Here is a 55477-nt window from a genome sequence, read left to right as displayed (position 1 = left end):
TCCTTCGGCGTCAGATGGGCGGTCGCATCGAGGCTTGCCCGCAGCATCGGCGCGATCTCGTCGTGACGCTCGGAAAACTCCCAGGCCAGCGCGCGATGCGCCTCGAAGTCCTGGACGATGGGGTGGACGCGCCAGGCCTCATGCACTGCCTCGGGCAGATCGACGTCCTGCACGCTGGCACCGGCGCGCTGCGCCGCCTTGATCGCGGCCAGCAACCCTTCTTCTGCCGCCGGCTCGACGGCGCCGGCAAATTCCTGCCTGACCACGCCGATGCGCGGCGAGGTGGCCGGAACGATGCCGGAAAACTCGGTGCGGCCGGTCATCGCCAAAAGTCCGCGCGCGAGGTCCTCTGCGCGTGCACCGAACAGGCCGACCGTGTCGAGCGCCCACGAATAGCATTTGACGCCGACCGTCGGCAGCATGCGGAACGAAGGCTTGATCGCCGCGGTCCCGCAATAGGCGGCGGGCCGGATCACCGAGCCGCCGGTCTGGGTGCCCAGCGCCAGCGGGATCATGCCGGCGCCGACGGCAGCGGCCGAGCCGGAGGACGAGCCACCCGGCGAATGGCCGAGATTGTGCGGATTGAGCGTCGGGGTCGGATCGCGCGAGGCAAATGCCGTGGTCGTGGTCTTTCCGATGATGGTGGCGCCCGCCCGCTTCAGCATCATGACGACGGGCGCATCCGCGCGCGGCTGCCAGCCGCGATAGATCTCCGAGCCCATCTCGGTTGGCATGTTCGCGGTGTCGATGATGTCCTTGATGCCGACGGCGATGCCACGCAGCGGGCCCGAGCCTTGCGCCTTCGCGGCCTTGTCGTGACGGACGAAGGCACGGACGTCCTTCTCTTTGGCCTCGATCGCCGCATGCGACTGGGCGATGGCGGCATCGGGCGAAAGCTCCCCCGCTTCGATGCGGCGCTGGAGGTCGGCGAGTGAAATCATGTCGAAATCCTTCTTATTGGGATCGCTTTTAGCATTGCGACGAGGCCGTGCAAGCACACGTCCCTGTTGCGCAACGCCCTCAGGTTGTTCCATGCTCCGCCCACAAGGAGACGCCGTGGACGCCATCAATCCAAGCGTGGAGCTGACCGAGGCCGAGCGGATCGACCGCCTGCGGCTGATCCGCTCCGACAATGTGGGCCCGCGCACCTTCCGTTCGCTGGTCGATCATTTCGGCACCGCGCGCGCCGCGCTGGAGCGGCTGCCCGATCTCGCCCGTCGCGGTGGCGCGGCGCGGTCGGGGCGCATCTGCAGCGCGGATGAGGCGAAGGCCGAGCTCGCCGCGAGCCGCAAATTCGGCATCGCCTGGCGCGCGCCCGGCGAGGACGGCTATCCGGCCCGGCTGGCGATGATCGACGATGCGCCGCCGCTGCTCGCGGTGCGCGGCGGCACGAAGACCCTGATGCGGCCGATGATCGCGATCGTCGGCTCGCGCAACGCCTCCGGCGCCGGGCTGAAATTCGCCGGTCAGCTTGCGCGCGAGCTCGGCGAAGCCGGCTTCGTGGTCATCTCGGGCCTTGCGCGGGGCGTGGACCAGGCCGCGCATCGCACCAGCGTGGAGAGCGGCACGATCGCGGTGCTGGCCGGCGGCCATGACTGCATCTATCCGCCCGAGCATGGCGATCTGCTCGCGGCGATCCTCGACCACGAGGGCGCCGCGATTTCCGAGATGCCGCTCGGCCATGAGCCCCGCGCGCGCGATTTCCCTCGCCGCAATCGGCTGATCTCCGGCGCTTCGCTCGGCGTCATCGTGGTGGAAGCGGCGCACCGCTCGGGCTCGCTGATCACCGCGCGCATGGCGGCCGAACAGGGCCGCGAGGTGTTTGCGGTGCCGGGCTCCCCGCTCGATCCGCGCGCCGCCGGCACCAACGATCTGATCAAGCAGGGCGCGACCCTGGTCACGGAAGCTGCCGACATCGTCAACGCCGTGCAGCCGATCATGGAGCGGCCGCCGATGCTTCCGGCGAGCGAGCCCGACAGCGAGCCGTTCGAGAGCGATCCGCAATCGCACGACCGTGACCAGATCACCGGCCTGCTCGGTCCTGCGCCGATCTCGATTGATGACCTCGTGCGGATGTCCGGCGCCTCGCCTGCGATCGTGCGCACCGTGCTGCTGGAGCTCGAGCTGGCCGGAAAGCTCGAGCGTCACGGCGGCGGATTGGTGTCGCTGCTTTAGCGTTCCCGGTTGTCATTCCGGGGCGCGACGAAGTCGCGAGCCCGGAATCCGTTCATCCGCTTGATCTGGGGCCAAATGGATTCCGGGCTCCCTCGCTTCGCTCGGGCCCCGGAATGACGGATGGAGTAGCAACGCTAGCCTAGCCCTCGTTGCGCTGATCGAACTGGCTGCGTGCCGCCTCGATCTGGATCAGATGGTCGATCGCCCACTGCCCGAGCGCCTTCACCGGCTGTTGCAGCCCGCGGCCGAGATCGGTCAGCTCATAGTCCACGCGCGGCGGAATGGTCGGGAAGATCGTGCGCGTGACGAGGCCGTCGCGCTCGAGGCCACGCAGCGTCAGGGTCAGCATCCGCTGCGAGATGCCGTTGATCATGCGCTTCAGCTCGTTGAAGCGTTTCGGCCCGTCGCTCAGCATCATGATGACGAACACGCTCCATTTGTCGCCGACGCGCGACAGCACGGAGGCAACCCCGCGGCAGTCGGCGTGGTTGGGGTCCGGCATAGGATCGGGACGCTGAGTTGGCGCTGGATTTGACCGCGGCGGAGCAGTCAAATCGGCGTGCGTCGGTTTCAATAATGTGCCCATGGCTCAAAAAAGTGCGTTCTTGCGGGGTTTTCGGTAGTCACTCATGTAGCGCGGGTTACAAATCTATACCATGGGTGACCCCACATGAAACTCCTCCATATCGACTCAAGCGTCCTCGGCCCCCACTCCATTTCCAGGCAGGTCTCCGCCGCCATCGTCGACAGCCTCAAGCAGGCGACGCCCTCGCTCGACGTGGTCTATCGCGACCTGACCCAGACGCCGCTTGCCCACCTCTCCGGCCCGCATCTCGCTGCCGCGCAAGGCGCGCCCGCGCCGGCGGAACTCGGCCCGGACCTTGTCGCGAGTGCGGCCGCGCTCGACGAGTTCCTGGCCGCCGACGTCGTCGTGATCGGCGCACCCATGTACAATTTCACCATTCCGAGCCAGCTCAAGGCGTGGATTGACCGTATCCTGGTGGCGGGGAAGACATTTAAATATGGCGCCACCGGTCCCGAGGGTCTCGCTGGAGCCAAGCGCGTGATCGTCGCGATCTCGCGCGGTGGCCATTACGGCGTCGGCACGCCATACGCGGCCGGCGAGCATCTCGAAACCTATCTGCGCTGGGTGTTCGGATTCATAGGGATCACCAACGTCGAGTTCATCCCTGCCGACGGCATCCAGCTCGGACCGGATCACCGCGAAAAGGCGCTGGCGGGTGCGCTTCAGGCAGCCACCAGCCTGCGCGCGGCATAAAGGGCGCGCCGTTGGCATCGGCCGCTGCCGGATTCCGGCGGCGGCTGACCAACGCAGCAGCGCTAAAGCCAGATGCCCTGCATGCCCAGGATGACGGCCACGAGCGAAACAAACAGGCCTAGGCCGGCAAACAATGCGACGGCGACCAGCTCGGACTTGTCCGAGCGTTTGGCCGGGATGGCCGAATCTTCAGTGGAAATGCGCGGTACTGAAATCGACGAAAAAATACGAGCTGCTTTCGGCATGACGGACTCCCTCAAAAAACGAGTCTTCTGCCCCTGCCCGTAGAACTGTCTTCCCAGACTGCGCGAAGGTTCAACACCTCACGCAATCGTTCGGAAATCATGTCTCGAAAGACGCAACATCCCGCCGGCGCAACCGCTTGCGATCGGGCCGACGGACTCAATTTTCACTTGACTTGATCAACCGCGATAGATCGGCGCACCGCTCGGCGAGGCCACCGCCCCTCCGTCGACGAAGATTTCCTGGCCCTGCACATGCGCGGAGTCGTCGGAGGCGAGGAACAGCACCGTCTTCGCAACGTGATCTGGTTCACCAAGGCGGCCGAGCGGCGTCATCAGCCCGATGCGCTTCTCGAACGCTTTCTCCGCTTCCGGCGTTGCGATCGCCGCGCCCCAGATCGGCGTGCGGATCGCGCCCGGCGCGACGACGTTGACGCGGATTCCGCGCGGCGACAGCTCCGACGCCATGATCCGCGCCATCGCGCGCACGCCGGCCTTCGCCGCACCGTAAGCAGAGTAGCCGGGAATGCCGAGCACCGAAATCACCGAGCCGTTGAGGATGATCGAGGAATTGTCGTTGAGATACGGCAGCGCCGACTGCACCGTGAAGAACACGCCGGTGAGGTTGGTCCTGATGACCTTCTCGAACACCTCCAGCTTTGCAGATCCCAGCGGCGTGCCGCCGGCGCCGGGAATGCCGGCATTGGCAAACACGATATCGAACTTGCCGAATTTTTCGGCGCCCTGCCTGATCGCGGCTTCCGTCGCTGCGATGTCCGTAACATCGGCGACGAGCGCGAGCGCGTTCGGCCCGAGCTCTTGCGCGGCCGCCGCCAGCGTCTCCTTGTTGCGCCCGGTGATCACCACCCTGGCTCCTTCCGCCACGAACAGCTTTGCGGTCGCAAGGCCAATGCCGCTGTTGCCGCCTGTGATCAGGGCCGTCTTGTTCGTCAGTCTCACGTTCGCCTCCAGTAGTTGCATGATAAAACCAGATTGCCATCTAGGGCCCATAGTTTTATGATGCAACCACACAAGCGCGTGATCGACACGGCAATCGTGCGAACGCGATAGGACGGACGACGATGGTGAAACGAACCAGCTTCGAGGGCGACGCCTGCCCGATCGCGCGGTCACTGGACGCGCTCGGCGATTGGTGGTCGCTGCTGATCATTCGCGAGGCGCTGTTCGGCCTGCGCCGCTTCGGCGAGTTTCAGAACAAGCTTGGCATGGCCAAGAACATCCTGTCGGCGCGACTGCGCGCACTGGTCGATCACGGCATCCTGGCGACCGCCCCCGCCTCCGACGGCAGTGCCTACCAGGAATATGTACTGACGCCGAAGGGCCGCGGCACCTTCCCGATCCTGGTCGCGCTACGGCAATGGAGCGAGGAGTTCGACGATCACCCCGAGGAGATTGCGACCATCCTGGTCGATCGCGAGAACGGCCGCCCGGTGAAGAAGCTGGAAATGCGCGCGGAGGATGGACGGCTGCTCTCGCCGGCCGAGACCACGCTGAAGCCACGCCCAGTGCGGCGAAGACAGTCGGCGAGATAGGCCCAAGCGGCATCACACCGTCATTGCGAGCGCAGCGACTTGTCCGCCGAAGCCTTGGCGAAGGCGGAAGCAATCCAGACTGCCTCTGCGGAAAGACTCTGGATTGCTTCGCGGAGCCTGTCATCGGGCCGCGCTTCGCGCGGACCCGTTGGCTCGCAATGACGGGTTAGAGCAGCGAACCCAGCAGCCCCCGCCTCACGACAGCTTGCGCTTGGTCCGCAGCCGCAAGTGCTCGTCGGCCTCGAGCTTGGTCATGCCCAGCAGATAATGCAGCACGTCGAGCTTGTGGCGCTCGGCAAGCTTGCGCAAGGCCCCGACCTGCTCGGCGATGAAGGCGACAGCCTCGTCCGCGCCGCCCTCCCCCGGTTCCTCGTGACGCGAGCCTCCCGGCACGCCTGATGCGGCGCGCGCCCGTTTCTTTCCCGGCTTAGTCACCCGACCCCACCCGAATCCATGCCCCGCGGAAACATTACGCCGACATCGACCGCAACTCCAAGGTGGTATTTTGCAACTTTCTCGATATGAAACTTTTCCCATTTGGAGCGCTTTCAACACCCCCCGATTTGACAGCGGGGGCCTCACCACCCATGTTCGGGACGAAACGGCCGACCCGAGTCCTTTCGTTTTCGGCCCGAGATTTTCCCGTAAGTTACTGGAACTACATGAATATCGTCATTGTGGAGTCGCCGGCGAAAGCCAAGACGATCAACAAATATTTGGGCTCGTCCTATGAGGTTCTGGCCTCGTTTGGCCATGTCCGCGACCTGCCCGCAAAGAACGGCTCCGTCGATCCCGATGCCAATTTCAAGATGATCTGGGAGGTCGACCCCAAGGCGGCCGGCCGGCTCAACGACATCGCCAAGTCCCTGAAGGGCGCTGACCGCCTGATTCTCGCCACCGACCCTGATCGTGAGGGCGAGGCCATCTCCTGGCACGTGCTGGAGGTGATGAAGGAGAAGCGCGCGCTGAAGGATCAGAAGATCGAGCGCGTGGTGTTCAACGCCATCACCAAGCAGGCCGTCTCGGATGCCATGAAGCATCCGCGCCAGATCGACGGCGCCCTGGTCGACGCCTATATGGCGCGCCGCGCGCTGGACTACCTCGTCGGTTTCACGCTCTCCCCCGTGCTGTGGCGCAAGCTGCCGGGCGCCCGCTCGGCCGGCCGCGTGCAGTCGGTGGCGCTGCGCCTCGTCTGCGACCGTGAGCTCGAGATCGAGAAGTTCGTACCGCGCGAATATTGGTCGCTGATCGCGACCCTGCTCACCCCGCGCGGCGAGGCGTTCGAAGCCCGCCTCGTCGGCGCCGACGGCAAGAAGATCCAGCGCCTCGATATCGGCACCGGCGCCGAAGCCGAGGACTTCAAGAAGGCGCTCGAAGCTGCCAGCTACACCGTGACCGCGGTCGATGCCAAGCCGGCCCGGCGCAATCCGCAGGCGCCCTTCACCACCTCGACGCTGCAGCAAGAAGCCAGCCGTAAATACGGCTTTGCGCCGGCGCACACGATGCGCATCGCCCAGCGTCTCTATGAAGGCATCGACATCGGCGGCGAGACCACCGGACTCATTACTTATATGCGTACCGACGGCGTGCAGATTGCGCCCGAGGCCATCACCCAGGCGCGCAAGGTGATCGGCGAGGATTACGGCAACGCCTATGTGCCGGACGCCCCCCGCCAGTACCAGGCCAAGGCCAAGAACGCCCAGGAAGCGCACGAAGCGATCCGCCCGACCGACCTCTCCCGCCGCCCCGACAGCATGAGCCGCAAGCTCGATGCCGATCAGGCGAAGCTTTACGAGCTGATCTGGAAGCGCACCATCGCCAGCCAGATGGAATCGGCCGAGCTCGAGCGTACCACCGTCGACATCGCGGCGAAGGCGGGCTCCCGCACCCTGGAGCTGCGCGCCACCGGCCAGGTCGTCAAGTTCGACGGCTTCCTCGCGCTCTATCAGGAAGGCCGCGACGACGAGGAGGACGAGGATTCGCGCCGCCTGCCCGCGATGAGCCAGGGCGAGGCCGTGAAGCGTCAGAGCCTGTCCGTCACCCAGCACTTCACCGAGCCGCCGCCGCGCTTCTCCGAGGCTTCGCTGGTCAAGCGCATGGAAGAGCTCGGCATCGGCCGGCCCTCGACCTATGCCTCGATCCTGCAGGTGCTGAAGGACCGCGGCTACGTCAAGCTGGAGAAGAAGCGCCTGCATGGCGAGGACAAGGGCCGCGTCGTGATCGCGTTCCTGGAGAGCTTCTTCAGCCGCTACGTCGAATACGACTTCACCGCCGCGCTGGAGGAGCAGCTCGACCGTATCTCCAATAACGAGATCTCCTGGCAGCAGGTGCTGAAGGATTTCTGGCGCGACTTCATCGGCGCCGTCGACGACATCAAGGATCTGCGCGTCGCGCAGGTGCTCGACGTGCTCGACGAGATGCTGGGACCGCACATCTATCCGCCCCGCGCCGACGGCGGCGATGTCAGGCAGTGCCCGAGCTGCGGCACCGGTCGCCTCAACCTGAAGGCCGGCAAGTTCGGCGCCTTCGTCGGCTGCTCGAACTATCCGGAATGCCGCTACACGCGTCAGCTCGCCGCGGATGGCGAGGCGACTGCCGACCGCTCGCTCGGGCAGGATCCCGAGACCGGGCGCGACGTCTGGGTCAAGGCCGGCCGGTTCGGACCTTATATCCAGCTCGGCGAGCCCAAGGATTACGAGGACGGCGAGAAGCCGAAGCGCGCCGGTATCCCGAAGGGCACCTCGCCCAGCGATGTCGATCTCGAGCTCGCGCTCAAGCTGCTGTCGCTGCCGCGCGAGATCGGCAAGCACCCGGAGACCGGTCAGCCGATCACCGCGGGCCTCGGCCGCTTCGGGCCGTTCGTCAAGCATGAGAAGACCTATGCCAGCCTCGAGGCCGGCGACGAGGTGTTCGACATCGGCCTCAACCGTGCGGTGACGCTGATCGCGGAGAAGGTCGCCAAGGGCCCGAGCCGCCGCTTCGGCGCCGATCCCGGCAAGGCGCTCGGCGAGCATCCGACGCTGGGCACCGTCACCGTGAAGAGCGGCCGCTACGGCGCCTACGTCACCGCGGGCGGCGTCAACGCGACGATCCCGGCCGAGTTCGAGAAGGACACCGTCACGCTCGCTCAGGCGATCGCGCTGATCGACGAGCGCGCGGCCAAGGGCGGCGGCAAGGCGAAAGCCAAGAAGGCGGCGAAGCCCGCCAAGGCCAAGAAGACTGCAGAGAAGACCGCGGACGGCGAGGACGCCGCGCCGAAGCCGAAGAAACCGGCCGCGAAGAAGGCGGCCAAATCGAAAACCGAATCCACCAGCAAGGCGCGCGCCGCCGTGTCGTCGACCGCCAAGACTTCTGCCACAAAGCCGTCGCCAACCAAGGCTGCCGCCACCAAGGCTCCGGCCAAGAAGAGTGCCGGCAAGACTTGAGATCAAGAATTAGAGGTTAAGTGAAACCAAAGAAAGACCGTGGCTTTCCCGACCGGCAAGCCATCGTCGCCTTCATCAAGGCAAACCACGGAAAGGTCGGAACTCGCGAAATTGCGCGCGAGTTCGGCCTGAAGAACGCCGATCGCGTCGAGCTCAAGCGCATGCTGCGCGAGCTCGCCGACGACGGGATCATCAAGAAGAAGCGCCACAAGGTCTCCGAGCCGGACGCGCTGCCGCCAACCCTGCTCGCCGACATCACGGGACGCGATGCCGACGGCGAATTGATCGCCTCCCCCGCCGAATGGGACGAGGTCGAGAGCGGCGAGCCGCCAAAAATCCTCATCGAGATGCCGCGCCGGCCCAGGCCCGGCACCGCCGCCGGCGTCGGCGACCGCGCGCTGCTGCGGGTCGAGCACTCGGACGACGATGAAGGCCCCGCCTATCGCGGCCGCATCATCAAGGTCATCGACAAGGCCAAGAGCCGCATCCTCGGCGTGTTTCGCAGCCTTCCCGAAGGCGGCGGACGGCTCGTCCCGGTCGACAAGAAGTTCGCCGACCGCGAATTGAACATCGCCAGGACCGACACCGGCGGCGCTGAGGACGGCGACCTCGTCAGCGTCGACATCGTGCGCTCGCGCGGCTTTGGCCTTGCCTCCGGACGCGTGAAGGAGAAGCTCGGCTCGGTCAAGTCCGAGAAGGCGATCAGCCTGATCGCGATCTACGCCCACGACATTCCCCTGCAATTCTCTTCCGCCGCGGAACGCGAGGCGGAAGCCGCAGAGCCCGCCAACCTGAAGGGCCGCGAGGACTGGCGCGACGTGCCGCTCGTCACCATCGATCCGCCCGACGCCAAGGATCACGACGACGCTGTGCATGCGCAAGCCGACGACGATCCCAACAACAAGGGCGGCTTCATCGTCAACGTCGCCATTGCCGATGTCAGCTTCTACGTCCGGCCGGGCACGGCGCTCGACCGCGACGCGCTCGATCGCGGCAACTCGGTCTATTTCCCCGACCGCGTCGTGCCGATGCTGCCCGAGCGGATTTCGAACAACCTCTGCTCGCTGGTGCCGGGCGAGCCGCGCGGCGCGCTCGCGGTGCGCATGGTGCTCGGCCCCGACGGCCGCAAGCGCTCGCACAGTTTTCATCGCATCCTGATGCGCTCGGCGGCCAAGCTCGCTTACGCGCAGGCGCAGGCCGCCATCGACGGACGGCCCGACGACACCACCGGCCCGCTGCTCGATCCGATCCTGAGGCCGCTCTACGCTGCCTATGCCTGCGCCAAGCGCGCGCGTGACGAGCGCGATCCGCTCAATCTCGATCTGCCCGAGCGCAAGATCCTCTTGAAGAGCGACGGCACGGTCGATCGCGTCGTGGTCCCCGAGCGTCTCGATGCGCACAAGCTGATCGAGGAGTTCATGATCCTCGCCAACGTCGCCGCGGCCGAGATGCTGGAGAAGAAGTCGCTCCCGCTGATCTACCGCGTGCACGACGAGCCGACGCTGGAGAAGGTCCACGCGCTCAGCGAATTCCTGGAGACGCTCGACGTCCCCTTCGCGAAATCCGGCGCGCTGCGCCCGACCCTGTTCAACCGCGTGCTGGCCCAGCTCGAAGGCCACGACTATTACCCGCTGGTCAGCGAGGTGGTGCTGCGCGCCCAGGCCCAGGCCGAATATTCGTCCGAGAACTACGGCCATTTCGGCCTGAACCTGCGCCGCTACGCGCATTTCACCTCGCCGATCCGCCGCTATGCCGATCTCGTCGTGCACCGCGCCCTGGTCCGCGCGCTCGGCCTCGGCGAAGGCGCCCTGCCCGACAGCGAGACGCCGGAGAGCCTTGGCGAGGTCGCCGCGCATATTTCGCTGACCGAACGGCGCGCGATGAAGGCCGAGCGCGAGACCGTGGATCGCCTGATCGCCCATCACCTCGCCGACCGCATCGGCGCGAGCTTTCAGGGTCGCGTCTCCGGCGTCACCCGCGCCGGCCTGTTCGTCAAGCTGAGCGAGACCGGCGCCGACGGATTGATCCCCATCCGATCCCTCGGCACGGAATATTTCAACTATGACGAGGGCCGCCATGCGCTGATCGGTACGCGCAGCGGCACCATGTATCAGCTCGGCGACGTCGTCGACGTCCGCCTGGTCGAAGCCGCGCCGATCGCGGGCGCGCTGCGCTTCGAGCTGCTGTCATCCTCCAGCGAGACCGCGCCGCGCGATCGCAGGCGGCCCGGCCCACAACGCCGCCCCTCGTTCAAGGCCCATCCGGGACGCAGCCCGGATAAAAAACGCAAGCCGGCGAAGCCGAAGTCCGGCAAGGGGAAGAAGCCCAAAGCAAACAACAAGGGAAAGACCAAGGGCAAGGGCCAGAAGGGCAAAGCTTGGTGACGATGAGCACGACCTCCAAGATCTGGACGCGCGAGACGGGCCTCGTCGAGAAGCGCGATGTGTGGACCGCGATGAGGCGAGGCTTTCGCGGCCGCTGCCCGCGCTGCGGCGAGGGAAAGCTGTTCCGCGCCTTCCTGAAGACGGCAGATCATTGCGCCACATGCGGCCTCGACTTCACTCCGCACCGCGCCGACGATCTGCCGGCCTATCTCGTCATCGTCATCGTCGGCCACATCGTGGTGCCGGCCGTTTTGTGGATCGAGACCAATTACACCACGCCGGTCTGGATCAGCTTCGCGGCCTATCTGCCCTTCACCTTCGTCGCCTCGCTCGCGCTGCTGCAGCCGGTGAAGGGAGCTGTGGTCGGCTTGCAATGGGCTCTGCGCATGCACGGGTTTGACGACACCCCTCCGGATGGTATTCCGCCGGTCTAGGCAAAAGAAGCAAGAACAGCTCTGGGTGAGGACATGACGGATATTGCTGAGGTCGCGGAAAAGGCAAAGGTCCACGAGGAGAAGGAAGCCGATCATCATCCTTACTTCCGCCCGAAGGATGCGGCGACACTGATCCTCGTCGATCGCAGCGGCGCCGTTCCGAAAGTGCTGGTCGGCAAGCGCCACGACAAGGTGGTGTTCATGCCCGGGAAATTCGTCTTCCCCGGCGGGCGCGTGGACAAGGCCGATTATCGCGTGCCCTGCGCTGCGCCCATCACGGCCGAGCTGGAAGCCAATCTCGCCAAGGGCAGCCCGAAGACCCCGGCCTCGCGCGCGAAGTCGCTGGCCATTGCCGCGATCCGCGAGGCCTGCGAAGAGACCGGCCTTTGTCTCGGCCGCAAGACCGAGGGCAAGGTGACAAAGCTCGACGGGCCCTGGAAGCCGTTCGCCGATGCCGGCCTGCTGCCCGACCCGTCCAGCCTGTTCCTGATCGCCCGCGCGATCACCCCGCCCGGCCGCGTCAAGCGCTTCGACACGCGCTTCTTCACCGCCGATGCCTCCGCGATCACCCACCGCGTCGAGGGCGTGATCCATGCCGATGCCGAACTGGTCGAACTGGTCTGGGTCGAGCTCGGCTCGAAGCCGCTCGCCGATCTGCATCCGATGACGCGCAACGTGCTCAACGAGCTCGACACCCGCCTTGCCACCGGCCCGCTCCGCCACGACGCGCCGGTGCCGTTCTTTCATTTCTACGGCGGCAAGATGCAGAAGGACATTTTGAGCTAGGCTCTCTCGGCGTCATCATCCGGCCTACCTCTCTCCTCCGTCATTCCGGGGCGCGCGTAGCGCGAACCCGGAATCTCGAGATTCCGGGTTCATCGCTGCGCGATGCCCCGGAATGACGAACATGCTGAGGCACGCCCCAAAATCAAAAAATTCTTCCGCGCTATCCCCGTGGCGCCGGCGCGGCCCGCACCTATGTCTTTCCGAACGACAATGAAGAAGGACACCGGGCGATGGCACAACGGCAACTGAAGCTTGGCGCGTTCATGCGCCCGATCAGCATCCACACCGGCGCCTGGCGCTATCCCGGAGCCTGGCCCGACGCCAATTTCAACTTCGGCCACATCAAGACGCTGATCAAAAAGCTCGAAGCCGGCAAGTTCGACGCCTTCTTCATGGCCGATCACCTGGCCGTGTTGAACATGCCGATCAACGCGCTCAAGCGCAGCCACACCGTGACCTCGTTCGAGCCGTTCACCCTGCTGTCGGCACTCTCGGCGGTCACCGAGCGCATCGGCCTGATCGCGACGGGCTCGACCACGTTCGACGAGCCGTATCACGTCGCGCGACGCTTCGCCTCGCTCGACCATCTCAGCGGCGGCCGCGCCGGCTGGAACATCGTCACGACCTCGAACCCGGACGCGGCACTGAATTTCGGCCTCGACGATCACATGGAGCACGCCGAGCGCTACAAGCGCGCCCGCGAGTTCTACGACGTCGTCACGGGCCTGTGGGATTCCTTTGCCGACGACGCGTTCGTGCGCGATGTCGAGAGCGGACTGTTCTTCGATCCCGCCAAGATGCACACGCTCGACCACCACGGCAAATATCTGAAGGTGCGCGGTCCCCTCAACATCGCCCGTCCCGTGCAGGGCTGGCCTGTGATCGTGCAGGCCGGAGCCTCCGAGGACGGCAAGCAGCTCGCGGCCGAGACCGCGGAAGCCGTGTTCACCGGCGGCGGCAGCCTCGCCGACGGCCAGAAGCTCTATGCCGACATCAAGGGGCGCATGGAGAAGATCGGCCGCGATCCCGAACACCTCAAGATTCTGCCCGGCGCCTTCGTCGTGGTCGGCGACAGCGTGGAGGAGGCCAAGGAGAAGCGCGCCCTACTCGACAGCCGCGTGCACTACGACAGCGCCATCGCCTCGCTCTCCGTCATCCTCGGCACCGACGCCTCCGGCTTCGATCCCGACGGCCCCCTGCCCGAGATTCCCGAGACCAATGCCAGCAAGAGCGGCCGCCAGCGCATGGTCGATCTCGCCAAGCGCGACAAGCTCACGGTGCGCCAGCTCGCCCAGCGCGTCGGCGGCTATGGCGGACTGTCCTTCGTCGGCACCGCCAAGACCATCGCCGACCAGATGGAGGAATGGCTGGTCGGGCGCGGCTCCGACGGCTTCAACATCATGTTCCCGTTCCTGCCCGCCGGGCTCGACGACTTCGTCGACAAGGTCGTCCCGGAGCTGCAGAAGCGCCGAATTTTCCGCAGAGAGTATGAAGGGGCCACTTTGAGGGAGAATCTGGGCCTGCCGCGGCCGAAAAACCGCTTCTTCGAGACATAATGGGTCCGATTTGAGCAGTTTTCGGGGACCGACAGCCCCTTCGGGGCTGTAGGTTGTTGTTTTTGACGCGTTTTCTTGACGCCAACCGGTGCCCCACTTCGCTTGAAAAACGCTTCGAACCTTGACTTCCAGCCGTTTCTGACTAGGTTGCCGGCCAACGCGGGCCGTTTGGCCGGCTCCAGATTCCCCAATCTTCTGAGGTTCAGAACATGGCCAAAGCGGTCACCATCAAGGTCAAGCTCGTGTCCTCGGCCGACACCGGCTTCTACTACGTCGCCAAGAAGAATTCGCGCACCATGACCGACAAGCTGGTCAAGAAGAAGTACGATCCGGTTGCGCGCAAGCACGTCGAATTCCGCGAAGCCAAGATCAAGTAAGATCCGCTCGAGCGTCGAAGCGTTTTTACGGGGTCCTCCAGGGCCCCGTTTTATTTTGGCCGTCTCGCCTCCCGGCGCGACGGCGCGCCATCGCCGGACGATGCTTCCCATCGCGGGGTGACGCTGCGCTGCGTCCTGGGAGCACGAGACCCAAGCTGACATGCTCCTCGCCGTCCAGCCTGTTATTGCGGGCGCAGCGAAGCATCCAGGATCATTCCGCGCAGGTGCTTTGGACGGCTCCGCGGACGTGACGGTCTATCAGCAGACATCCCTCAACCTTCAGTTGCCCAGCCGGAAATGTATGTTAGCGTGCATTCACCGGCGCGGAATGCCCGTCCCGGAATTGGAAGGACATGGTCATGAGATTGTCATCGAGCCTTGTCGTGCCTTCAACCATCGCTGCTTTGTCGACGGTCTTGCTGTGCGCCCCGGCAGCATCGCAAATCCCAACGGGCCCCGCCGCCACGCTTCCGCCTGTCACGGTCGATGCGCCGCAACAGGTGGCAAGACCGCACGTTTCCGAGCGGGGAGCAAGCACAACGGCATCCCGCCGGACAGCTCCAACCGTTCGAACGCCAACCGCGCGTGCGCCTTCGTATGCGCCGGGTTCTGTGATGGGGAGGATTGCCAGCCTGGAGAAAGTCGCCAGCAGCTGCAACGGCGGCTGTGCATCAAGCTTCCGGCACGGCAACGAGCCCTGGATTGGATGCAGTGAGTCGGGTGGCGGCCTGAACTATGGACCCCTGTCGCCGACGTGCCGAGACACCATCACCCATTCATCCTACGAGAATTGCGTTGAGACGAAGGTGTTCCTGGGCGAGTTTCGAAACAGAGCCCACTGGTTTTGCAGCAGCCTGCAGGCCGGCAACAGGTTCAAGGTCGCCGATCTCAAGCGCTCAGGACGCTCGCGTTAATTCTTCCTCGCCGCAGGCCTTCTGCTGCGGTTGAGCAGCAGCCCTCTGCTCTCGCGCGTCTTCGACACGCTATCCCCGAGCGACGACAAGCCGTCGTCGCTCGGATACGCGACGTGCGATGCACGGCATCGCATCGGAAGGCTCGAGAGATGAACGGCCGAGATGCGCGCCGTCGGCCGCCTCTCTATCTGACCGCGAACGGCGCCTGATAAGGCCGGCCGAAGGGCACCCCGTTGATCACGGTCTGGATCGGCTTGAGATAGGCCTTCCCTTCCCGCTTGTTGTTGCGGGTGTCGACGAAGCTGACCGGCCCCTCCACCAGCTCCATGATGGCGACATCGCCGGGCGCACCGACCTGGAGGGTACCGATCTTCGGCGCGCGATTGATGATTTTCGCCGGCGCCGTGGTGGCCATCGCGACCACCTGCTCCAGCGTAAAGCCGAGCGTCATGAACTTGCTCATCACATTGGGCAGGAACGGAATGCCCGGCGAATTGCCGGAGAAGACGTGGATGTCGGAGGAGATCGTGTCCGGCGTGCATCCGCCGGGGATCGCCACTTCCGCCACGGTGAAGTCGAAGCTGCCGCCGCCATGACCGACGTCGAACATGACGCCACGCTGCTTGGCCGCGAGCGCCGCAGGCAGCAGCTTGCCGTCCTGGACGATATTGGTGAAGACGTTGGACATGTTCGGAGCGCCGGAATAGGCATGCGTCAGCACGTCACCCGGGCGCAGCAGATCGAGAATCTGCGACATCAGCTCCTTGGTTTCGACGCCGCCGATATGCACCATCATCTTGGCCGGCCAGCCGCACATCTCGCACGCCTGGATGCCGCGCTTCAGCGGCTCGAGCCCGTGCTTGTAGATCACGTTCTCCGACATCCGCACCTTGACCCCGAGCAGGAAATCAGCGTTCTCGGCGAGCGCCATTGCGCAGGCTTCGGTCTGTGCGACGTCGATATTGTACAGCTCGGCAGCCGGGAACGCCGAGAGCCCGTTATTGGCGATATGGACGAAGGCGTACATCCGCGCCCGGGTCTGGGCCACGATGAACCGGCGCAGCGCCGCCAGATTATTGACCCCGGCATCGCCTGCCGAAACGACGGTCGTCGTGGCCTGAAACTGCACGAGCTCGTCGGCGGGAATGCCGATCGCCGAGCCGTAAGGATAGACGTGACAATGCAGATCGACCAGGCCGGGCATCACGAGCTTGCCTGACGCGTCGATGCTCTTCAGCGCACGCTCGGCGGGGATCGTTTCCTGCACGGTCTCGATTACCCCCCAGCGGATGCCGATATCGCGTCTGGCGCGCAGTGACTGGCTTGGGTCGAGCACCTCGCCGCCGCGGATCACCAGATCGTACTTGTCGTTCGGGCCCATCGCGGCCCGCACCGGCGCGGTGAGGCCGACAGTAGCAACGGATGTCGACAGTGCCAGGAAATCGCGGCGTGATAACGCGGACATGATCGTCCCCCCCCTGTGCTTTTTTGTTTGCGGCAATGACCGGATTCGACCAGCAGCTCCGCCCCTGACGCCAACGCAGGCGTTCAGCGATGGAGCCAAAGCCATTGTGCCCGGAGAACCGATCCTATGACTGGATACAAGCCCTGAGGAGCGGCGAAATTTTCAAGAGCCGCATGAACCTTCTCGACGCGGCATCGACTAAGCGACCGCATCCGCTGGGTCGCTTGGTGACCGGCACCTCGGAGCAGACATGAGAGCTAGCGTCGCGGCGTTCTGCCGCGGATGCGGTCGAAGCCCTGCTTGATCGCTGCGAAGCGCTCGTCGATGTAGGGCTCGTGCTCGGTATCGGTGAAAATGTAAGGCCAATCATTTTCGATGGCCTCGCAGACCAGCTCGCCCACATAGAGCGGATCAATGCCGCAGCTGATCCGTTCCTGGAATGCCTTGATGAACTCGGCGCGAGGTCCTTCCGTCGGCGGAGGATTGCCGACGGCCCCGGCAAATCGCTGCGGCACGTTGCGCCGGGAGTTCATGATCTGCGTGCGGACTATGCCCGGACACAGAACGGAGACTCCGATCTTCCTCGGCGCGAGGACCTTACGCATCCCTTCGGACAGTGCCACCACTCCGTATTTGCTCACGTCGTAGGCCGGACTTGGTCCCGGAATCAGCCCGGCGACGGACGCTGTGGAAACGACCTGCCCTCCTTCGCCATGCGCTTCGATCAGCGGACCGAAAATCTCGAAGCCCCAGATCACCGACCTCAGGTTGACGCCGAGGACCCAGTCCCAACCAGCATCGGTCCACTCACCATACGGGCCGCCGCCGCCCACGCCCGCATTGTTGACCAAGATGTGGATCTTGCCATACCGCGTGACCGTCGCGTCCGCTGCCGCCTGAAGCTCGCCTTTGAGCGAGACGTCGGCTTTCACGCCATCGACATCGACGTTGGTCCGTGTCTTCAGGTCCGCGACCGCTTTTTTCAGCGCCTCTTCCTCGATGTCGCAGAGCATGACCTTCACCCCCGCCTGTGACAGCGCGGTCGCGATCCCAAGGCCAATGCCCGAGGCAGCGCCCGTCACGAAGGCGGTCCGTCCAGCTAGGTCCTTCATGGGCCTTCTCCCCTGTTTCACCCAACAGTTCGCCCGCCAGACTGCGCCACAGTCTCGTGTCCCGCGCCCGTGCGCCAAGCCTGGAAGTAGCCGATCGCCTTCAAACTAGCACATTGGAGACCGGCTGGATAACGAGGATGGGATCGGTTTTCGGAAGCGTTGGCTCCACGCCGACCATGATCATTCAAGTCGGCTTGGCCGGGTGCCGCCGACTTCCGCTCTATCCCTACAAACAGTCATCGTTACCGGACGTCGACATTTCTCAAATGGGCCGACTACAGACCTTGGCCCCGAACAGATTCGCGGATATCCTTCAGGTTGCATTCCCACTGGTGGTCCGACTTCCTTGAACAATAGGAATTGTCATGACGAATAGTGGAATTACCCGTCGCCACATGCTTGGTAGTACTGCAGTCGGCGGTCTCGCGGCAGTAGCGGCACGCGGCGTAATAGGTGCAGCCCGCGCCCAATCAGCGCGAAAGACCTTCGTCTTAGTCAGCGGCGCCTTTTGCGGCGGCTGGATATGGCGCCGGGTTGCTGACCGGCTCGAACAAGGCGGTCACAAGGTATTTGCTCCGTCACTCACCGGTTTAGCTGATCGCTCGCATTTGCTGAGCAAGGACGTCAATCTGGACACCCATATCTCCGACGTCGTCAACCTGATCAAATGGGAAAGTCTCGATAACGTCTGCCTCGTGCCGTGGTCCTTTGCAGGCTATGTCGGTTCCGGCGCGCTCGAAAGCATCGGCGATCGCGTCTCATCGGTTGTGTGGCTTGATGCCTTCATTCCTGCCGACGGACAAAGGGGCGCGGACACCGCAGCCGAGCCGGTTCGCAAAGGCATACAAGCGGCCATCGACAAGGGCGAGGCAGGTGTTCGTGGATCGGCGAAGTATCCGCCCGCTGTCGTTGCGGAACGCGATCGGGCCTTCGCCGAGTCCAAAGTCACTCCGCACCCCATCGGCACCTATCTTCAACCGATCAAGTTACGGGGGCCCTCCAAAAGGTGGCGAAGAAGACATACATCCGCCTCCCCAAGTTTCCGATGCCGGCCTTTGATAAGGCACTGGCAGACTGCAAGAGCGACAAGTCTTGGGCCACGTTCGAACTGCCTGACGTTGGACACATGGTCATGCTCGATGCACCAGATCGCCTGACCGAGTTGATCCTGCAAGCCGCGTGAGATCGACCTCGCCACAACGCAAGATGTAGACAGCACACCGGAGCGCGATGCGTCCGCCTCGAGTCATACAAGCCGTCGATTGCGACGAAGCAACGCGGCGTCCGCTCCAAACTCGGAAGCGGACGTTCTTTGAGTCCTCTCCTCGCGCCTACGCCGTCCGCAACACCGGCGCCGGCGGCTGCGAGGGCCTGACCAGCGCGAACGCCACCTGCACGATGCCGCCGGCGAGGCCGAGCGCGACGCCGATGCGCCAGGCCATGGTGTAGGAGCCGAGCGCGTCGTAGAGCAGTCCGCCTCCGTAGGCGCCGAGGAAGCTGCCGATCTGGTGGCTCATGAAGGCGAGGCCCTGGATCATCGCCTGCCAGCGCAGGCCGAACATCTCGGCGACCGCGCCTGCGACCAGCGGGCCGACCCCCATCCAGAGGAAGCCCATGATGGCGCCGAACAGCAGCGTCGAGAACGGGGTGGCCGGCAGCATGAAGTACCAGGCGAGCGCCAGCGAGCGCAGGATGTAGATGCCCCCGAGCAGCGCCAGCTTGTTCCAGCGCTGGCCGGCCCAGCCGAAGAACAGCGAGCCCAGCACGTTGAAGCCGCCGATCATGCCGAGCGTCTGCGCGCTGAGCATCGGATCGAGGCCGCAGATCGCGAGATACGACGGCAGATGCGTGGTGAGAAACACCAGCTGCATGCCGCAGACCAGATAGGCGCAGGTCATCACGACGAAGGAGGCATTGCCGAACGCCGCCTTCGTCACGGACGCCGCGCTGGCATCGCCGATGTCGTCGGCAGCAGGCTTGGGCAGCGGGACCTGATCGACGCGGCCGGCATACCACGCCGCAGGGATCATCAGCACCGACATGACGACGAAGCCGGCAAGACCGACGCGCCAACCAAAACCCTCGTTGAGCATCTGCCCGATCGGGGCCGACAGCAGCGCACCGAGCGAGCCCGCGCCGGAGACGATGCCGAGCACGGTCGAGCGCACCGTTGCCGGCACCGCGCGTGCCGCCACCGACATCGCGATCGCGGCCGCGGTGCAGGCCAGCGACGTCCCGATCAGCACGCCGGCGCCGATCATGATGCTGGGAAGCCCGTTCGCGGTCGCCATCAGCGCGAGCCCAGCGATGTACATCAAAGCGCCCGCAATCATGATGGGACGGAAGCCGTAGCGCACGGTCATCGCGCCGGCGAGCGGCTGCAGAAAGCCCCAGGCGAGGTTCTGCACGGCCAGCGCCAGGGTGAAATCCGAGATAGAGATGTGGATGTCATGCGTCAGCGGCTGCATGAAAATGCCGAGCGACTGCCGCAGCCCCATGCTGAGCGTCAGCATGATCGAGGCGCCGATCAGGATCGGCAATGTCGGACGCAGGACCTGCAGCAGGGGCATTTTCTTCTCCCTTTTGGGCACGGCGCAAAGACCGTCGTCTGCTTTTGCCGCCGATTTTGATTACACAGACCTGTGTACTTAGGCTATAGGTAGCAGGTACTGTCAAGCGAACAGGACGCATTCCGCTGCATGGCTCCCCCGCCCGCCCCACAGACGATGAAAGAGCGGATCCTTCAGACCGCCGACAAGCTGTTCTATCTGCAAGGCATTCGCGCGATCGGCGTCGACACCATCGCGGCCGAGATCGGCATCTCCAAGCGCACGCTCTACAACCACTTCCCCTCCAAGGACGCGCTGATCGCGGCCTATCTGGAGCGCCGTTTCGTGCACGCATCCCCCTCCGACAAACCGCCGGCCGAGCAGATTCTCGCCACCTTCGATTCGCTGGAGCGGCGCTTTGCGGCGAAGGACTTTCGCGGCTGCCCGTTCGTGAACGCGGTCGCCGAGCTCGGGCCCTCCGACCGCGCCGTGAAGAAGATCGCGATCGCCTTCAAGGAAAGCCGCCGCCTCTGGTTTCGCGACCGGCTGACCGAGCTCGGCGTTGCGAAGGCGGACGCGCTTGCGACGCAGCTCGTGCTGCTGGTCGATGGCTCCATCGCTCAGGATCTCGTACGCGACGATCCGGCGATGGCGCGCGCGGCGAAGGAAGCGGCGACGGTCCTGTTGCGCAATGCCGGCGTGGATGTGGGGGGCGATGCGAAGCCGGCGAAGCGAAGCAAGCCAACGCCACAATGATCGCCGTCACCGTATCGTTCGGTGTCATCACCCGCGAAAGCGGGTGATCCGGTATTCCGGAGGCGGTTGTGATTGAACCGAGAGGCTGCAGCGTACTGGATTCCCCGCTCGCGCGGGGAATGACAGCGGAGTTTGTAGGACTACCGCGATCCTACCAACATGCTCCTGCTTTGCCCGACGAGTCAAATCGCGCTGCCGACAGCGCAAGCCTTCTTGCTACCCGCCTAACCCATTGATCCGGCTAGTGCCGGCTACTGTGCATGGGGTTGTTTTCGCGTTTTTATGCGGACGGCCCTTACGCCGCGTGCGACACCACGCGGTTGCGGCCGTCGTGCTTGGCGCGGTAGAGCGCGGTGTCGGCGCGCTTGAGGACGTCGGCGACCGCCTCGCCCTTCTGCTCCAGCGTGGTGAGGCCGATCGAGATCGTGACCTCGATGCGCTTTGCGCCTTTGTGGATCGCGAACGGCTCGCCCGCGATCGAACGGCGCAGGCGCTCGGCGACCATGCCGGCGACGTGGAGATCGGTCTCGGGCATCACGATGACGAATTCCTCGCCGCCATAGCGGCAGGCCAGATCGATGCCGCGGATCGACTTGCGCACCCGCACCGCGAATTCGCGCAGCACGTCATCGCCGGCGTCGTGGCCGTAATTGTCGTTGATCGACTTGAAATAGTCGATGTCCAGGATCATCAGCGCCAGCGGCTTGCCGCGGGTCGCGGCTTGCTCGGCGAGCGTCGCCAGGTGGCTCTCCATGTAGCGGCGATTGTGCAGGCCGGTGAGCGCGTCGGTGATCGCCATCTCGATCGAGTTCTGCACGTTGTCGCGCAGATGATCGGTGTAGCGTCGGCGGCGGATCTGGGTGCGGGCGCGCGCCAGGAGCTCGGTCCTGTCGATCGGCCGCAGCAGGTAGTCGTTGACGCCGATCTCGAGGCCGCGGAGCAGCCGCGTCGAATTCTCGGGATCCGCGATCGCCAGGATCGGCACGTGGCGCGTCCGCTCCAGCGAGCGCGCCTGGCTGCAGAGGCGAAGGCCGTCGAAATCGTTGAGGTCGAGGGAGACGATCAGGAGGTCGTAATTGCCGTCGGCGGCGTGGAACAGCGCCTCCGTCGGGTTCGGCTCGACGTCGACGGTGTGCTCGGCGGCGAGGATCGTCGCCAGCCGTTCGTAGGAGGACGGGCGATCGTCGACCAGGAGGATGCGGCCGCCCTTGCCGGTATCCGCGACGGCGCTGCGCTCGGGCGCCTGCATGCCGATCTCGAGCGAGGTGATGGCGCGCATGCGCAGCTCGTCCGTCATCATCTTCAGCCGCGTCAGCGAGCGCACCCGCGCGATCAGCACGACGTCGGAGACCGGTTTTGTCAGGAAGTCATCGGCGCCGGCCTCGAGCCCGCGATTGCGATCCGAGGGGCTGTCGAGCGCCGTCACCATGACGATGGGGATGTGATGTGTGGCCGGATCGGACTTGAGGCGGCGGCAGACCTCGAACCCATCCATATCGGGCATCATCACGTCGAGCAGGATGATATCGCATTCGGCCCGGTGACAGATCGCCAGCGCCTCGGTGCCGTTCGAGGCAGTCATCACGTCGAAATATTCGGCGGAAAGGCGAGCCTCTAGCAGCTTGACGTTGGCAGGGACGTCATCGACGACGAGGATACGCGCGGACACTGTGAACTCACTTCCTATCCGATAAAACGCCGGACCGTCTCAATGAATTTGCCGACCGAGATCGGCTTGGACAAATAGGCTTCGCAGCCGCCCTCGCGGATGCGCTCTTCGTCGCCCTTCATCGCGAATGCCGTGACCGCGACGACGGGAATGGTGCGCAGCTCCGGATCGTCCTTGATCCAGCGCGTCACCTCGAGGCCGGAGACCTGCGGCAATTGGATATCCATCAGCACGAGGTCGGGCCGCATCTTGCGAACGAGGTCGAGCGCCTCGTAGCCATTGCTGGTGCCGGTGGTCTGGTAGCCGTGCGCCTCCAACAGGTCGCGGAAGAGCTTCATGTTGAGCTCGTTGTCTTCCACGATCAGGACGGTCTTAGCCATCCCGCCCTCCTGATTGGTCCGAAGGACCGGTCCATGTGACGCCTCAGACGCCGCTCGCCGGCGTTTCGAAAACTGGATTCAAACTAGCCTCAGATTCGCTTGAGTTTCGTTAAACCCGAGGGTCGACTTTCTGCGATGTGGTTTCCAGTTGCTTGTCTGGGGTCGGAAGACTTGAGGCCGAGACTCGGGCATGATGATTCCAAATTAGAGACCGAAAGTTAACGGAAAGGCAAACCGTCCCCTTGAAAAAGCCTGTTCACAACCCCCGCGAAGTCGCTGAAATCGTTGCGATTCAGGCGCTGTCCTTCGTCGCCAGCGAGCCCGAGCGGCTGGGCCTGTTCCTGGCCGAGACAGGCGTCGGTCCGGAGACCCTGCGCAACGCCGCCTCGGACCCGAACTTCCTCCTCAGCGTGCTCGATTTCGTGATGCGGGACGATGCCACCGTGAAGGCCTTTGCCAGCTCGGCGGAACTGCATCCCACCAACGTTGCCGCGGCGCGGCAGGTCCTGGGCGACGCCCTCGGCGATCCCAATTGGGAGCGCGACGTGCCGTGACCGCGCTCGACCCGGCCGGGCCTCGCTGCTTCTGCCGGGATTGTTCGGCCGATCTCGATATGGGGGTACGCCGCTGCTCCGCCTGCGGTTCCCCTCGCCTCGTCCGCCACCGCGCGCTGGCGAGCCTGACCATTGCCCATATCGACTGCGACGCCTTCTACGCAACGGTCGAGAAGCGGGACAACCCTGACATCGCCGACAAGCCCGTCATCATCGGCGGGGGAAAGCGCGGCGTGGTCTCGGCCGCCTGCTACATCGCGCGCACCTATGGCGTGCGCTCGGCCATGCCGATGTTCAAGGCGCTCGAGGCCTGTCCGCACGCCACCGTGATCCGCCCGGACATGGCCAAATACGTCCGCGTCGGCCGCGAGGTGCGCCAGGCCATGCAGGCGCTGACGCCCTTGGTCGAACCGCTCTCGATCGACGAGGCCTTCCTCGATCTTTCCGGCACCGAGCGCGTGCACGGCATGATCCCCGCAAAGGTGCTGGCGCGCTTTGCCCGCGACGTCGAGCGCGACATCGGCATCACCGTCTCGGTCGGCCTGTCCTGCAACAAGTTCCTGGCCAAGATCGCGTCCGACCTCGACAAGCCGCGCGGCTTTGCCGCGCTCGACCAGGAGGAAGCGCGTGCGATGCTGGCTTCGAGGCCGGTCGGCTTCATCTTCGGCGTCGGCCCCGCCACGCAGGAGCGCCTCGTGCAGCGCGGCTTCCGCATCATCGCCGACCTGCAGAAGGCCGACGAGATCGAGATGATGCGGCAGTTCCCGAGCGATGGCCGCAGGCTGTGGCGCCTTGCGCGCGGCATCGACGACCGCCGCGTCGAGCCCGACCGCGGCGCCAAGACCATCTCCAGCGAGACCACCTTCGACACCGACATCCGCGATTTCGCGACGCTGGAGAAGATCCTGTGGCGGCTGTGCGAGAAGACGTCGACACGGCTGAAGAGCAGCGCGCTCGCCGGCTCGACCGTCACGCTGAAGCTGAAGACCGCCGATTTCCGTCAGCGCACGCGCTCGCAATCGATCGCAGCGCCGACGCAGCTTGCCGCGAAGATCTTCTCGATCTGCCGCGAGATGCTGGCGAAGGAGATCGACGGCACCGCCTTCCGCCTGATGGGCGCCGGCGTCAGCGCACTGCGCGAGAGCTCCCCTGCCGACGATACCGACATGCTCGACCGCCGCGCCGCCCATGCGGAACGCGCCGTGGACAGCCTGCGCAAGAAGTTCGGTAGCGCGGTGGTGATCCGCGGCATTGCCTATGAGGGGCCGGAGAAGGCGCAGGAGTGATGACCGGTGAACGCGATCTCGACGCGCTGCTGCGGCATATGAAACCGCAGCTGCAGCCGGGTATTTTTGTGTTTTGCACGATCGCGGCAGACGAGACTATTCCCACAGCACTCGATCCGCTCATGACATTTCGCGAGCAGGAAGGAACGACGCTAGTGCTCCCTCGCCAGGACGCCGAACGCGCGGGACTGCACTACGCATTCGCCTCACGCCTGATCACCCTCACTGTTCACTCCGCACTCGATGCCGTCGGCTTGCTGGCGGCGATCACGGTGCGCCTCGCAAACACCGGCATCAGCGTGAATGCCGTGTCGGCGTTCCACCACGACCATCTCTTCGTACCCGTTGACCGGGCCGACGAAGCGATGGCGACTCTACAAGAGCTGTCAGAGACGAAGCACTCGTAGCGCGACCTGGATTGCTACGGCTGCTGCGACATCAATCCGCGACCGCGATCGCCTCGATCTCGATCAGCCATTCCAGCGCGGCGAGCGCGGAGACGCCGACCAGCGTCGAGGCCGGCGGCTCCATGCCCTCGAAGAAGGCGGAGCGGGCCTTGCCGATGATGGGACGCAGCTCCGGCTTGTAGTTCACCACGAAGGTCGTGATCTTGACGATGTTGGAATAGCTCGCCCCGGCCGCTTTCAGCGCGAGCCCGAGATTCTGCATCACCTGCGTCGTCTGCGCGGCGATATCGCCCTCGCCGACGATCCGCCCCTCCTCGTCCACCGAGACCTGCCCGGAGATGTAGATGGTGCGCGCGCCCGAGGCGGTGACGACGTGGGAATAGGCGGGATTGTGATGCAGGCCGCTGGGGCGCAGATGATCGAGCTTGGGCATGGGCTGGCTCCCTGAGGTTCTTGTTGCGATGGAGCGTAGCTGGAGAGTGTGACGAGAGCTAGTCCGTCATTGCGAAGGAACGAAGTGAAGAAGAGATATCTCTTACTGCCCTCTCAATTGCAGGGCTTGCTGTCCTTGACGTCGAACTTGCCCATCGCGCCGGCGATGACGAAATCGTTGTAGTCGAGCACGAGCTGACGGGAGACACCGTTCTCGTAGAGCTCGAACGCCATCGCATAGACCGGCGTCTGCTCGCCCTCTTTCTGCTGCGCGTCGCGGTCGAAATAGCTGACGGTGACCGGCCAGCGCTTGAGCGACTTCATGTGCTCGTCAGACGTGGACGGATCGGACGAGGTGGTGCGGTCGGCCGGGATCGGCTGGCCGATCACGGTCAGCGTGTTGTAGACCTTCTGGCCGTCGTCGGAGCCGTCATAGACCGACAGCTCGAGCAGCGACTTGCCGTCCTTGGCGGCGGCGATGATGCGCTGGATCTGCTCGGTCGGGAACACGATCTTGCCGTCGAGGGTGAAACTCTTCGGCTCCGGCAGCTTCAGCTTGACGTTGATGTGGTCGCCGTCACGCTCGGCCGAGCCGTCGACCCGGCCGGCATCCGCCTCGTTCATGCGCGTCTCGATCTTGAAGCGATAGCTCTTGCCGGCAGCATCCTCCCAGGAATTGGAGCGCAGGTCGCTGAGCGTGACCTTGCCCTCGCCGCTGTCGAGCTCGGACACCTGGCGGAATTCGGAGGTGTAGCCTTCGCACGAGCTACCAGTAAAGTTGTAGAGAATGCGGCCGCGCGCGCTGTTGACCGAGTTGGAGCGCGATTTCACCAGGCTGAGATCATAGAGCGCCTGGTGCGGCAGGAACGGACCGTTCGCGGCCTGGGCGCCCTCGCCAAGGCCGAAACCGGCCGCCGCGAGCGCCATCACACCGAGCGAAGTCCGGAAAAGGTGCACCATGTCTATTCCTTGAGGACGCATCCTTGGGGAAGCGCAGATTCAACATTTTAATGACCGTTCCATTGCGTCGCAACTGAGGCCGTTTCACGTAAAGTTGCGGCCTGCCGTTGAACCTGCTGCCCCGCCTCGGAAAAAGGCATCTGCTTGCGGGTTGCTTGCATGTGACGGCCTGATAGGCGAAACAGGGCCGGCCCGGCCAGCGGTCGCGCCGGGGCGAAGGATTTTTGGACAACGAGGTCGGACATGGCGGGCACGGTCGAGCAGAAGTTGGCGGAACAGGGCATCAAACTGCACGAGGCTCCCACCCCTGTCGCCAATTACGTCCCGTTCGTGCGCACCGGCAATTTGCTGTTCGTCTCCGGTCAGGTCTGCTTCGATCCCGCCGGCAAGCTGATCGCCAAGGGCAAGCTGGGAGCCGGCGTCTCCATCGAAGACGGCGCCGCGGCGGCACGCGGCTGCGCGGTGAATCTGCTGGCCCAGGTCAAGGCGGCGCTCGGCGATCTCGACAAGGTGGTGCGCGTGGTGCGCCTCGGCGGCTTCATCAACTCGGCGCCGGACTTTCTGGACGGGCCGAAGGTGCTGAACGGCGCCTCCGACCTGATGGTCGCCGCCTTCGGTGACAAGGGCCGCCATGCCCGCACCACCGTCGGTGTCGCCTCGCTGCCCGCCGATGCGGCGGTCGAGGTCGAAGGCGTGTTCGAGGTCGCCTGACGCCAAATGCGCGCTCCCGATTGGCTGACAGCCCGGCCGGTCGCCCATCGCGGCCTGCACGACATCTCCCGTGGCGTCGTCGAAAACATGCCGGGCGCGGTGCAAGCCGCGATCGCCGGCAATTTCGCGATCGAGGTCGACATCCAGCTCTCCGCCGATGGCGAGGCCATGGTGCATCACGACCATGCCCTCGGCCGCCTCACGGAGGCCACCGGTGACGTGATCTCGAAGACCGCGGCCGAGCTGAAGGCCGTCAGGTTCAAGGACACGCCTGAGCGGATGATGTCGCTGTCAGACCTCTGCGCCCTCGTCGCCGGCCGTGTGCCGCTGGTGATCGAGGTGAAGAGCCATTTTGGCGGCGACCGCAAGCTGGTGAAGCGGATGGCCGAGGTGCTGGCGTCCTATGACGGCCCGGCCGTCGGCATGTCCTTCGACCCCGACCAGGTGCTGGCCCTGCGCCAGCTGTTGCCCTCCCGCCCGCGCGGCATCGTCGCGCAACGCACCTATGAGGACGACTATTGGGCCAAGCTCACGCAGGAGCAGCTCGACAGCATGCTCTACCTGCGCCACGGCTTCCAGACCCAGCCGCACTTCGTCGCCTTCAAGGTCGACCATCTCCCGGCCCCCGCCCCCTGGATCGCCCGCAACGTCTTCGGCTGCGCGCTGCTCGGCTGGACGGTCCGCACTCCGGAGCAACGGACGCGGGTGGGCCAATATGCGGACCAGATGATTTTTGAGGGGTTCGTGCCGTAGGGGCATCGCTCCCTCCGCGGCAATGAGGGCGGTGGCCAACCGCTACGTATGTTCCGGCCCCCTTGAAGTCGCTGCTGCAATGCACGATCTTGGGGCCAATGGCATCATCCGAAATTACGCTCGAGGCCGTCCCATCCATTGGCGAAGTCTCGCCCGAGGATTGGGACGCTTGCGCCAATCCCGGCGGCCGGTGCCTTGGGGGTGGCAACGGAACCTCAACCGGACTTCCAGGCGATTCCCTCGGCCTCTCAAAACCTGCCTATAACCCGTTCGTCTCGCACGCATTTCTGTCGGCGGTCGAGAAATCGGGTTCGGCGACCATTCGCACCGGCTGGGGCCCACGGCATCTCGTGGCCAAGGTCGATGGCCGCGTCGTCGGCCTCGTCCCCTGCTATCTGAAATCGCATTCCCAAGGCGAGTACGTGTTCGACCGCGGTTGGGCGGACGCCTATGAGCGCGCGGGCGGGCGCTATTATCCGAAGCTCCAGGTCTCGGTTCCCTTCACTCCGGCTACCGGGCCGCGGCTGCTGGTGCGCGATGGCGTCGATCGCGAGCGCATCACCGAGGCGCTGGCGAGTGGCCTCATCGCGCTGTGCGGCGTCAGCAAGGCCTCCTCCGTCCACGTCACCTTCGCGCTGGAGAGCGAATGGAAGCTGCTCGCCCAGCACGGCTTCCTCCAACGTACCGACCAGCAGTTCCACTGGCATAATGAGGGCTTTGCGAGCTTCGACGACTTCCTGGCGACGCTGAACTCGCGCCATCGCAAGTCGATCAAGCGCGAGCGGCGCGATGCGCTGGCCGCCGGCATCACCATCCACTGGCTCACCGGCAAGGACATCACCGAGCACGCCTGGGACGCCTTCTTCGAATTCTACATGGAGACCGGCTCGCGCAAATGGGGCCGCCCCTACCTGACACGCGAGTTCTTCTCGCTGATCGGCGAGACCATGAGCGAGGACGTGCTGCTGGTGATGGCCCGCCGCAACAATCGCTGGATTGCAGGCGCGATCAATTTCATCGGCTCGGACACGCTGTTCGGCCGCAACTGGGGCGCGGTCGAGCATCATCCCTTCCTGCATTTCGAGGTCTGCTATTATCAGGCGATCGACTTCGCCATCAAACGCGGCCTCAGACATGTCGAAGCTGGCGCCCAAGGCGAGCACAAGATCGCGCGGGGCTACCTGCCGCGTACGACCCATTCCGCGCACTTCATCGCCGATCCCGGCCTGCGCCGCGCCATCGACGATTACCTCAAGCGCGAGCGCGCTTATATCGCCGAGGCCGGACGGGAGCTTGCCGAGCTCGGCCCGTTCCGAAAAGGCGCCGACGAGGCGCCTTGACGCTTTGCTGTTGCTGGTGACAGTAAGCGCAAAATTCTGAGCGCAAAGTGCTTGAACGTTTCTTGGGAGCCGCCGCCATGACCGCCTACGACACTAACAACATCTTCGCAAAGATCCTGCGCGGCGAGCTGCCCTGCTACAAGGTGTACGAGGACGAGCATGTCTTCGCCTTCCTCGACATCATGCCGCGGGTGCCCGGTCACACGCTGGTGATTCCGAAGGCGCCTGCCCGCAACATCCTCGACATCAAGCCTGACGATTACGCCCATGTCGCTCGCGGCGCGCACAAGATCGCGGCCGCCGCCATGAAGGCCTTCAAGGCCGACGGGATCACCGTGCAACAGTTCAACGAGCCCGCCGGCGGACAGGTCGTGTTTCACCTGCACATGCATGTTATGCCGCGCCACGACGGCGTCGCCATGCTGCCGCCCGCGAGCCGCAAGGAAGACGACAAGGTGCTGCAAGAGCACGCGGCGAAGCTGATGGCGGCGTTGCAGGCGGGCTGACGCCACACACCCCGTCATTGCGAGCCAACGGGTCCGCGCGAAGCGCGGCCCGATGACAGGCTCCGCGAAGCAATCCAGGAATGCATCCGCGGAGACAATCTGGATTGCTTCATCGCAAGAGCTCCTCGCAATGACGGGCTTAGAGGGGTGCGCCCCTCACTCCGTCTCGAAATCGCCCTTCTGCGGCGCGGCCAGGGGCGTGAATTCGCAACGATCGGGCTTGATGTCGATCAGCGGCGTGTTGTCGATGCAATCGAGGCCCCGCACCAGGATCGCATTGCCCTCGATGCCGACCAGCTTCACGATCGACGTGCCGATCGGATTGGGCCGCACCGGCGAGCGCAGTGAGAACGTGCCGCGGGTCTTCTCGTTGTTCTTCGGGCTTTGCAGGATGATGTCGCGGCGCGACTGGTCGAGCCAGTAGAGCACTTCGAGATTGCTGTAGAAATCGACGCCCTTGATGGCCGGCACGAACGGCTCGAAGATCTCGAGCCGGCAGATCGGACCGTCCTGACGTCCCTGCCGCGGCGTCTCCAGCCGCGACGTCCAGGGGGTGCGGATACGGCCGATGAAGACGAGACCGGCGTCTTGCGTCGGCGGCAGCTCGATGGCGATCTCGCCCTCGCGGAGCTCCTGTTCGCGAACCATATTTTCTGTTCCTTGGCTGTTCGCCGGCGGTTTTAGCCCAACCACCACTTGCCGGCCAGCATGAAGACCTCGCCGGTCACGACACCCGCAAAGATCGAGCGGCGGGTCAAGAGGAACACGACGAGGCCGGCAGCCACCGCGCCGTAGCGCAGCACATCAGGCACGCTGGCGAGCGCGCCCGGCGGCTCGACCACGATCTGGGCGATGACGCCGGCAAGAATCGCGGTCGCGACCGCCCGCACCCAGACCAGCAGCTCGGAGCCTTCGTCGATGCCGCCGCCGAACCACAGGCCCAGCATGCGCCAGATCTGGTTGGGAACGACGCCGGCGACGAACAGCACCGCGAGCGCCTGCCAGTCGCCGACCGCTTGCGCAAAGCTCATGCGCGCACCTCCCGCCACCAATGCACGCCATAGGCGATCGTGCCGGCCACAAGCCCGCTGACCAGAATATCGAGGCCGGAGCTCATCTTCGCGGCGAGTGGATACAGCAATATGCCCAGCACGAGCGCGACGACATCGGCAACCTCGCGGCTGTTGCGCGCGGTCGAGAACAGGAAGGACAGCGGCGTCAAGAGCAGGATCGCCGCTCCAAGCGTCTGCGTCAGATTGGCGGCGAGGAGATAGCCGACCGTGTTGGCGACGAGGCACACCGAGACGAGGCCGCAGCCGAGCCCATGAACGAAAGCGATCCGCCGCTCGCGCGGCACTTGCGGGAGGAAGCGGTGACATTCGACCCACAGCGTCACTGCGGTGAGATGCGCGGCAAAGACCAGCTCACGCCGCTTGGTCGTCGGCGTGCGCATCAGCGGCAGCACCGAGACCACCATCGGAAACAGCCTGATCGCACTGACGGTGACTGCAATCGCCGACTGGATGATGGTGGCACCGGAGCCGAGCGTGGTGATCAGGATGATCTGCGCCGGTCCTGCCCAGACGAACAGCGTCGAGCAAAGCGCCCAGACCAGGCTGAAATGGGTATCATGGGCGAGCGCACCGATGCCGAGATAAGTCACGAACAGCACGATGGTGAGGATCGTCTGCGTGATCGAGCGTAGCCCCCAGCCGAAGGCAAGCCAGCGGCTATTCCATTGCGGTGAATCGAGCGGAGGGAGCGCCACGGGAAGTCTTGGCCGGATGAGGAATCGTGCTCGCATAACGGGCGATGCGGCGGCGCGCGTCAAGAAAGGGCGCGGCGGGGCTGGCATGCGCGCGCGCGCACAGCGCGTACCCCACTGCCGTCATTCCGGGTTCGCGCCAAGAGGGCGCGCCCCGGAATGACCCGCGGAGAGAGACGCGCCCCTACCCGCTCACACCCCTATTCCTCAGCACGAAGCACGCCCCGCCGGCTTTGCGGATACGGCCGCACAGTTCATCAGCCTCGGCTCGCGTGTCGGCGCCGATGCGCACCTGGTAGAAGGCGCGCGTGCCGCGGCTGCGCATCACCGACGACAGCAGGCTGGGATCGCGGTCGCCGATCACCGTATTAAGCCGCGTCACCGCGCGGGAGTACATCGCAAGAGCCCTGTTGCGGTCGAAGCCGGCGGCGAGCTGGACGCCCCAGGCCTTGGCGGCCGCAAGCTCAACATGCTGCTCGAGCTCAGCGACGAAGGCATTCGGCGCGCGCTTGAGCAGCGCCATCAGATCGCGACAGCTCGTCGGCGGCGAGCTCGGCGGCCCCTTGCCGGTGCTCCCCGCCTTGGCCCAGGCATCGACGCTGGTGCCGGTGATGGCGTAGACGTAGTTGCGGGTCTGCTCCGGCATAGGCCCGGTCCCGGCGAGCCATTCCTGCACGCGCCGCGGACCGGCATTATAGGCCGCCGCGGCAAGGCCGAGATTGCCGAACTGGTTGCGCAGCTCACTCAAGAACTCCGCCGACTTCGGCAGCGCCTGCACCGGATTGAACGGATTGAGCAGCCCGCGCTCGCTCGCCGTGCCCGGCATGAACTGTGCGATCCCCTGTGCGTGCTCGCCGCTGCGCGTCATGGGACCGACGGCATCGGCCTGGAAGCGGCTCTCTTGCCAGATCACCCGGGCGAAGAACTCCAGCGGCAGATTGGCATCGCGCGCGGCGGCCTCCACGATCAGGCAGATCGACTCCCGCGTGTCGCTCTCACGGCCATCGGACTTCTCCGGCGGCTTCGCAGGCGTCTCGGCGCTGGGACTGGCATCGATCTGTGTCGGCGAACTCTCCGACGCCGGGACCTGTGACACCGAGACGAGCAGCGCAGTGACGATGCCAGATGCAATCTGCACCCATTGCATGCAGGCATGGCGGTGGCGTCCGCCGGCGCGGCGTGCGACAAGATGATCCGCCACGCTGTGGCACCGTGCCATGGTTCGATGAGTTGCCAATCTATGCTGCCTGACCTGCCTGTCTCAATGCATTCCCCCGCCAAACGGATCCGCACCATTGTCGCCTTCGCCGCCTGGATCGCGCTGATCCTGAACGTCGCGCCGGCCCTCGCCCAGGTCACCACTCCAGTCACTTGGCAAATGACCACGGAATACCCTGAGAATAACATCTCCGGGATCGGGCTTGCGACTTTTGCTGGCCGCGTTTCCGAACGTACCCACGGCTTCGTGACCGTGACCAACGCCTTCGACAACAAGCTCAAGATCAATTCGAGCGAGATGCCGCGCGCCGCGCTCGATGGCCGGATCGCCGGCGGCGATGCCTTCGCAGGCGCGCTCTCCGGCGTCGACCCGGTGCTCGGATTGTCCACCCTGCCCTTCCTCGTGCAATCGGTCGAGCTCGCCCGCGCCACCAATCTGCGGGCGCGCCCGCTCTACGAGAAGGCGCTGGCGGCCCGCGGCCTCAAGCTGCTCTATCTGACGATCTGGCCTGCCACGGGCCTGTGGTCGGAGCATGCACTCGCAGGCGCCGACGATCTGCCGAAGCTGGACTTGCGGGCCTATGACGCCAATTCCAGCGCGGTCATGCGCGCGGCCGGCGCCAACGCGCAGTTCCTGCCGATGGACGCGGCGCTCGCGGGACTGAAGGAGCATCGTTTAAACGCGTTCCTCACCTCCGGCGACGGCGGCGCCGGGCGCAAGCTCTGGGAGTTCCTGCCGCACTTCACCGCCATCAACTACGCGATGCCGGTGTCGATCGCGTTCGTTCGCAGCGACGTTCTTGCCGAACTGCCTGAACCGATGCAACGCGAGGTGATGGCAGCGGCCGCCGAGACCGAGCAAAGCCAGTTCGCGCTTTTGGCCCATCGCACCTCCGAAAATTATGCACGCATGCGCGACAATGGCGTCACCATCGCCGAGCCAGCACCGCAATCGCTCCTCGCCGCGCTCCGGAAGGCGGCATCGGTCACGGTCGCCACCTGGGAGGCGCAGGCCGGTGAGGACGCCGCCGCGATCGTCGAATGGGCCCGGCAGCAATGACGCATCCGCTCTTGACTTGAAAGCCGATCCAACTAGCAACGGGACGGCATCAACCGAGGATCCGGCGGCATGGCGACAATCTTCTTCGATCTCGACGGCACGCTCACGGACCCGAAGCCGGGGATCACCCGCTCGATCCAGTATGCGCTGGAGCGGCTGGACGTCACCGTGCCGAGCGAGGACGAACTGACCTGGTGCATCGGGCCGCCGCTGCATGCCAGCCTGAAGAAGCTCACCGGAACCGACGAGCTCGCCGACCGCGCGCTTCTGCTCTATCGCGAGCGCTTTTCCGACGTCGGCTTATTCGAGAACGAGGCCTATGCCGGCATCGTGGACACTCTGACGACGCTGGCCGCAACGACACCGCGCATGTTCGTCGCGACCAGCAAGCCCGTCGTCTATGCCACCCGCATCGTCGATCATTTCGGCCTGAAACCGTATTTCGAGCGCGTGTTCGGCTCCGAACTCGACGGCACCCGTGTCGACAAGCGCGACCTGCTGCGCTACGCGCTGGACCAGACCAAGGTCGATGCAGGCAGCGCGATCATGATCGGCGACCGCAGTCACGATGTGATCGGCGCCCGCACCAACGGCATGACCGCGATCGGCGTGCTCTATGGCTATGGCAGCGAGGCCGAGCTCAAGGACGCCGGCGCGCATCACATCTGCACCGCGCATCCCGAGCTGCTCGGCCATTGCGTAGCCTAAAGCATGATCCGCAAAAGTGCGAAGCGGTTTTCCGGAACGATCATGCGCAAACAACAACCTAAAGCGCGATGACGATTCATCCAAATCTCATCGCGCTCTAGCCGATCAGGCTCCGACCGTCTGCACCGCGGCCAGCATGCCCGTTTTCGGGTGACAATTCAGATATTCGAAGAACTGCTCGTCCGCGGCCGCCACCGTGACCTCGTGATAGAGCCGCAGCCTGGCTGACGGCCCGAGCGTCGAGAGGTATTTCATCGCCGCGCCAAAAATCCGGACATGGGTCGGATGCGACTCTGCCCAGCGCTCCAGCGCGGCGAGGCTTTTCCACCAGCTCTGGCCATAGGACTTTTCACTCGCACGGCCGTCGGCCGAGAGCACCTGCATGTAGCGGTTGGCATAGCAGCCGATCGCAAGACCGTCGTCGCGCAGGAAATTCATGCCCTCGCGCAGCACCGGCTCGACATCGTCAAGATAGAGCCTGCGTTCCGATGCTTCGGTGTCGCTCCAATCCTGTCCGGAACGGATCAGGCAGAGATTGTCGTGCGCCACGACGCGAAGACGGTCGCCGTCGCGGATCAGCTCCGGCGTGCCGCTAGGCGCCATCGCGTCGGTTTGGGAGAGCGAGATACGGTCGCGCATGCCACCCCAATAGGCATGCTCCTGAACCTCGCCGCTCATGGCGTCGGCGATCGCGGCGACGCCCTCGGTACGGTCGGGCGAGGAGAACAGCGTCTCGTGCCGCGCCACGGTGGGACGCAGCACCTCGATGAAGGTGCCGATGCCCTCGCGCGGCTGTCCGGTCCAGGCCTCGCGCGCCGGTTCGAACCAGGTGTCGAAACGCGCGATATTGTCCCAATAGGCGGCCGAGACGATGGTCTCATGGCCGGCCTGGTCGAGGTAACGGGCGCGGTCCCAATGCAAGGGGCCGCCTGCCGCAACGAACCGGCGCGCAATCTCGGCAAGCGCCTCCGTTGCGACATTCGGTGCGGCGCCGCGATACTGCATGCCGAAATAGGCCATCACGACGCGGCTCACACCCGGCTTGTAGCGCGCCACGAAGGACGGATATGGCGGCTGGTAATCGTCCGGCACGCGCTTGTGGCGCGTACGCTGAGTCTCGAGATGCCGAGGAATTGCGGATTCCATGGCCGTGTCCTCCCCTCGATTGCAGTGATCAGCTTGCCGCCGCGGCGATGTCCGTCGGCTCGACGGTGTCCACCGGCAGTGCGAACTGCTCGACGCGCTGGTATCGCTTCTTGTTCAGCAGCAGCCGCGTCACGTCGGGACGCGAATAATGGCCGGCCGGGTCTGCCGCGTTCTTGGCGACGCCGATGGCACCGAGATTGATCTCGGCGATCAATAGCCCTTCCTGGTCCGGCGCCAGCTTGTCGCCGATCTGGCTGCCGTCGGGGCCGTAGATCGCGGCAAAGCCGCCGCCGGCATGCAGCAGCGCATGCTTGTCTGGCCGGTCGCAGAGCTCGTCGATCATGGCCTGTGACACCGTCGCGCAAGGCGCCAGCACGAAGCAGGAGCCCTCCACCGCATAGACGCGCGAGGCGGCGTTGTTGACCTCGGCCCCCAGCGCCGGCGCGAAGGGATCGTAGAGCGAGAAGCTCGGCCAGGCCGCGACATGCACCTGCTCGTTCTGGGCGTACATCGCGTATTTCGATAGCGGCTGCAGATGCTCCCAGCAGCACAGCGCGCCGAGACGGCCGATGTCGGGCCGCGCATGCACCGCAAGATCGCTGCCGTCGCCCTCGCCATAGACCGTGCGCTCGGCATGGGTCGGCCGCAGCTTGCGACGCTTTGCGATGGTCTCGCCGTCGGGGCCGATCAGCCATTGCGCCAAGTAAAGGCTGCCGCGGTCGCGTTCGGACAGGCCGATCACGGCGGTGAGCTTTGCCTTGCGCACGGCATCGCGCAGCCGCTCGGCCTGCGGGCTGTCATAGGACAACGAGTTGTCGAAATAGCGCTGCACGAAGCCGCGGCCGATCGCCCAGGCCGGCGAGTCCAGCCAGATATGCCAGGGGTAACCAGGGATGAAGGCCTCCGGAAAGGCGATCAGCTTGGCGCCCATTTCCGCGGCTTCCCTGATCAGCGCGATCGACTTGTCGATCGAGGCGTCGAGGTCGAGCCAGGCCGGCGCAGCCTGCACCACCGCCACCTTGTATTTCGGATGTTCGATGCCCATTGCCGCCTCCCTTGCCGGTTGATCGGAAGCCATCTCCGATGCAGTCTATTTGGCCAAGCCGGGCGGCCGCGCGCTCGACCGCAGCGGAACAAAAACTCGACTGGACGCGACCGGCGCCCCCGGTATGGAACTTGCCTGCGGTCAGGCGGTATTGCGGGATGTGAAAGGGAGGCTGTCCCAATGCCAATCCAGTTCACGACGGACGGCAGTCCCGGCTATCGGCGGCTCGCACTCTGGCAGGACATCGTCTGCGACGTCTTCGTCGGCCTCGACTGCAAGTCCGATCTCGGCAGCGCCTTTCGCGGTTCGGTGACGCAGGTCCCACTCGGCAAGGCGGTGTGCTCGGAGGTGTGCTCCGATCGCCAGCACGTCTTCCGCACGCCCTCGCGCATCGCGCGGTCGGATCAGGATTTCGTCCTGATCGCACTCGGCCACCGCGGTGACGGCGGCGTGGTGCAGGACGGCCGCGAGACCGTGATTCATCCCGGCGAATTCGCGCTCTACGACACCACGCGCCCCTATGAGCTGAAGTTCAAAGATGCTTTCACCCAGACCATCTTCAAGGTGCCGCGCGAGATGTTGCAGCGCCGGCTCGGCGGCACCGAGACGCTGACCGCGATGTCGTTCGGTGCTGACGCTCCGCTCGAGCGGCTCGCCTACGACTTCGTCTTCCGGCTTTGCCAAAGCGCCGACCGCCTCCCCTCGGACAACGCCGCCGCGTTGTCCGAGCAGGCCGTCGATTTGCTCGCGATGGCGCTGAGCGAACGGCTCGGCAAGACGTCGCTGCCGTCCTCGACCCACCGCTTCGCACTGATCTACCGGCTCAAGGCGCACGTCCGCGCTCATCTCGCAGACCCCGACCTTTCATTGCAGGAGACTGCGGCGGCGCTCCGCATCTCGCCGCGCTACGTGAACGACCTCCTCGCCGACGAAGAGACTTCGTTCCAGCGCTTCGTCCTCGTCGAACGCCTCGCCCATTGCCGGCGCGACCTCGCCTCGCCCCTGCTCGTCCATCGCCACATCAGCGAGATCGCCTTCGCCTGGGGTTTCAACGACCTCTCGCATTTCGGCCGCGTCTTCCGTGAGCATTTCGGCATGTCGCCGCGCGATTTCCGGCACAGCCAGTTGCGGCACTGAGATCCACGCAGCCATTGGCCGGAGCCTTCGCTCGGGGCGAAGGCAAGGCTCGTGAAATCCAGATTGTCAGGCCTTGCCGCCTGCATCAGGGTGGCGTGCATGAGGACACACGCCACGATAAGCGGAACGGAGCTGCTGCTGGGTGTGATCGCGATCCGGCTCGCGGTGCTGGTTCTGGTCGGCTGGGGCCTGACGCTCTTGCCGCGGCAGGTGCGCCACGGCGAAATTGCCTGCTTCCCCGCGCCTGCAACGCAGAGCGAGGCCCAGCATCCGGCCAAGACGGTCGGCCCGCGCGTTGCCGACGCGGCGCTCGATGACATGCTGTTGCACGACTAGGCGGATGTCGAAAGCAAGGCGGGTATGTGCGCGCGTGATAGGACGAAGCGCTTGCTTGCGCTAACTTCGGCACAAGGCCGCAACGATCAATCAGCAGCCAGCCGAGGAACATATCGATGGAATACCGACGCTTGGGCCGGTCCGGCCTCATGGTGCCCGCTCTGAGCCTCGGCACCGGCACCTTCGGCGGCGTCGGCCGCCTCGCGGCGTGGGGCTCGACGGATGCGACCGAAGCGCGGCGCCTCTTGGACATCTGCCTCGAGGCCGGCGTGTCGATGTTCGACACCGCGGACGTCTATTCGCTCGGCGAGTCCGAGCGCGTTCTCGGCGAAGCCGTCAAGGGCCGCCGTGACAAGGTGCTGATCTCGACCAAGGCCACCTTCCGCTTTGGCGAGGGCCCCAACGACCTCGGCTCGTCACGGCAGCATCTGCTCTCCGCCATCGACGGCTCGCTGAGCCGGCTCGGCACCGATTACATCGACCTGTTCCAGCTTCATGGCTTCGACGCCTTCACGCCGCCCGAAGAGGTGCTTTCAACCCTCGACGTGCTCGTGCGCGCCGGCAAGATCCGCTATGTCGGCGTCTCGAATTTCTCAGGCTGGCACCTGATGAAGTCGCTCGCCGTGGCCGACAAGCACGGCTTTCCGCGCTACGTCGCCAACCAGACCTATTATTCGCTGATCGGCCGCGACTACGAATGGGAGCTGATGCCGCTCGGCGTCGACCAGGGACTCGGCGCGGTGGTCTGGTCGCCGCTTGGATGGGGACGCCTCACCGGCAAGATCCGCCGGGGTCAGCCCAGGCCCGAGGTGAGCCGCCTGCCCAAGACCGCCGAGTTCGGCCCGCCCGTGCCGGACGAACACGTCTATCGTGTCGTCGACGCCATCGACGACGTCGCAAAGGAAACCGGAAAGAGCGTATCGCAGATTGCGCTGAACTGGCTGCTGCAGCGCCCCACGGTGTCGACGCTGATCATCGGCGCGCGCAACGAGGCGCAGCTGCGCGAGAATCTCGGCGCGGTCGGCTGGTCGCTGACCAAGGACCAGATCGCGAAGCTCGACGCGGCGAGCACGGTGACGCTGCCCTATCCCTACTGGCACCAGCGGACGACCTTCATCGACCGGAACCCGCCGGCGGTATAGGGCGCGGCCTCCTTTGAGCTGCATCAAGCCGGCGCATTGCGGTCGTGGCACCGTGCGGCCTCGCGAGGCCCCCGATGCGCCGATTTGCGATGAAGGCCCTGTTCACCGCCCTCAGTCTGAACCGCGCCGAGCGGACGCGGATCGACTGGGATCGCCGCATCCTGGTTTTTTCGACGGCGGTGACGATCGGCCTCATCGCGCTTTACATCTTCGGAAAGTCGACTGCGCGCTGGTGAGCCAGCCGCGTTTGCCGCGCCGGGAGGTTCGCTTCCATCACGGGAACTGGGCGTAGCCTGACGGGTTGCTGTCGGTCCGGCGATTTCCTATTCGGAGATGAACCACGGCTCGAATCAACCGCGCCTCCCTCATGTCGTCCGCCCCCATCGAGCACGCCGACGGCCTGCCGCAGCCGCAGCGCAATCAGGCGGTGCTGACCATCGCGCTCGGCATCATCATGGCCGTTGTCGACAGCGCCATTGCCAATGTCGCACTGCCGACGATCGCGGCCGACCTCGATGCGAGTCCGGCCTTTTCGATCTGGATCGTCAACGGCTACCAGCTCGCGATCACGATCTCGCTGCTGCCGCTGGCCTCGCTCGGCGAGATCGTCGGTTATCGCCGCGTCTATCTGGTCGGGCTGGTGCTGTTCACGCTGGCATCCGCCTTCTGCGCGCTGGCCCATACGCTGCCGCTGCTGACCGTCGCGCGCATCATCCAGGGCTTTGGCGCCGCCGGCATCATGAGCGTCAACTCGGCGCTGGTGCGCTTCACCTACCCGCGCAACCAGCTCGGCCGCGGCATCGGTCTCAACGCGCTCGTCGTGGCGTTCTCCGCTGCAATCGGCCCGACCCTTGCTGCGGGCATCCTCGCGGTCGGAAGCTGGCCCTGGCTGTTCGCCATCAACGTGCCGCTGGGCGCGGCGACGTTGTTGCTGGGCCTGCGCAGCCTGCCGCATACCAAGCTCGCCAGCCATTCGTTCGATTGGCAGAGCGCGGGGCTGTCCGCGATCACGTTCGGCGTCGGTATCGCTGCCGTCGACAGCGTCGGTCATGGCGAGGCAGCGGTCACCTGCCTGATCCAGTTCGCCGTCGCTCTCGTCGCGGGGGCGCTGCTGATCTACCGCGAGACCCACATGACCTCGCCGCTCTTGCCGGTCGACCTGTTGCGCATCCCGGTGTTCGCGCTGTCGATTGCGACCTCGATTGCCTCGTTCTGCGGGCAGATGCTCGCCTTCGTCGCGATTCCCTTCTATCTCCAGAGCCGCTTCGGCTATTCGGCGGTGCATATGGGCCTCTTGATCACGCCATGGCCGATCGCGGTGGCGTTCGCGGCGCCGCTGGCCGGCCGCCTGGTCGAGCGTTATCCGGCCGGCCTGCTCGGCGGCATCGGGCTCACACTGTTCGCCTGCGGCCTTGCCGCGCTCGCTTTCCTGCCCGCGGAGCCGACTCCGTTCGAGGTGATCTGGCGCATGGCACTGGCGGGCGCGGGGTTCGGTCTGTTCCAGACTCCCAACAACCGGACCATGATCGCCGCAGCCCCGCGCGAGCGGGCCGGCGGCGCCAGCGGCATGCTGGGAACGGCGCGCCTGCTGGGCCAGACCACGGGCGCTGCACTCGTGGCGCTGCTGCTCGGCCGCTATCCGACCGATGGGACTAGGCTGGCACTCCTCGCAGGCGTCGGATTTGCATTGTGCGGGGCGTTGCTGAGCATGCTGCGGCTGTCTCCCGCCGGCGCGCGCGGTGCCGAGCACGTCCGGGTGCAGGACGATCAGCGCCTGCGGGGCGACTGAGGCCGTTCACGGAACGGATGGCTGACAACAAAAAGGCCGGCTCCACGGCCGGCCTTTCGATTGATGATGCGCTCTGGATCAAGCCTTGACCAGCGGGCCCTTGGAGGTCGGCCCCTTCGAGCCGCCGGGGCCGCCCGGCTTGGACTTGCCCGGCGGACGCTTGCGAGCGCCCGGCAGCTTCTCCTGCTTTGGCGTGACCGGGCCCTCGACGAATTCGAAGCCGATCTTCTCCTTGGTCTCGTCAGCCTCGTCCTTGACCAGAACGACGCGGACGTGGCCGCCACCCTTCAGCTTGCCGAACAGCACCTCGTCCGCCAGCGGCTTCTTGATGTGCTCCTGGATCACGCGGGCCATCGGCCGCGCGCCCATCTGCTCGTCGTAGCCGTGCTGGACCAGCCAAGTCTTGGCCGGCTCGGACAGCTCGATCGTGACATCGCGGTCGCCAAGTTGAGCCTCGAGCTGAAGCACGAACTTCTCGACCACGGTGCCGATCACCTCGACGCTGAGATGGCCGAACGAGACGATGGCATCGAGGCGGTTGCGGAATTCCGGCGCGAACTGCCGGTTGATCGCCTCGTGGTCGTCGCCTTCCCGCTTCGAACGCGTGAAGCCGAACGCCTGCTTGGCAAGGTCCGCCGCCCCCGCATTCGTGGTCATGATCAGAATCACGTTGCGGAAATTGACCTGCTTGCCGTTATGGTCGGTGAGCCGGCCGTGATCCATGATCTGGAGCAGCACGTTGTAGAGGTCGGGATGCGCCTTCTCGATTTCATCGAGCAGCACCACGCAATGCGGATGCTGGTCGACGCCGTCGGTGAGCAGGCCACCCTGGTCGAAGCCGACATAGCCGGGAGGCGCGCCGATCAGGCGCGACACGGTGTGCCGCTCCATGTACTCGGACATGTCGAAGCGCAGCAGCTCGACGCCCAGCGTCGCCGCGAGCTGTTTTGCAACTTCGGTCTTGCCGACGCCGGTGGGACCAGAGAACAGGTAGCAGCCGATCGGCTTCTCCGGCTCCCGCAGGCCGGCACGCGCCAGCTTGATCGAAGCGGCGAGCGACTCGATCGCCTTGTCCTGGCCGAACACGGTGCGCTTCAAAGTCTGCTCGAGATGCTTGAGCACCTCGGCATCGTCCTTCGACACGCTCTTGGGCGGAATCCGCGCCATCGAGGCGATCGTGGTCTCGATCTCCTTGATGCCGATGGTCTTCTTGCGCTTGTTCTCGGCCACCAGCATCTGCGCCGCGCCGGATTCGTCGATCACGTCGATCGCCTTGTCCGGCAGCTTGCGGTCGTGGATGTAGCGCGAGGACAACTGCACCGCCGCCTCGATCGCCTCGTTGGTGTACTTCAGCCGGTGGTAGTCCTCGAAATACGGCTTGAGACCCTTGAGGATCGCAATCGCGTCCTCGACCGTAGGCTCGTTGATGTCGATCTTCTGGAAGCGCCGCACCAGCGCGCGGTCCTTCTCGAAGTGCTGGCGATATTCCTTGTAGGTGGTCGAGCCCATGCAGCGGATCGTGCCCGAGGCGAGCGCAGGCTTGAGCAGGTTCGAAGCATCCATCGCCCCGCCCGACGTCGCGCCCGCACCGATCACGGTGTGAATCTCGTCGATGAACAGGATCGCGTTGGGATGCGCCTCGAGCTCCTTCAGCACCTGCTTCAGACGCTCTTCGAAGTCGCCGCGATAGCGTGTGCCCGCGAGCAGGGTGCCCATGTCGAGCGAGAACACGGTTGCGGCCGCCAGCACTTCCGGCACCTCGCTATCGACGATGCGCTTGGCGAGGCCCTCCGCGATCGCGGTCTTGCCGACGCCGGCTTCACCGACGAACAGCGGATTGTTCTTCTGCCGGCGGCACAGCACCTGGATCGCGCGGTTGATTTCGGAGTTGCGTCCGATCACCGGATCGATCTTGCCGTCGCGCGCCTTCTTGTTGAGGTTGACGCAATAGGTCTCGAGCGCCTCGCCCTTCTTCTTGGCGTCCTCGTTGCCCTTGGCTTCGGTCTCCTCGTCGACGCCGCGAACCGGCCGTGCCTCGGAGACGCCCGGCCGCTTGGCAATACCATGGCTGATGTAGTTGACCGCGTCATAGCGCGTCATGTCCTGCTCCTGCAGGAAATACGCGGCATGGCTCTCGCGCTCGGCGAAGATCGCGATCAGCACGTTGGCGCCGGTCACCTCTTCACGACCGGACGACTGCACGTGAATCACGGCGCGCTGGATCACGCGCTGGAAACCGGCGGTCGGCTTGGCGTCGTCGGCGCCATCCGTCACCAGGTTCTCGAATTCGGTCTCAAGATAATTGACGAGGCTCGTACGGAGCTTGTCGAGATCGACGCTACAGGCGCGCATGACCGCGGCTGCGTCGGAGTCGTCGATCAGAGAGAGCAAGAGATGCTCGAGCGTCGCGTATTGGTGATGACGCTCGTTTGCGATCGCCAGCGCACGATGCAGGGATTGTTCAAGGCTTTGGGAAAAAGTCGGCATTCGCGTCCTCTATGGCCCCCACCATCATGGTCGTGATCGCCCGGTCAGGCAACAACAACCTTTGTCACATATAGTTATACAAGACCGCGGCGAAAGACCGGTTCCGCGACTCGGCGTCTCCACACTTGTGGTACTTTTTGATGCAAAACCCGTTCCGAATTGGGCGGGAGCGGCGCCAGCGCGGAATTCCGTAGTTTTGCCGACCGGCCAGACGTCGTGGGCACAGGCCTCACGCAAAGTTCGCTGCGACTTACTCTATGGCCGGCGTCAAACGCGCCGCGAGGTTACTTCTTTTCCATCACACATTGCAGCGGATGCTGGTGCTTGCGGGCGAAATCCATCACCTGCGTCACCTTGGTCTCGGCGATCTCGTAGGTGAACACGCCGCACTCGCCGATGCCGTGATGATGGACGTGCAGCATGATCTTGGTCGCCGCCTCGACGTCCTTGTTGAAGAACTTCTCCAGCACATGGACGACGAATTCCATCGGCGTGTAGTCGTCGTTCAGGATCAGCACGCGATAGAGGTTCGGTCGCTTGGTCTTGGGCTTGACCTTGGTGATGACCGAGGTGTTCGGGCCCGTCGGGCTGCCCGAACGGTTCTCGTCATTGCTCATGCGAGGAGCGTGGGCAGCGGCTGGCGCGGACAGGTCGAGTCTGGAAGTCAATTGCGGCATGGCACAGGCGTTCAAATTCCCCACGGAAGCGAATGGCGGTTGCCTGGCGACTCCGCCCTTCGGAGCTCCGCGCAGGCGCGCCGTCTTATTGGATCGCCGCTCCCGACTGATCCGGTCCGGACCGGATCGTTCGCCAGCAATATGGGCCTCCCCCCGGCTCGCCGCAAGCGTGCGAAGGTCCGACCGATAGCCGCGGCAGTCCCGATTCCTGGTCCGGGCGATCCGGACCAAGGTTAATCAATCCGGACCGTTTTGACAAAAATTTATGCCCAATTCGCTTAGAACATGTTGACCAGGAACTCGGCTATTTGGCGCAGCCAGACGGTTCGACGCGCGGCAGACGAAGCTGTGCGACAATGCCAAGGCCCAGCCCTCCATCATCACGCTCTACACGGTGCAGGTGAACACCGGCACCGGTCCGACCCCGAGGGTGCTGCAATATTGCGACGGCAGCACCGACAAGTTCTATCTGGCCACGTCGGCCAGCCCGACCGTCTCGGTGCTCAAGGACACCGGCACGTCGCTGTCGAAGCTGCGCGAGGAGCGCTGACGGATCGGCCGTGCGCAAACAAAAAGCCCGGCTGGTCCAGCCGGGCCTCTCGATTCCAGGATGTCCCGAAAGCGTTACTGGGCAGCCGGAGTGAACTTCGAGACGATGGTCTCGACCGGCTTGAATGCCTGCTTGGCGAGGTCGCTATAGAGCCCGGCGATCTTCTGCGATTCCGCAACGAAGGTCTCGTAGGCGGAGCGCGCGAAGTCGGTCTGCGCTTCCATGGCCTTGTCCAGCGACTTCACGCCGGAAAGCTTCTCGACGAAGGACTTGGTGTCTTCGAACGACTTCTTCGTATAGTCGCCATAAGCACTGGCGATCGCCTGGAGGCCGTGCTGCACCGAGGTCGCGGACGCAACGCACTGCTCGAACTGCTCTTTCCCGTAGTTCTGAAAGTCTTCAACCTTGAACATTTCGGAATCCTTTTCCCTGGCTCTCGTCGGAAGCTCCGGCTCCCTGACTCTGCCCACAATTAGTGCAACGCACAAAAAAGTCAAGAATCTTTGTGCGACGCACAAAATTCGACGCAATTCGCAGCGATTCCCGGGGTTTCCCGCAAGGGTTCTTTAAGCTTTTGGAAACCGCAGCCCCCTACCTTGATTCCCTGGACGTGTTCAGCTTCCGCAGACGGTCAAAAGCCGTTTGAGAACATCACCTTAGCCAGAACAGCGGCTCAGGCCCAACGTCCCCCGCGGCGAACACCAGCGGAGGGACAGCCTGAGCAGGTCATGATCCCGGGTCGATGGGCACAATTTCGCCTCACGAGCCGGTGATCTAGTCAGAAACGGGGACGGGGTTCCATGCTTCGTAAAAACTTGTCTTCCTCGCGCTTGGCGCGGGTTGGCGTTTTCGGGCTTCTTACGGTCACCACCGCGGTCATCTTCACCACCGATGCCGCCGAGGCGCGGCGCCATCGCCGCCACTATGCGCACCACCGGGTGCAGCGCGATGTCTCCGAGAGCTCCAGCCCGAAATTCGCGTCGATCATCGTCGACGGCAATTCCGGCGCGGTGCTGCAGGCTACGAGCCCAGACGGAATCCGCCACCCCGCCTCGCTGACCAAGATCATGACGCTCTATCTCCTGTTCGAGCGCCTTGAGTCCGGCAAGATGAAGCTCGACACCGAGATGCCGGTGTCCCAGCACGCCGCCGATCAGGATCCGACCAAGCTCAATCTCCGTGCCGGCCAGACCATCCGTGTCGAGGACGCGATCAAGGGTCTCGTCACCCGCTCCGCCAACGACGCCGCGGTGGTCATCGCCGAAGCGATCGCCGGCGACGAGGACGACTTTGCCCAGATGATGACGCGCAAGGCGCGCGCGCTCGGCATGTCCAAGACCGTTTACCGCAACGCCAACGGTCTTCCGAACGACGAGCAGGTCACGACTGCGCGCGACCAGGCCACGCTCGGGCGCGCCATCCAGGAGCGCTTCCCGCGCTACTATCGCTATTTTGCGACCTCCACGTTCAACTGGCGTGGACAGTCGATCCGCAACCACAATCACCTGCTCGGCAGCGTCGAGGGCGTGGACGGCATCAAGACCGGCTACACCCGCGCCTCCGGCTTCAATCTCGTCAGCTCGATGCGCCGCGGCAACCGCCATCTGATCGGCGTGGTGCTCGGCGGCCGCAGCGGCGGTTCGCGCGATGCCATCATGCGCAACCTGCTTGCGGAGAATCTTGAGAAGGCGGCGACCGTCCACACCGTTGCCGCGGTCACCGAGCGCAATGGCGCTGACGCAACGACCGAGATTGCCGACGCCTCGGATACGCCGCCGGCCCGTCCCGCTGCGCAGGTCCAGGCCGCAGCCCCTGCGCCCGAGTCGGCCCCGTCTCGGCTCGCCGCCCGCCTCTCGACGCTTGCCGCGGCGACGGCCGCGGTGCCGCCGGCCCCGACCAGGCCGGAAGCCAAGCCCGAGGTTCGTCCAACGGAATCCAGGATCGAGCCGGCGCCGCTGACCAATGGCGTGATCTCGAGCCAGCCGCTCTCCATCATTCCCGGCTCGTCCGAGCCGATGAAACCGGTCCGGGTGAAGACGGTTCAGGTCAAGGCCGGCGCCGTGAAGGTCGCCTCCGCCGCTCCCACACAAGTTGCCCCGCCAGTCACCAACGCCATTCCGTCCCGTTCCGACGTCGCGGAGACCTCCGGCGCCGTCGTCGCCCGGGCCGATGTCATCAACAAGCCCGAGGTCGTCAGCCAACCGGAAACGCCAAAGGCCGAGGTCGCCCGCACCGAGTTGCCGCGGCAGCCGGCAGGCTTCGGCACCGGCAACGGCATCCTCGGGGTGCTGCCGGCCGCAACGGCCGCCGCGCCCGCCTCGGCGGCTCCGAAGCTCGCCTCCGCCGATCCGGCGCCGGTCCAGATGAGCGCCACCGCCAAGCCGGCCGTCACCCACAGCGGCTGGATCGTCCAGGTCGGCGCGCTCGAGAGCGAGAACGAAGCCCAGCAGCGTATCGACGCTGCGCGCAGCTCGGCCCGCGGCCTGCTCAGCAAGGCGGATCCGTTCACCGAGCCCGTCGTCGCCAAGGACAATCGCAAGCTCTACCGCGCCCGTTTCGCCGGGCTCGAGCGCGACCAGGCCGAAGCCGTCTGCCGCGCCCTGAAGCGCGCCGACATCTCTTGTATCACCGTGCGCAACTGATCGTTCGCACCGCTCCGATCAAAATGCCCGCGCCTTGCGCGGGCATTTTTGTTTTCGGCCAGCGCGGAGCCTGTTCCGCGACAACCTCTCGTCAACAATTTACGGTTAAATTTTTACTCAAGAGATTGACCACGCCGAAATGGCGGGCATCGGGGCGACGGCAAACGGAACAAGCGGAGCGCACACGGTACGGGCGTTTGTGGCGTGGTGCCGGAGTTAGCCGTTATGCGTACGAAGCAGAGTATCCTTGGCCTCGTTTACCCGGGCAGCGAGATAGTTCGAGCCCCCCTGGTCGGGATGGAGTTTCTTCATCAGGGATTTGTGCGCCCGGCTGATGTCGTCACGCCCCGCCCCCGGCTGCAGGCCAAGGATCTGATAGGCTTCCTCCGCCGTCATTTTGCCGCTCGTCGCCGTGCGGCGCTGCCCCCCTGCCGCATCGCCCTGCGCGTTCTGACGCCAAGCGGGAAACCGGCGGTCCAGATAGCTTTCAAGTAAGGCCACGCTCTCGGCGTCGAACGTCGGGACCATGGCCAGCAGGCTCGCGAGATCGAACTCGCCGAGATCGCGCCCGGCGTGAGGGCCGGCGACGATCTGTCCGTCAAGCTGGCCGGTGTCGTGGTCGAGCCGCATATCCAGGAATTGCGAGCGCACGCGTGAGGTCTGTCCTGACGCGGGCGCAGCGCCGCCGCCGAACAGCCCGCCGACATTGCCGAAGCCAGCGTTTGCCAGCGGTGTCCAGCCCAGGAGCCCGGCGCCGAAAAACCCGAGCGGGATCGCCACCGCCAGCTCGCCGCGCAAGCCGGTGAACGCTGCGATCGCCAGCGCCAGCACGCCGCCCCCGAATCTGAGGGCGCGTGCCAGCACCGCGGGGTTGGCGGCGCGGAACATCTGGAGCAGCAGATAAAGCGTGATAACGGCGACGGCGCCGGCAAGCAGAGTCATGACCGGAATATAGTCGCCCTGGCGGCAAAATGCATCGCATGCGCCCCGTCACGGGCCAGGACGGCCGAGCGCTATTTCATCTGGCCGATCAGTTTTGCCGCGCCGCTCGCGGTCTTCGCCAATTTCAACAATGCCTCGCGGCCGCCGGCGGCATAGGCCGCCGCCGCCCGCAGCAGCTCGCGCAACTGCGCCGCCGCGCCTGGATCGAACCGGCACCAGGCACCGCCGGTCAGGCGCGCGATCTCGCGAAAGGCCTGCTCGGCGACGGCGTCATGACCTTCCTGAAACACGAACACGGGCACGTTGAGCATGCCAAGCTCGCCGGCCTTGGCGCAGAGCTCATCGACCTTCTCCTCCATCGCATCGCCGACGAAGACGACGGCGCGCACACCCGATGCGACCGCCTCGCGGCGGGCTTCCGTCAGCACCTTGCCGATCTGGGTATCGCCGCCGCGGCAATCGATCTTGCTCATCAACGCCGCGAGCCTGTCGCTGTCGGAGATCCACCCGGTGGCGCGGCACTCGTTCAGACCGCGATAGTAGACGAGACGGATATCGAGACTGCCGAGCGCCGCGGTCTCGCGAAACATGTCGGCCTGAAGCGCGCAGGCCATGTCCCAGGTGGGTTGACGGCTCATCGTCGCATCCAAGGCGAAGATCAGCCGGCCCTTCGCACCCGGTGCATGGGGTGACAGCGCCCGCGCCTTGGCGACGAAAGCGGCAATGTCATCCGCGGTCGACGTTGCGGCCTGCGGCACCGTGCCGCCCGCTTGCGCCGAGACGGCATCGCCGCGGCGCGGCTTGATGGGTTCGCCCGACATCTCTTGACCCCGCGTGGGCATCTAATGTGGTCGGCGCGGGCGGCCCGGTCAATGTGCAAAGCCCCCGCGGGCCGAGCCGGCGGAGGCTTTCACAATTGCAATCAACCATGCGGAGGACGCCGACCCGAAGGCGTCAGCCCTCGAGGCGTCAGCCCTTGGCCGGCGCCATCAGCGCAACCGGCCCAGGCTCCAGGATCTTGGGCGGGGACGATTGCGTGTCGACCGGCGCGATCTCGCTGTCGGTCACGCTCAGGAATTTGTCGAGCATGCTTTGGATCGAGCTCTTGGCGACATCCGGACCAGTGTCGCGCATGTCGTTATGCTGGAATTCGGTCTTCACGACCTGGATGCCCGCCTTCTCGCATTCCTCGTCGGACGGGATCACGCCTGCATCGGTCTTGAACTGCGGATCCTGCGAGCGGAACGACAGGATCTTGAACTTGCCGGCGGTGACGAAGGGCACGCGCAGATTGTCCAGCGTGACGACCTTCTTGACCTCGTCCGGATACTGCTTGGCAAAATACATGGTGATGTCGCCGCCCATGGAATGGCCGACCATCGTCACCTTGGCGTAGTCGGCGTTGGGCTGAACCTTCTTCATCTCCTGCATCGCGAGATGGATGTTGGCGACGCCGCGCAGGATCTGCGGCAACCGGCCGACATAGAGCTCACCGGGCTTGGTGACCATCGGAGGATCGGTCGGCAAGTCGTGCTGCGGGCTCACGACCATGTAGCCGCGCGCAGCGAAGATGTTGGCGAGGAAGCCGTATTCAGTGTTCTTGACGGTGTTGCCGTGATTGATCACCGCAACCGGCAGCGTGATCATGCCGGCGTTGGCCTGCATTTCCTTATCGCGGCGTACCGCGATCTGGACGGGCACGGGTCGGTTGTCGCGCGAGGCATCGTAGAAGGTGATGGTCTCGTGCTTGATCGCCCACTTGCTCGCCGTGAAATAGGCGACACCGCAGAGGGCACTGACCGAAACCAGAACGGCAATTCCACGCTTCATTTTCGTCCTCAGCCTCAGGCACTGGCGGCCTGAATCCCTGTTGAAAATCGTGTTCTTCCGGGGCTCTTCGTCCCCTTGTCGCCTATTCCCTAATATATGTCACAGGCGCGTGACAGGAAGGCTAAATATTGTGAACCGGCAGCCCTTTCGTTGTGCGGCGCACACGTTTTCTGAGCATCGCGTTTTCCGACGGCTATTCAGGGTACATCTCACCCTCTGATGCAACCGACGCCGATCGAGTTCAATTTCGTAGTGAATGCGGGATTAAAACGCGTCGGCCGCGGGCTCGGTTCCCACGGCAGCCGGCCGCTCAAACCAACCGGAAGTAGCGCTATACCTCAGACGCCCAGGATGTCGTGGACTTCGAGCGGCTTGTCGACCTGGTTGAACCACTCGGCCCGGTTGGCGGCGCGGCGACGGCCGCGCTCGTCGAGCGGCAGCTTGAGCTGGCGCAGCAGACTCGTCACCTCTTCCCGTGCAGTGAGATGGCCGAGATTGGGCCGCATGCCGAGCGTGGCCTCGTCGATCTCGTCGAGGGCGGTCAGGCCGCGCGGGAAAAATTCGCGATAGACGACGCGCTCGGCGAAGCCGTCGACGTAGCGGAAGCCGAGCCGCAGCGACAGATCCTTCAATCCGTCGGCGACAAGCTGCTTGTTGCGGGAGCCGAGCATCGACAGGCGGTTGCGCACGACGATCCAGTCGGTGGTCGAACCGTCGAGCTGGCGGCGCTTGCGCCTGACGTCGCGCACCATCTCGGCGTAGTGGCTCTCGCCCGTCACCGCGTAGCTCGCGGCATCGACGGTGCCGAGCACGTCGAAATCGAGGAAGCTGTCGTTGATCGGCGTGACCAGCGTGTCGGCCATCGAGTGCGCGAGCCGCATCAGGTAGCTGTCGGTGCCGGGCGTATCGATGACGATGAAATCGAAGCTGCTCTCGACCGCGGAGATCGCCTCCATGAACTGCTGGAACTCGGAGTTCTCGTTCTCGGCGATCTGCATGGTCTCGCCGAGCTTGATGCAGCGATGCACGGGCAGTTCGAGGTCGAGCTTGGTGCGGCGCGCCCAAGCGGCGCGGTTGCCGATGTAGCGGGTAAAGCTCTGCTGACGGCAGTCGAGATCGATGGTAGCGACACGCTGGCCAGCCTTCAGGAGCGCAACCGCGATGTGCAAGGCGGTGGTCGACTTGCCGGAGCCGCCCTTCTCGTTGCCGAGCACGACCACGTGCGCCGCCCCGGATTGGCCTTGGCTAGCCTGCACAAGCATGGTGATCCTCAACGCCCCTGATGAATATCTTCGAGTTGGCCGTGTCTGCGGTCAAGTGAAATGCGTGACAGGTGATGCAAATCGCACTGCGCCGTTTTTCTTCATGAACCGCGGCGCCAATCTTCGTCTGTGAACCAGTCCACGATGTCGCGACGTCGTGCGCGGCCTCACACGGGATGCTGTGCCGCATCCGGATGCATGGCGTCCATGATCGCTGCTTGTTAAGGTTAGCCGCCCCGGGCGCTGGATGATGCCGCGCCGATTCCCAACCCTGTCGAGTCCTGATGTCATCAAGTCCCTTGATCGCCCGCACGGTCCCAGCCTTGCGCCGCGCCGTCGACAATCTCCGCAAGCGAAAAGCCACGATCGCGCTGGTCCCGACCATGGGGGCCCTCCATGACGGGCATGTGTCCCTCGTCCGCCTCGCCAAGCGGCGCGCCAGCCGCGTCGTGGTGTCGATCTTCGTCAACCCGACCCAGTTCGCCCCTACCGAGGATTTCGGCGCCTATCCGCGCACCTGGAAGGCCGACATCGCCAAGCTCGCCGCCGAGGATGTCGACATCGTCTGGCATCCCGGCGTCGAGGCCATGTACCCGGACGGCTTCGCCACGCGAATCGTGCCGGAGGGACCGGCGCTGGCCGGTCTCGAGGACCGCTTCCGCTCGCATTTCTTCGGCGGCGTCGCCACCGTCGTGGGCAAGCTGTTCACGCAAGTCCGGCCGGACTTTGCGATCTTCGGCGAAAAGGACTTTCAGCAGTTGCGGGTGGTGACGCAGATGGCGCGCGACCTCGATCTCGGCGTGAAGGTCGTCGGCTCCCGCACCGTGCGCGAGCGCGACGGGCTCGCGATGTCGTCCCGCAACGTCTACCTGTCGCCCGAGGAGCGGCAGACCGCCCCCGTGCTCTACCGGGCCATGAAAGAGAGCGCGCGGCGGATCAAGGCCGGCGATGCCATCGCGCCGGCGATGGCCGGCGGCGCCGAGATGGTCAAGGCGGCGGGCTTTGCGCTCGACTATTACGAGATCCGCCATGCCGAGACGCTGGCGCCGATCACCTCGCGCAAGGACGGCCCGCTGCGGATCTTGGTGGCAGCCAAGCTCGGCAGCACCCGGCTGATCGACAATATCGGGGTTTAGAGCAGACCGAGGTCGCGCAACTCGCGCCGCATCGGCTCCGGCATCGCCGCGATCGAGCCGGCGGCGGACTTGCCGAGATCGGGCGGCACTGAATCCTGGGTGAGATAGCGCCAGCCCTGGAACGGCCGCATCGGCCGCGGCGACACCGAGATCACCTTCGGCTGCATCACGATCCGGCAGCGGCCGATACCGTCCTTGTCGCGGAACGGCTCGATGCCGATGATCTTTTCCCGCGCGGCGATCTCACCCTTGATCACCCAGTAGAGCGACCCGCCCGCAAGGATCTCGGCGTCGCGCTTGGGGACCATGCGGGTGATGTGGATGTGATGTTGCGGCAGGCCCTTCTTCTTGGCGGTCTGCATCCGTTCGGCGATCCACTCCTTCAATTCCTTGACGGAGTCGCAGCCGACGGCGAGCTTGATCAGATGTAGCGGCATGCCCAAGCATTAGCCGGGCAGCACCGCATTTGGAATGCCGATCTACTCGTTATCCGCAGCCGCAGGAGCCGCAACCGACGCCGGCGGGGGCGCAAGCGGAACCGGTGCTGTGGGGGCGCGCGCAGCCTTCGGAGCCGGCGGCTTCTTCGCGGCTGGCGCTGTTGCCTGTGCCGAGGTCGGCGCGGGCGCGCGCGAAGCTGCCGGCGCAGCCGCGGCGTTCGCGGCCGGAGCCGCCTGCCGCGTCGTCGCCGTGGGCTCGGGATTCATGATGCTCACCGGCGGCGTCGATGAGGCGCTGGGGAACTCGGCATTGGTCGGCTTGCCCGTCGGCATCGACGGCGGCAGACCGGCGACCGCCGCGGTCGGCGGCAACGCGGCCGGCGCGGTCGCCATGGCGGGCGCGTTCCAGCTCGGCGCATGGCGCGCAACCAGCGTGTCGTAGAGATGGGAATCCATATTGGAAGCGACCTGCTGCTGGTCGGTCAACGAGCGGAAGGCGGCGCAGTCGAACTGCGTGCAGCCGTCGCGCGCGACCAGCACTTGTGCCACGAGGCCATAGCGATCGCGCTCCAGTGACTTGCGCAGCACCTTCATGTCAACCGTCAGGCTCCTCTCGGCGGACGCGGCATCACCGAGCGCCGTCAGGCGATCGATCCGGGCCGCGGTGTAGGACACGGCCGCGGCAACGACATCCGGCGAGCCGAACAGCGCCTTCTCGCAGCCGGCGGCGACGGTATCACCGGCGAGATCGTCGAGGCACGACAAAGCCGGAAGGCTCGCGGTGAGCGCACCCTGGGCGCGCGCCTCGGTCGGGGCGTCCTGCCCCGCCGGGTCATAGACGCGCACGGTGGCGGCTCCGGCGATCGCAATGGACAGCAGCGTAATGACGGTGAGCGCGCCGTTGGCGACCGACTTCTCGGCGCGCAGCAGCGTGATCAGCAAAATCAACCCGAAGAATCCGGCAGCGGCCAGCGTCATCCACATCGGAAAGGCCGGCGCGCGCCAGATTTGGTCAAGCGAAGTGGCCCATGCCCAGTTCATGCGCGACGTCCCCTCACGCGAGCAGAGAGCGAATGGTCAAGCGAGCACCGCGAGTCGGCAGCTGCCCCTACCCACCTTGTGAAGGTGAAGCGGGCCTTTTGACGGCGGTAGGACACAATTCCCTGATGGCACCAATGCGCGGAACGCGCGAGCTTCAGGAGAGCGCGAGCTGGCTTTCCTTGGCGACCCGTTCGAAGGCTTCGGTCGAGCTCTTGATGCGATACTGGCAGTCGTCGCCGTCGGTCGGCAGCAGGCGGATGATCTCATACGCGCCGCTGGCGGCCGGACGCGCAACGTTGCTGGCCGTGAACAATACGCGCGTTCCCACGGGGAATTTGTGCTTCAACACCCTCTCCATTACTCAAACAGCGCCTGCCTCGCCCAGTGTCCCACTGCGATGGCTGGCCGGAAACCCGGGCCGCTGTATAGCACGCGGCCGGTCGTTTTGGCCAGCGCCATGGCGGCGCGGTGAGTGCACAAATTTTGCAGATTTTTCAAACCGATAGAGATGGAACCGGCGGGCCGATGATACCGTCCGCGCCGCCCATTCGGCCGACGTGTCGCAGCCGGTGTCGCAGCCCCTGCTCGATCCGTCACCCCGGTCAATTTCCGGATCAGCCGCCCGCCGGCCGACGCGCGGCCGGCGGCCCGGTCAGTCCGGCGATCAGGCGTCCTCGAACTTGGCGATGACCAGCGTTTCGGCCAGCCCGTCGCGGGTCCATTCCTGGAACGCCGGCAGCGCCATCATCGTCTCCATGTAGGCCTTGGTCTCCGGCGCGACGGGAATCGCGTAGGTGCGCAGGCGGTGCACGACCGGCGCGTACATCGCGTCCGCCGCGCCGAAGCGGCCGAACAGGAACGGCCCCTTTGCCCCGTAGCGAGTGCGGCACTCGCGCCAGATCTCCTCGATGCGCGCGACATTGGCCTTGGCGTCCGCCGAAAGCGCTACGGGACGGATTGGCCGATGCAGGTTCATGCCGCATTCGCTGCGCAGCGCCACGAAGCCGGAATGCATTTCGGCGCACACCGACCGGGCATGCGCGCGCGCAGCGACGTCGTCGGGCCACAGCTTCACCTCCGGATAGCGCTCGGCGATGTATTCGATGATGGCGAGCGAATCCC

General features: G+C 65.1%; 58 protein-coding genes (2 of these 58 running past the window's edge). 28 read left to right on the top strand and 30 right to left on the bottom strand.

Going from position 1 to position 55477, the window contains the following annotated elements:
- A protein-coding gene (locus P6U31_RS16520) for an amidase (RefSeq protein ID WP_407189443.1) crosses the window boundary here: on the bottom strand, nucleotides 1-941 show its 5' portion. It extends 304 nt beyond the left edge of the window; 941 of the gene's 1245 nt are visible here — the first part of the coding sequence; the start codon lies at nucleotides 939-941; the stop codon falls past the left edge of the window.
- Between the two features lie 91 nt (nucleotides 942-1032).
- Here P6U31_RS16520 and dprA point away from each other — a divergent pair, with 91 nt between their 5' ends.
- Nucleotides 1033-2175, top strand: coding sequence for a DNA-processing protein DprA (gene dprA / locus P6U31_RS16515; protein WP_407189442.1), 1143 nt, complete (start codon nucleotides 1033-1035; stop codon nucleotides 2173-2175).
- 139 nt (nucleotides 2176-2314) lie between these two features.
- On the opposite strand, the gene P6U31_RS16510 is transcribed toward dprA, so the two are convergent.
- A complete protein-coding gene (locus P6U31_RS16510; protein ID WP_407189441.1) occupies nucleotides 2315-2761 on the bottom strand; it encodes a winged helix-turn-helix transcriptional regulator in 447 nt (148 codons plus the stop codon).
- Nucleotides 2762-2845: 84 nt separating this feature from the next.
- Here P6U31_RS16510 and P6U31_RS16505 point away from each other — a divergent pair, with 84 nt between their 5' ends.
- Entirely contained in the window at nucleotides 2846-3454 is a 609-nt protein-coding gene (locus P6U31_RS16505; RefSeq protein WP_407189440.1) for an FMN-dependent NADH-azoreductase, read from the top strand.
- 62 nt (nucleotides 3455-3516) lie between these two features.
- Here P6U31_RS16505 and P6U31_RS16500 read toward each other — a convergent pair whose 3' ends face one another.
- Nucleotides 3517-3699 (bottom strand): hypothetical protein, encoded by a 183-nt coding sequence (locus tag P6U31_RS16500; RefSeq protein ID WP_407189439.1) that lies wholly within the window; start codon nucleotides 3697-3699, stop codon nucleotides 3517-3519.
- A gap of 177 nt (nucleotides 3700-3876) precedes the next feature.
- Entirely contained in the window at nucleotides 3877-4656 is a 780-nt protein-coding gene (locus P6U31_RS16495; RefSeq protein WP_407189438.1) for an SDR family NAD(P)-dependent oxidoreductase, read from the bottom strand.
- A 122-nt stretch (nucleotides 4657-4778) separates the two neighbouring features.
- Here P6U31_RS16495 and P6U31_RS16490 point away from each other — a divergent pair, with 122 nt between their 5' ends.
- Nucleotides 4779-5249, top strand: coding sequence for a winged helix-turn-helix transcriptional regulator (locus P6U31_RS16490; RefSeq protein ID WP_407189437.1), 471 nt, complete (start codon nucleotides 4779-4781; stop codon nucleotides 5247-5249).
- 195 nt (nucleotides 5250-5444) lie between these two features.
- On the opposite strand, the gene P6U31_RS16485 is transcribed toward P6U31_RS16490, so the two are convergent.
- Nucleotides 5445-5684 carry a hypothetical protein gene (locus P6U31_RS16485; RefSeq protein WP_407189436.1) on the bottom strand — a complete coding sequence of 80 codons (240 nt, stop codon included), beginning with the start codon at nucleotides 5682-5684 and terminating at the stop codon, nucleotides 5445-5447.
- Nucleotides 5685-5911: 227 nt separating this feature from the next.
- Here P6U31_RS16485 and topA point away from each other — a divergent pair, with 227 nt between their 5' ends.
- The 6 genes from topA to rpmG all read left to right on the top strand — a co-directional run bounded on the left by topA (nucleotide 5912) and on the right by rpmG (nucleotide 14211).
- Complete coding sequence (gene topA, locus P6U31_RS16480) at nucleotides 5912-8674, top strand: type I DNA topoisomerase (protein ID WP_407189435.1); 2763 nt, start codon at nucleotides 5912-5914, stop codon at nucleotides 8672-8674.
- A gap of 20 nt (nucleotides 8675-8694) precedes the next feature.
- A complete protein-coding gene (gene rnr / locus P6U31_RS16475; RefSeq protein ID WP_407189434.1) occupies nucleotides 8695-11058 on the top strand; it encodes a ribonuclease R in 2364 nt (787 codons plus the stop codon).
- Nucleotides 11052-11492: a DUF983 domain-containing protein gene (locus tag P6U31_RS16470; protein WP_407189433.1), complete on the top strand. Its 441-nt coding sequence runs from the start codon at nucleotides 11052-11054 to the stop codon at nucleotides 11490-11492. The genes rnr and P6U31_RS16470 overlap by 7 nt, the downstream gene beginning before the upstream one ends.
- A gap of 33 nt (nucleotides 11493-11525) precedes the next feature.
- A complete protein-coding gene (locus tag P6U31_RS16465; RefSeq protein WP_407189432.1) occupies nucleotides 11526-12278 on the top strand; it encodes an NUDIX hydrolase in 753 nt (250 codons plus the stop codon).
- A gap of 230 nt (nucleotides 12279-12508) precedes the next feature.
- Nucleotides 12509-13834, top strand: coding sequence for an LLM class flavin-dependent oxidoreductase (locus tag P6U31_RS16460; RefSeq protein ID WP_407189431.1), 1326 nt, complete (start codon nucleotides 12509-12511; stop codon nucleotides 13832-13834).
- Between the two features lie 209 nt (nucleotides 13835-14043).
- The gene (gene rpmG / locus P6U31_RS16455; protein ID WP_007603295.1) at nucleotides 14044-14211 is read left to right on the top strand and encodes a 50S ribosomal protein L33; all 168 of its coding nucleotides are present in this window, start codon (nucleotides 14044-14046) and stop codon (nucleotides 14209-14211) included.
- A 1098-nt stretch (nucleotides 14212-15309) separates the two neighbouring features.
- On the opposite strand, the gene P6U31_RS16450 is transcribed toward rpmG, so the two are convergent.
- Nucleotides 15310-16590 (bottom strand): amidohydrolase family protein, encoded by a 1281-nt coding sequence (locus tag P6U31_RS16450; RefSeq protein WP_407189430.1) that lies wholly within the window; start codon nucleotides 16588-16590, stop codon nucleotides 15310-15312.
- Between the two features lie 257 nt (nucleotides 16591-16847).
- Nucleotides 16848-17702: an SDR family NAD(P)-dependent oxidoreductase gene (locus P6U31_RS16445; protein WP_407189429.1), complete on the bottom strand. Its 855-nt coding sequence runs from the start codon at nucleotides 17700-17702 to the stop codon at nucleotides 16848-16850.
- A 365-nt stretch (nucleotides 17703-18067) separates the two neighbouring features.
- Between P6U31_RS16445 and P6U31_RS16440 the strand changes: the two genes are divergently transcribed.
- Nucleotides 18068-18859 (top strand): alpha/beta fold hydrolase, encoded by a 792-nt coding sequence (locus P6U31_RS16440; RefSeq protein ID WP_407189428.1) that lies wholly within the window; start codon nucleotides 18068-18070, stop codon nucleotides 18857-18859.
- 174 nt (nucleotides 18860-19033) lie between these two features.
- On the opposite strand, the gene P6U31_RS16435 is transcribed toward P6U31_RS16440, so the two are convergent.
- Nucleotides 19034-20272: an MFS transporter gene (locus P6U31_RS16435; RefSeq protein ID WP_407189427.1), complete on the bottom strand. Its 1239-nt coding sequence runs from the start codon at nucleotides 20270-20272 to the stop codon at nucleotides 19034-19036.
- Nucleotides 20273-20401: 129 nt separating this feature from the next.
- Here P6U31_RS16435 and P6U31_RS16430 point away from each other — a divergent pair, with 129 nt between their 5' ends.
- A complete protein-coding gene (locus P6U31_RS16430) occupies nucleotides 20402-21007 on the top strand; it encodes a TetR/AcrR family transcriptional regulator (RefSeq protein WP_407189426.1) in 606 nt (201 codons plus the stop codon).
- Between the two features lie 295 nt (nucleotides 21008-21302).
- Here P6U31_RS16430 and P6U31_RS16425 read toward each other — a convergent pair whose 3' ends face one another.
- Complete coding sequence (locus tag P6U31_RS16425) at nucleotides 21303-22676, bottom strand: PleD family two-component system response regulator (protein ID WP_407189425.1); 1374 nt, start codon at nucleotides 22674-22676, stop codon at nucleotides 21303-21305.
- 14 nt (nucleotides 22677-22690) lie between these two features.
- A complete protein-coding gene (locus P6U31_RS16420) occupies nucleotides 22691-23056 on the bottom strand; it encodes a response regulator (RefSeq protein WP_027573612.1) in 366 nt (121 codons plus the stop codon).
- Between the two features lie 242 nt (nucleotides 23057-23298).
- On the opposite strand from P6U31_RS16420, the gene P6U31_RS16415 reads away from it, so the two are divergent.
- From P6U31_RS16415 to P6U31_RS16405, 3 genes are read left to right on the top strand one after another with little or no spacing between them, the layout of a single operon-like run.
- On the top strand, nucleotides 23299-23610 hold the full coding sequence (locus P6U31_RS16415) for a DUF3572 domain-containing protein (RefSeq protein WP_407189424.1): 312 nt from the start codon (nucleotides 23299-23301) through the stop codon (nucleotides 23608-23610).
- Nucleotides 23607-24896, top strand: coding sequence for a DNA polymerase IV (locus P6U31_RS16410; protein ID WP_407189423.1), 1290 nt, complete (start codon nucleotides 23607-23609; stop codon nucleotides 24894-24896). Before P6U31_RS16415 ends, P6U31_RS16410 begins: the two co-directional genes overlap by 4 nt.
- Nucleotides 24896-25303, top strand: a complete 408-nt coding sequence (locus tag P6U31_RS16405) for an ACT domain-containing protein (protein ID WP_407189422.1) — start codon at nucleotides 24896-24898, stop codon at nucleotides 25301-25303. The genes P6U31_RS16410 and P6U31_RS16405 overlap by 1 nt, the downstream gene beginning before the upstream one ends.
- Nucleotides 25304-25334: 31 nt before the next feature.
- Here P6U31_RS16405 and P6U31_RS16400 read toward each other — a convergent pair whose 3' ends face one another.
- The 3 genes from P6U31_RS16400 to P6U31_RS16390 all read right to left on the bottom strand — a co-directional run bounded on the left by P6U31_RS16400 (nucleotide 25335) and on the right by P6U31_RS16390 (nucleotide 26940).
- Nucleotides 25335-25736 carry a RidA family protein gene (locus P6U31_RS16400; RefSeq protein WP_407189421.1) on the bottom strand — a complete coding sequence of 134 codons (402 nt, stop codon included), beginning with the start codon at nucleotides 25734-25736 and terminating at the stop codon, nucleotides 25335-25337.
- 113 nt (nucleotides 25737-25849) lie between these two features.
- A complete protein-coding gene (locus tag P6U31_RS16395) occupies nucleotides 25850-26695 on the bottom strand; it encodes a cell envelope integrity EipB family protein (protein WP_407189420.1) in 846 nt (281 codons plus the stop codon).
- A gap of 47 nt (nucleotides 26696-26742) precedes the next feature.
- Nucleotides 26743-26940 (bottom strand): hypothetical protein, encoded by a 198-nt coding sequence (locus tag P6U31_RS16390; protein ID WP_407189419.1) that lies wholly within the window; start codon nucleotides 26938-26940, stop codon nucleotides 26743-26745.
- Here P6U31_RS16390 and P6U31_RS16385 point away from each other — a divergent pair.
- The 4 genes from P6U31_RS16385 to P6U31_RS16370 all read left to right on the top strand — a co-directional run bounded on the left by P6U31_RS16385 (nucleotide 26939) and on the right by P6U31_RS16370 (nucleotide 30005).
- Nucleotides 26939-27406: a RidA family protein gene (locus tag P6U31_RS16385; RefSeq protein WP_014494672.1), complete on the top strand. Its 468-nt coding sequence runs from the start codon at nucleotides 26939-26941 to the stop codon at nucleotides 27404-27406. The two genes, P6U31_RS16390 and P6U31_RS16385, sit on opposite strands and share 2 nt — an antisense overlap.
- 6 nt (nucleotides 27407-27412) lie before the next feature.
- Complete coding sequence (locus tag P6U31_RS16380; protein ID WP_407189418.1) at nucleotides 27413-28159, top strand: glycerophosphodiester phosphodiesterase; 747 nt, start codon at nucleotides 27413-27415, stop codon at nucleotides 28157-28159.
- 98 nt (nucleotides 28160-28257) lie between these two features.
- A complete protein-coding gene (locus P6U31_RS16375) occupies nucleotides 28258-29499 on the top strand; it encodes a GNAT family N-acetyltransferase (RefSeq protein WP_407189417.1) in 1242 nt (413 codons plus the stop codon).
- Nucleotides 29500-29576: 77 nt separating this feature from the next.
- Nucleotides 29577-30005 (top strand): HIT family protein, encoded by a 429-nt coding sequence (locus P6U31_RS16370; RefSeq protein WP_407189416.1) that lies wholly within the window; start codon nucleotides 29577-29579, stop codon nucleotides 30003-30005.
- Nucleotides 30006-30161: 156 nt separating this feature from the next.
- On the opposite strand, the gene tsaA is transcribed toward P6U31_RS16370, so the two are convergent.
- The 4 genes from tsaA to P6U31_RS16350 form a co-directional block, all read right to left on the bottom strand.
- Nucleotides 30162-30653: a tRNA (N6-threonylcarbamoyladenosine(37)-N6)-methyltransferase TrmO gene (gene tsaA / locus P6U31_RS16365; RefSeq protein ID WP_407189415.1), complete on the bottom strand. Its 492-nt coding sequence runs from the start codon at nucleotides 30651-30653 to the stop codon at nucleotides 30162-30164.
- 32 nt (nucleotides 30654-30685) lie between these two features.
- Complete coding sequence (locus P6U31_RS16360; RefSeq protein WP_407189414.1) at nucleotides 30686-31036, bottom strand: AzlD domain-containing protein; 351 nt, start codon at nucleotides 31034-31036, stop codon at nucleotides 30686-30688.
- A complete protein-coding gene (locus tag P6U31_RS16355; RefSeq protein WP_407189413.1) occupies nucleotides 31033-31773 on the bottom strand; it encodes an AzlC family ABC transporter permease in 741 nt (246 codons plus the stop codon). Before P6U31_RS16355 ends, P6U31_RS16360 begins: the two co-directional genes overlap by 4 nt.
- Before the next feature lie 181 nt (nucleotides 31774-31954).
- Nucleotides 31955-32917, bottom strand: coding sequence for a transglycosylase SLT domain-containing protein (locus P6U31_RS16350; RefSeq protein ID WP_407189858.1), 963 nt, complete (start codon nucleotides 32915-32917; stop codon nucleotides 31955-31957).
- Nucleotides 32918-33010: 93 nt separating this feature from the next.
- Here P6U31_RS16350 and P6U31_RS16345 point away from each other — a divergent pair, with 93 nt between their 5' ends.
- Nucleotides 33011-34048 (top strand): TRAP transporter substrate-binding protein, encoded by a 1038-nt coding sequence (locus P6U31_RS16345; RefSeq protein WP_407189412.1) that lies wholly within the window; start codon nucleotides 33011-33013, stop codon nucleotides 34046-34048.
- A 69-nt stretch (nucleotides 34049-34117) separates the two neighbouring features.
- The gene (locus P6U31_RS16340; protein ID WP_407189411.1) at nucleotides 34118-34756 is read left to right on the top strand and encodes an HAD family hydrolase; all 639 of its coding nucleotides are present in this window, start codon (nucleotides 34118-34120) and stop codon (nucleotides 34754-34756) included.
- Between the two features lie 105 nt (nucleotides 34757-34861).
- Here the strand turns inward: P6U31_RS16340 and P6U31_RS16335 are convergent, their stop codons facing one another.
- Nucleotides 34862-35902 carry a phenylacetaldoxime dehydratase family protein gene (locus P6U31_RS16335; protein WP_407189410.1) on the bottom strand — a complete coding sequence of 347 codons (1041 nt, stop codon included), beginning with the start codon at nucleotides 35900-35902 and terminating at the stop codon, nucleotides 34862-34864.
- 28 nt (nucleotides 35903-35930) lie between these two features.
- Nucleotides 35931-36947 carry a carbon-nitrogen hydrolase family protein gene (locus P6U31_RS16330; RefSeq protein ID WP_407189409.1) on the bottom strand — a complete coding sequence of 339 codons (1017 nt, stop codon included), beginning with the start codon at nucleotides 36945-36947 and terminating at the stop codon, nucleotides 35931-35933.
- Nucleotides 36948-37127: 180 nt separating this feature from the next.
- Between P6U31_RS16330 and P6U31_RS16325 the strand changes: the two genes are divergently transcribed.
- From P6U31_RS16325 to P6U31_RS16305, 5 genes are all read left to right on the top strand, one after another.
- Complete coding sequence (locus P6U31_RS16325) at nucleotides 37128-38084, top strand: helix-turn-helix domain-containing protein (protein WP_407189408.1); 957 nt, start codon at nucleotides 37128-37130, stop codon at nucleotides 38082-38084.
- A gap of 99 nt (nucleotides 38085-38183) precedes the next feature.
- Entirely contained in the window at nucleotides 38184-38420 is a 237-nt protein-coding gene (locus tag P6U31_RS16320; protein WP_407189407.1) for a hypothetical protein, read from the top strand.
- 116 nt (nucleotides 38421-38536) lie between these two features.
- Nucleotides 38537-39562, top strand: coding sequence for an aldo/keto reductase (locus tag P6U31_RS16315; protein WP_407189406.1), 1026 nt, complete (start codon nucleotides 38537-38539; stop codon nucleotides 39560-39562).
- A gap of 74 nt (nucleotides 39563-39636) precedes the next feature.
- A complete protein-coding gene (locus tag P6U31_RS16310) occupies nucleotides 39637-39798 on the top strand; it encodes a hypothetical protein (protein ID WP_407189405.1) in 162 nt (53 codons plus the stop codon).
- A gap of 131 nt (nucleotides 39799-39929) precedes the next feature.
- Nucleotides 39930-41351, top strand: a complete 1422-nt coding sequence (locus tag P6U31_RS16305; RefSeq protein WP_407189404.1) for an MFS transporter — start codon at nucleotides 39930-39932, stop codon at nucleotides 41349-41351.
- 78 nt (nucleotides 41352-41429) lie between these two features.
- Here the strand turns inward: P6U31_RS16305 and clpA are convergent, their stop codons facing one another.
- The gene (gene clpA / locus P6U31_RS16300; protein ID WP_124157900.1) at nucleotides 41430-43838 is read right to left on the bottom strand and encodes an ATP-dependent Clp protease ATP-binding subunit ClpA; all 2409 of its coding nucleotides are present in this window, start codon (nucleotides 43836-43838) and stop codon (nucleotides 41430-41432) included.
- Between the two features lie 284 nt (nucleotides 43839-44122).
- The gene (gene clpS / locus P6U31_RS16295) at nucleotides 44123-44455 is read right to left on the bottom strand and encodes an ATP-dependent Clp protease adapter ClpS (protein ID WP_164937793.1); all 333 of its coding nucleotides are present in this window, start codon (nucleotides 44453-44455) and stop codon (nucleotides 44123-44125) included.
- A 454-nt stretch (nucleotides 44456-44909) separates the two neighbouring features.
- Between clpS and P6U31_RS16290 the strand changes: the two genes are divergently transcribed.
- Entirely contained in the window at nucleotides 44910-45065 is a 156-nt protein-coding gene (locus tag P6U31_RS16290) for a hypothetical protein (protein ID WP_407189403.1), read from the top strand.
- Nucleotides 45066-45139: 74 nt separating this feature from the next.
- Here the strand turns inward: P6U31_RS16290 and P6U31_RS16285 are convergent, their stop codons facing one another.
- The gene (locus P6U31_RS16285; protein WP_128920536.1) at nucleotides 45140-45478 is read right to left on the bottom strand and encodes a phasin family protein; all 339 of its coding nucleotides are present in this window, start codon (nucleotides 45476-45478) and stop codon (nucleotides 45140-45142) included.
- 387 nt (nucleotides 45479-45865) lie between these two features.
- Here P6U31_RS16285 and P6U31_RS16280 point away from each other — a divergent pair, with 387 nt between their 5' ends.
- Nucleotides 45866-47707 carry a serine hydrolase gene (locus P6U31_RS16280; protein ID WP_407189402.1) on the top strand — a complete coding sequence of 614 codons (1842 nt, stop codon included), beginning with the start codon at nucleotides 45866-45868 and terminating at the stop codon, nucleotides 47705-47707.
- Nucleotides 47708-47923: 216 nt separating this feature from the next.
- Here the strand turns inward: P6U31_RS16280 and P6U31_RS16275 are convergent, their stop codons facing one another.
- The 4 genes from P6U31_RS16275 to P6U31_RS16260 all read right to left on the bottom strand — a co-directional run bounded on the left by P6U31_RS16275 (nucleotide 47924) and on the right by P6U31_RS16260 (nucleotide 51741).
- On the bottom strand, nucleotides 47924-48649 hold the full coding sequence (locus P6U31_RS16275; RefSeq protein WP_407189401.1) for a DnaJ domain-containing protein: 726 nt from the start codon (nucleotides 48647-48649) through the stop codon (nucleotides 47924-47926).
- 71 nt (nucleotides 48650-48720) lie between these two features.
- Nucleotides 48721-49470 (bottom strand): VWA domain-containing protein, encoded by a 750-nt coding sequence (locus tag P6U31_RS16270; protein ID WP_407189400.1) that lies wholly within the window; start codon nucleotides 49468-49470, stop codon nucleotides 48721-48723.
- Between the two features lie 148 nt (nucleotides 49471-49618).
- The gene (locus P6U31_RS16265; RefSeq protein WP_407189399.1) at nucleotides 49619-50479 is read right to left on the bottom strand and encodes an alpha/beta fold hydrolase; all 861 of its coding nucleotides are present in this window, start codon (nucleotides 50477-50479) and stop codon (nucleotides 49619-49621) included.
- A 338-nt stretch (nucleotides 50480-50817) separates the two neighbouring features.
- Nucleotides 50818-51741, bottom strand: coding sequence for a division plane positioning ATPase MipZ (locus tag P6U31_RS16260; protein WP_407189398.1), 924 nt, complete (start codon nucleotides 51739-51741; stop codon nucleotides 50818-50820).
- 284 nt (nucleotides 51742-52025) lie between these two features.
- Between P6U31_RS16260 and panC the strand changes: the two genes are divergently transcribed.
- On the top strand, nucleotides 52026-52877 hold the full coding sequence (panC, locus tag P6U31_RS16255; protein WP_407189397.1) for a pantoate--beta-alanine ligase: 852 nt from the start codon (nucleotides 52026-52028) through the stop codon (nucleotides 52875-52877).
- Here panC and P6U31_RS16250 read toward each other — a convergent pair.
- The 4 genes from P6U31_RS16250 to P6U31_RS16235 all read right to left on the bottom strand — a co-directional run.
- Nucleotides 52874-53314 carry a DUF1489 family protein gene (locus tag P6U31_RS16250; protein WP_128926194.1) on the bottom strand — a complete coding sequence of 147 codons (441 nt, stop codon included), beginning with the start codon at nucleotides 53312-53314 and terminating at the stop codon, nucleotides 52874-52876. The two genes, panC and P6U31_RS16250, sit on opposite strands and share 4 nt — an antisense overlap.
- A 42-nt stretch (nucleotides 53315-53356) precedes the next feature.
- Nucleotides 53357-54355, bottom strand: a complete 999-nt coding sequence (locus tag P6U31_RS16245) for a hypothetical protein (protein WP_407189396.1) — start codon at nucleotides 54353-54355, stop codon at nucleotides 53357-53359.
- A gap of 154 nt (nucleotides 54356-54509) precedes the next feature.
- Nucleotides 54510-54713: a hypothetical protein gene (locus tag P6U31_RS16240; protein WP_247275749.1), complete on the bottom strand. Its 204-nt coding sequence runs from the start codon at nucleotides 54711-54713 to the stop codon at nucleotides 54510-54512.
- Between the two features lie 306 nt (nucleotides 54714-55019).
- A protein-coding gene (locus P6U31_RS16235; protein WP_407189395.1) for a glutathione S-transferase family protein crosses the window boundary here: on the bottom strand, nucleotides 55020-55477 show its 3' portion. It continues 205 nt past the right edge of the window; 458 of the gene's 663 nt are visible here — the last part of the coding sequence; its start codon lies off the right edge, out of view — the gene reads right to left on this strand; the stop codon is at nucleotides 55020-55022.

The sequence above is a fragment of the Bradyrhizobium centrosematis genome, assembly GCF_045571495.1.
In the GTDB taxonomy this organism is placed as follows: domain Bacteria; phylum Pseudomonadota; class Alphaproteobacteria; order Rhizobiales; family Xanthobacteraceae; genus Bradyrhizobium; species Bradyrhizobium centrosematis.
This window is presented reverse-complemented; position numbering and strand designations above follow the sequence as displayed.

Coding starts and splice junctions, on each gene's coding strand:
- dprA (WP_407189442.1), top strand. CDS start 1,033: ATGCTCCGCCCACAAGGAGACGCCGTGGACGCCATCAATCCAAGCGTG.
- P6U31_RS16510 (WP_407189441.1), bottom strand. CDS start 2,761: ATGGGCACATTATTGAAACCGACGCACGCCGATTTGACTGCTCCGCCG.
- P6U31_RS16505 (WP_407189440.1), top strand. CDS start 2,846: ATGAAACTCCTCCATATCGACTCAAGCGTCCTCGGCCCCCACTCCATT.
- P6U31_RS16500 (WP_407189439.1), bottom strand. CDS start 3,699: ATGCCGAAAGCAGCTCGTATTTTTTCGTCGATTTCAGTACCGCGCATT.
- P6U31_RS16490 (WP_407189437.1), top strand. CDS start 4,779: ATGGTGAAACGAACCAGCTTCGAGGGCGACGCCTGCCCGATCGCGCGG.
- topA (WP_407189435.1), top strand. CDS start 5,912: ATGAATATCGTCATTGTGGAGTCGCCGGCGAAAGCCAAGACGATCAAC.
- P6U31_RS16465 (WP_407189432.1), top strand. CDS start 11,526: ATGACGGATATTGCTGAGGTCGCGGAAAAGGCAAAGGTCCACGAGGAG.
- P6U31_RS16460 (WP_407189431.1), top strand. CDS start 12,509: ATGGCACAACGGCAACTGAAGCTTGGCGCGTTCATGCGCCCGATCAGC.
- rpmG (WP_007603295.1), top strand. CDS start 14,044: ATGGCCAAAGCGGTCACCATCAAGGTCAAGCTCGTGTCCTCGGCCGAC.
- P6U31_RS16450 (WP_407189430.1), bottom strand. CDS start 16,590: ATGTCCGCGTTATCACGCCGCGATTTCCTGGCACTGTCGACATCCGTT.
- P6U31_RS16445 (WP_407189429.1), bottom strand. CDS start 17,702: ATGAAGGACCTAGCTGGACGGACCGCCTTCGTGACGGGCGCTGCCTCG.
- P6U31_RS16440 (WP_407189428.1), top strand. CDS start 18,068: ATGACGAATAGTGGAATTACCCGTCGCCACATGCTTGGTAGTACTGCA.
- P6U31_RS16435 (WP_407189427.1), bottom strand. CDS start 20,272: ATGCCCCTGCTGCAGGTCCTGCGTCCGACATTGCCGATCCTGATCGGC.
- P6U31_RS16430 (WP_407189426.1), top strand. CDS start 20,402: ATGGCTCCCCCGCCCGCCCCACAGACGATGAAAGAGCGGATCCTTCAG.
- P6U31_RS16420 (WP_027573612.1), bottom strand. CDS start 23,056: ATGGCTAAGACCGTCCTGATCGTGGAAGACAACGAGCTCAACATGAAG.
- P6U31_RS16405 (WP_407189422.1), top strand. CDS start 24,896: ATGACCGGTGAACGCGATCTCGACGCGCTGCTGCGGCATATGAAACCG.
- P6U31_RS16400 (WP_407189421.1), bottom strand. CDS start 25,736: ATGCCCAAGCTCGATCATCTGCGCCCCAGCGGCCTGCATCACAATCCC.
- P6U31_RS16395 (WP_407189420.1), bottom strand. CDS start 26,695: ATGGTGCACCTTTTCCGGACTTCGCTCGGTGTGATGGCGCTCGCGGCG.
- P6U31_RS16385 (WP_014494672.1), top strand. CDS start 26,939: ATGGCGGGCACGGTCGAGCAGAAGTTGGCGGAACAGGGCATCAAACTG.
- P6U31_RS16390 (WP_407189419.1), bottom strand. CDS start 26,940: ATGTCCGACCTCGTTGTCCAAAAATCCTTCGCCCCGGCGCGACCGCTG.
- P6U31_RS16380 (WP_407189418.1), top strand. CDS start 27,413: ATGCGCGCTCCCGATTGGCTGACAGCCCGGCCGGTCGCCCATCGCGGC.
- P6U31_RS16375 (WP_407189417.1), top strand. CDS start 28,258: ATGGCATCATCCGAAATTACGCTCGAGGCCGTCCCATCCATTGGCGAA.
- P6U31_RS16370 (WP_407189416.1), top strand. CDS start 29,577: ATGACCGCCTACGACACTAACAACATCTTCGCAAAGATCCTGCGCGGC.
- tsaA (WP_407189415.1), bottom strand. CDS start 30,653: ATGGTTCGCGAACAGGAGCTCCGCGAGGGCGAGATCGCCATCGAGCTG.
- P6U31_RS16360 (WP_407189414.1), bottom strand. CDS start 31,036: ATGAGCTTTGCGCAAGCGGTCGGCGACTGGCAGGCGCTCGCGGTGCTG.
- P6U31_RS16350 (WP_407189858.1), bottom strand. CDS start 32,917: ATGCAATGGGTGCAGATTGCATCTGGCATCGTCACTGCGCTGCTCGTC.
- P6U31_RS16345 (WP_407189412.1), top strand. CDS start 33,011: ATGCTGCCTGACCTGCCTGTCTCAATGCATTCCCCCGCCAAACGGATC.
- P6U31_RS16340 (WP_407189411.1), top strand. CDS start 34,118: ATGGCGACAATCTTCTTCGATCTCGACGGCACGCTCACGGACCCGAAG.
- P6U31_RS16335 (WP_407189410.1), bottom strand. CDS start 35,902: ATGGAATCCGCAATTCCTCGGCATCTCGAGACTCAGCGTACGCGCCAC.
- P6U31_RS16330 (WP_407189409.1), bottom strand. CDS start 36,947: ATGGGCATCGAACATCCGAAATACAAGGTGGCGGTGGTGCAGGCTGCG.
- P6U31_RS16325 (WP_407189408.1), top strand. CDS start 37,128: ATGCCAATCCAGTTCACGACGGACGGCAGTCCCGGCTATCGGCGGCTC.
- P6U31_RS16320 (WP_407189407.1), top strand. CDS start 38,184: ATGAGGACACACGCCACGATAAGCGGAACGGAGCTGCTGCTGGGTGTG.
- P6U31_RS16315 (WP_407189406.1), top strand. CDS start 38,537: ATGGAATACCGACGCTTGGGCCGGTCCGGCCTCATGGTGCCCGCTCTG.
- P6U31_RS16310 (WP_407189405.1), top strand. CDS start 39,637: ATGCGCCGATTTGCGATGAAGGCCCTGTTCACCGCCCTCAGTCTGAAC.
- P6U31_RS16305 (WP_407189404.1), top strand. CDS start 39,930: ATGTCGTCCGCCCCCATCGAGCACGCCGACGGCCTGCCGCAGCCGCAG.
- clpA (WP_124157900.1), bottom strand. CDS start 43,838: ATGCCGACTTTTTCCCAAAGCCTTGAACAATCCCTGCATCGTGCGCTG.
- clpS (WP_164937793.1), bottom strand. CDS start 44,455: ATGAGCAATGACGAGAACCGTTCGGGCAGCCCGACGGGCCCGAACACC.
- P6U31_RS16285 (WP_128920536.1), bottom strand. CDS start 45,478: ATGTTCAAGGTTGAAGACTTTCAGAACTACGGGAAAGAGCAGTTCGAG.
- P6U31_RS16280 (WP_407189402.1), top strand. CDS start 45,866: ATGCTTCGTAAAAACTTGTCTTCCTCGCGCTTGGCGCGGGTTGGCGTT.
- P6U31_RS16275 (WP_407189401.1), bottom strand. CDS start 48,649: ATGACTCTGCTTGCCGGCGCCGTCGCCGTTATCACGCTTTATCTGCTG.
- P6U31_RS16270 (WP_407189400.1), bottom strand. CDS start 49,470: ATGTCGGGCGAACCCATCAAGCCGCGCCGCGGCGATGCCGTCTCGGCG.
- P6U31_RS16265 (WP_407189399.1), bottom strand. CDS start 50,479: ATGAAGCGTGGAATTGCCGTTCTGGTTTCGGTCAGTGCCCTCTGCGGT.
- P6U31_RS16260 (WP_407189398.1), bottom strand. CDS start 51,741: ATGCTTGTGCAGGCTAGCCAAGGCCAATCCGGGGCGGCGCACGTGGTC.
- panC (WP_407189397.1), top strand. CDS start 52,026: ATGTCATCAAGTCCCTTGATCGCCCGCACGGTCCCAGCCTTGCGCCGC.
- P6U31_RS16250 (WP_128926194.1), bottom strand. CDS start 53,314: ATGCCGCTACATCTGATCAAGCTCGCCGTCGGCTGCGACTCCGTCAAG.
- P6U31_RS16245 (WP_407189396.1), bottom strand. CDS start 54,355: ATGAACTGGGCATGGGCCACTTCGCTTGACCAAATCTGGCGCGCGCCG.
- P6U31_RS16240 (WP_247275749.1), bottom strand. CDS start 54,713: ATGGAGAGGGTGTTGAAGCACAAATTCCCCGTGGGAACGCGCGTATTG.